This window comes from Cellulosimicrobium sp. AB352 (assembly GCF_049538415.1).
GTDB lineage: Bacteria > Actinomycetota > Actinomycetes > Actinomycetales > Cellulomonadaceae > Cellulosimicrobium > Cellulosimicrobium funkei.
This window is the reverse complement of sequence record NZ_JBMVFX010000001.1, coordinates 226,614-284,284: the sequence shown is the minus strand read 5'-3', so window position 1 is coordinate 284,284 and position 57,671 is coordinate 226,614. Positions and strand designations below refer to the sequence as shown.

Here is a 57,671-nt window from a genome sequence, read left to right as displayed (position 1 = left end):
CCGGATCGCCCGGACCGGCATGGATGGTGCTCCTTCGTGCGGGACGGCCCGCCTCGCGGCGGTCCGTCGGGGTGGTGGTGCGGGACGCGCGGGCCGGGCCTAGAGCCCGACGCCCGCCATGAGCGTGCCGAGCTCGGTGCGCCCGAGGACACGCGTCGTGCCGGGGCGCAGGTTGCCGAGCGCGATCGGCCCGATGCGCGTGCGCACGAGGCGCGTCACGGGGTAGCCGACCTCCTCGAACATGCGCCGCACGACCCGGTTGCGGCCCGAGTGGAGCACGACCTCGATCATCGTCTGGTCCGCGACCTGGTCGACGACGCGGTACGCGTCCGCCTGCACGACCCCGTCCTCGAGCTCGATCCCGTGCAGGAACTTGTTCGCGACGTTGCCCGCGACCTTGCCGCGCACCGTGACGAGGTAGGTCTTGGCGACCTCGTGCGAGGGGTGCGCGAGGTGGTTCGCGAGCTCGCCGTCGTTCGTGAGCAGCAGCAGGCCCTCGCTGTCCGCGTCGAGGCGGCCCACGTGGAACAGGCGCTCGGGCCGGTCGGCGACGAGCTCGGCGATGGACGGGCGACCGTCCGGGTCGTGCATGGTCGACACGACGCCGCGCGGCTTGTTGAGGGCGAGCGTCACGCGCGAGGAGTCGAGCTGCAGGCGCATCCCGTCCACGTGCACGACGGCGCGCGCCGGGTCGACCCGCACGCCCAGCTCGGTGACCCGCACGCCGTCCACCTCGACGCGGCCCTGCGCGATGAGGTCCTCGCACGCGCGGCGCGACCCGAGCCCGGCCGACGCGAGCACCTTCTGCAGGCGCACGCCGTCCTCGACGTGGACGTCGCGCTGGGGCTCGCTGGGCTTCCCGCGCACGGGACGGCGCGGCCGGGCCGCCGCCTGACCGGCGCGGGGTGCCGACGTGCCGCGACCCGCGGCAGAGCGACCCCGACCGGCGGCTGCGCCGCGGCCCGCGCCGGTCGCCCGACCGGTGCCCTGGCCACGACCGGCGCCCTGCTCCCGCCCGTCGCCCGCGCCGCGGCCCGCGGACGAGCCCTGCGCGGACGAGCCACCGCGCCGGGCCGCGCCGCCCGCGCGTGCGCCGTCGCCGCCCCGCGGGCCGCCACGACGCGCGTCGCCGTTCCCGCCGCGGCGTGCGTCGCCCGCCCCGTCGCGGGGCGTGCGCCCGCGCCCTCCGTCGCCGGAGCGGCGTCCGTCCTTCGAGCTCATGCGTGTCCTTCGTCCGTCGGTCCGTGCGTGACGTCGTGCGTCACGCCGGGTGTCGTGGCGGTCGGCGCCGGTGCGCCGTCCGCGTCGTCAGCCGCGACGTCGGGAGCGTCCGGCGGCGCCGCGACGCCCGTCGGCCGCGCGGGAGCGCGCAGGTCGGCGAGCCCGTCGAGGCCCTCGAGGTCGTCCATGTCCGGCAGGTGCGGCGCGAGCGGGGGGAGCTCGTCGAGCGACGTGAAACCCATGCGCTCGAGGAAGTACCCCGTGGTGCCGAAGAGGCCGGCGCCGGTGTGCGGGTCCTGGCCGACCTCGGCCACGAGCCCGCGCGCCACGAGCGTGCGCACCACGCCGTCCACGTTGACCCCTCGCACCGCCGACACCTGGCCGCGGCTGACCGGTTGACGGTACGCGATCACGGCCAGAGTCTCCAACGCCGCCTGCGTGAGCCGGGCCGTCTGGCCGCCCTGCACGAACCTCCCCACGACCTCGGCGTGCGCGGGCGCGGAGTACACGCGCCACCCGCCGCCCGCCGCGCGCAGCTCGAACCCGCGGGGCCGACCGCCGTCGTCGCCGCGGTACTCGGCCGCGAGCTCGTGCAGCGCGTCCAGCACCTCGTCGACCGGGACCGCGAGCGCCGCCGCGAGCTCGACCGGCGGGATCGGCTCGTCCGCGACCATGAGCACGGCCTCGAGCGCGGACGGCAGACCGCCCGGGAGGTCGTGCACGGCGGGCGGGCGGGCGTCGTCCGGGGCCGGGCCGTCGTGGGGCTGCGTCACGCGGGGACCTCCTGGTCGGTGTCGGCGAGGATGGCCGCCGGGTCGGGCTCGTCGCCCTCGTCGAACTCGCTGCCGACGTCGGCGAGCGGCGGCTCGGCCGCGTCGTCGTCGCCCGACCACCGCACGGTGAGCTCGCCGAGCGGCGTCACCTGGTCGAACGCGACGAGCGCCTGGCGGAACAGCTCGAGCAGCGCGAGGAACCGCGCGACGACCACGGCGGTCTCCCCCGCGTCCGCGACGAGGGCGCGGAACGTCGTCGTGCCGTGGCTGCGCACGCGGTCGACGACGATCCCCGCCTGCTCGCGCACGCTCACGGCGGGGGCGTGCAGGTGGTCGAGCGAGACGCCGGGCGGCGGCGCCTTGGGGGCGAGCGCGCGGGCCGCGAGCACGGCGAGCTGGTCCGGCCCCATGGTCCACACGAGCTCGGGCAGCAGCGCGGCGAGGTGCGGCTCGAGCTGCACGACGCGCGGGAACCGGCGCCCGGCGCTCTCGAACCGCTCGGCGAGCAGGCCCGACACGTCCTTGTACGCGCGGTACTGCAGCAGCCGCGCGAAGAGCAGGTCCCGGGCCTCCAGGAGCGCCAGGTCCTCGTCGTCCTCGACGCTGCCCGTCGGCAGCAGCCGGGCCGCCTTGAGGTCGAGCAGCGTCGCGGCGACGACGAGGAACTCGCTCGCGGTGCCGAGGTCCCAGCCGGGGTGGTCCTCCCCCCCGGCCCGCGCGACGGCGGCGGCGCGCTCGGCCGCGCGGATGTACGCGATGAAGTCGTCCGTCACGCGCGCGAGCGCGACCTCGGTGATGTCGAGCTTGTGCTTCGTGATGAGCGACAGCAGCAGGTCGAAGGGCCCGCTGAAGTTGTCGAGCCGGACCTCGAACCCGGCCCGCGCGGGCGGCTCCGTCGGTGGTGGCGGCTCAGGCGGCGTCGCCACGGGCGACCAGCTCCCGGGCGAGCTGCCGGTACGCGACGGCGCCCGGGTGGTTCGGCGCGTACACGGTGATGGGCTCGGCCGCGACGGACGCGTCCGGGAACTTCACCGTGCGCCCGATCACGGTGTGGAGCAGCTTGTCGCCGAACGCCTCGTGCACGCGCGCGACGACCTCGCGCGAGTGCAGCGTCCGCGAGTCGAACATCGTGGCGAGGATGCCGTCGACGTCGAGGCGCGGGTTGAGCCGGTCACGCACCTTCTCGATCGTCTCGACGAGCAGCGCGACGCCGCGCAGCGCGAAGAACTCGCACTCGAGCGGGATGAGCACGCCGTGCGCGGCGGTGAGCGCGTTCACGGTGAGCAGGCCGAGCGAGGGCTGGCAGTCGACGAGGATCACGTCGTAGTCGTCCACGACCGGGCGCAGGACGCGCGACAGGACGGACTCGCGCGCGACCTCGCCCACGAGCTGCACCTCGGCGGCCGAGAGGTCGATGTTCGCGGGCAGCAGGTCGAGGTTCTCGACGTCGGTGCTCACGAGCACGTCGTGGATGTCCGCGCCGCGCTCCATGAGCAGGTTGTAGACCGTGCGGTCGAGCTCGTGCGGGTTGACGCCGAGGCCGACGGACGCGGCGCCCTGCGGGTCGAAGTCGACGAGCAGGACCTTGCGCCCGTACTCGGCGAGCGCGGCGCCCAGGTTGATGGTCGTCGTCGTCTTGCCGACGCCGCCCTTCTGGTTGCACATGGCGATGATGCGGCCCGGGCCGTGCGCGGCGAGCGAGGCCGGGACGGGGAACTCCGGCAGGGTGCGGCCGACGACGTCGACGCGCGGCTCGGCGGCCGCGGCACGGTCCGCGGGCTGCTCGACGGGGAGGCCGGCGGGAGGCGCCGCGTCCCCCTCGGCGGACGTCTGCGGGACGACCGGACGGACGGCGTCGCCGTGCGAGCCGTGCGCGCCGCGCGTCTCGGGCTGGGTCTCGGCCTGGCTGCTCACGTCCGCCACGGTATCGCAGGACCTCGCCCGGGCCGGTGCGTACGCGCCCGCGCGCCGCGTTCCGGGACGACGTGGCGCGGCGGTACTGGCGGCGGTGCTGGGGGCGCTATGGCCCCGTCGCGGCGCGGGATCAGCCCAGCGCGCGGGGGTGCGCGGCCGCGTAGACCTCGCGCAGCGTGTCGGGCGTCACGAGCGTGTAGATCTGGGTCGTGGTGACCGACGCGTGGCCCAGCAGCTCCTGCACGACGCGCACGTCCGCGCCGCCGGCGAGCAGGTGGGTCGCGAACGAGTGCCGCAGCGTGTGCGGCGAGATGCGTTCGGGGTGCTCGATCCCGGCGCGCTCGGCCGCGGTGCGCAGCACGGCCCACGCGCTCTGCCGGGACAGGCGCGCGCCGCGCGTGTTGAGGAACACCGCGGGCGTCCCCCGCCCGTTCGCGGCGAGCGCGGCGCGCCCGCGCACGAGGTAGGCGTCGAGGGCGCGGCGCGCGAACGACCCGACGGGCACCACGCGTTCCTTGCCGCCCTTGCCCAGGAGGCGCACGGCGCCGCTGTCGAGGTCCAGGTCGTCGACGTCGAGGCTCACCGCCTCGGTGATGCGCGCACCGGTCGAGTACACGAGCTCCAGGAGCGCGCGGTCGCGCAGGGGGCCGGGCCCGTCCCCGGCGCCGGACGCCTCGAGGATGCGTGCGACCTCGTCGGTCGAGATGGCCTTCGGCAGCCGCCTGCCCTGGGCGGGCGGGCGGACGTCGGCCGACGCGTCGGCATCGGCCAGGCCCTCGGCCGCGCAGAAGCGGTGCCAGCCGCGCACGGCCGCCACCGACCGGGCGGTCGACGACGGCGACAGGGGCGCGCCGCCGTCGGCCCCGGTGCGCAGCGCGGTGACGTAGTCGGCGACGTCGTCCGCCTCGACGTCGCGCACGGCGTGGTTCCCGCGCGACGCGAGGAACGCGACGTAGCGCGCGAGGTCGCGGCGGTAGGCCGCGACCGTGTTGGCGGACAGCCCGCGCTCGACGGCGAGGTGCGCCAGGTACTCGCGCGCGGCGCGGTCCAGCGCCTCGGGCACGTGGGCCTCGCCGGGGCTCATGGCGTCACTGCCCTGCCGGGACGGCCGGGCTCACAGCGGGAGGAAGACGTCGACCGCCACCGCGACGAAGAGCAGGGTCAGGTACGTGATGGACGCGTGGAAGACCTTCATCTCCCCCACCTTGCCGCCCTTGCCGTCGGCCTTGTCGCGCGCCCGGCGCAGCATCGTCACGCACGACGTCAGGAACCAGGCGCCGAGGGCCGTGGCCACGACGCCGTAGACCCAGGTCATGCTGGCGAGCGGCCACAGCGCGAGGGACGAGGCGACCATCGCGACGCCGTAGAGGATCATCTCGCGCGCGACCCTGCTGTCGTCCGCGACGACGGGGAGCATCGGGACGCCCGCGTTCGCGTAGTCCCGCTTGAACTTCATCGACAGCGGCCAGTAGTGCGGCGGGGTCCAGAAGAAGATGACGAGGAACAGCGCGAGCGCCGCCCAGCTCAGCGAGCCCGTGACCGCCGACCAGCCGATGAGCACCGGCATGCAGCCCGCGATGCCGCCCCACACGATGTTCTGCGGAGTACGGCGCTTGAGGATCATCGTGTAGCCGACGACGTAGATCGCGATCGCCCCGAACGTCAGCCACGCGGACACGACGTTGACCAGCAGCGCGAACCAGACCAGCGACACCACGCCGAGGACGGTCGCGAACACGAGCGCCGCGCGCGGGGTGATCTCGCCCGTGACGAGCGGGCGCCGTTTGGTGCGGTTCATGACCTCGTCGATGTCGCGGTCGAGGTAGCAGTTGTAGACGTTCGCGGAGGCCGCGGCGAGCGTGCCGCCGACGAGCGTCGCCAGGATCAGCCCGATGCCCGGCAGCCCGCCCTGCGCCAGGATCATCGTCGGGACCGTCGTGACGAGGAGGAGCTCGATGATGCGCGGCTTGGTGAGGGCGACGTAGGCGCCGACCCGCTCGCGCAGCGCGCGGGTCGCGCCGGCGACCTCGGCCGTCGGGGCGACGGAGGTCGCGGGGGCCGTCGGAGAGGACGGCTGCTGGGTCGACGCGGCGCTCGACGGGCTTCCGGTCCCGTCGATCGGTGCCTGGCTCGTGGTGTGCACGCGCTTCGGTGTTCCGTTCTGAGGTGGGGGGCGAGCTGGGACGGACCGCCGGTCGTCCTCGCTCATCGTACGTCCCCGCCTGCGCGGGGGCCGACCGGACGGGCCGGGCGATTGTGTGACATCCGACCGAAATCCAGCACGTGGGCACCGCCCGGCCGGGAACGGCGCACGCGTATAGGCTGGTGCCCGCGACCGTCCCGCGTCGGACCGCCCGCCACGGACGTGGCCTCCGGGCCGCGCGACGGGCACCGGGCCGCCCCGCCCCCTGAGGCGCGAGGCCGGGAAATGTTCAACGGTTGCTTCGAGTTGTCGCGAGGATCCGGGGCGCGCGCTCCGGACGGGAATGAGGTTCGGTGAACGCGTTGTCCCCTGCTCACACGCCCCTGGACTGGACGGACCTGGACGACCGGGCCGTCAAGACGATCAAGGCGCTCGCCGCCGACGCCGTGGAGAAGGTGGGCAACGGCCACCCGGGCACCGCGATCTCGCTGGCCCCCGCCGCGTACCTGCTGTTCCAGAAGGTCATGCGCCACGACCCGTCCGACGACCACTGGGTGGGTCGTGACCGGTTCGTGCTCTCCGCGGGCCACTCGTCGCTGACGATCTACCTCCAGCTCTTCCTCGCCGGGTACGGCCTGGAGATGGAGGACATCGAGGCGCTGCGCACGTGGGGCTCCAAGACCCCCGGCCACCCCGAGTACAAGCACACCCGCGGCGTCGAGATCACGACCGGCCCGCTCGGCCAGGGCCTCGCGTCGTCGGTCGGCATGGCGTTCGCGGCGCGCCGCGAGCGCGGCCTGCTCGACCCGTCCACCACGCCGGGCGAGTCGCCGTTCGACCACCACGTCTACGTCATCGCCTCCGACGGCGACCTGCAGGAGGGCGTGACGAGCGAGGCCTCCTCGCTCGCGGGCCACCAGCAGCTCGGCAACCTCGTCGTGATCTGGGACGACAACAAGATCTCGATCGAGGACGACACGGACATCGCGTTCACCGAGGACGTCCTCGCGCGCTACGCCGCGTACGGCTGGCACACCCAGCGCGTCGACTGGACCAACGGCGGCACGGGCTACGCGGAGGACGTCGACGCGCTGCACGCCGCGATCGAGGCCGCCAAGGCCGAGACGGGCAAGCCGTCGATCATCGCGCTGCGCACGATCATCGGGTACCCGTCGCCCACGAAGCAGAACACCGGCGGCATCCACGGCTCCGCCATGGGCGCCGACGAGATCAAGGGCCTCAAGGTCGAGCTCGGCCTCGACCCCGAGGCGAGCTTCGCGATCGACGACGAGGTGCTCGCGTACACGCGCGCCGTCGGCGAGCGCCAGGCCGACGCCCGCGCCGCCTGGGACCGGGCGTTCGAGGCGTGGAAGACCGCCAACCCGTCCGGCGCCGAGCTGCTCGACCGCCTCTCGCGCCGCGAGCTCCCGGCCGGCTGGGAGGACGCGCTGCCCACGTTCGAGGCGGGCAAGGCCGTCGCGACGCGCTCCGCGTCCGGCAAGGTCCTCACCGCGCTCAAGGACGTGCTGCCCGAGCTCTGGGGCGGCTCCGCCGACCTCGCGGGCTCGAACAACACGACGATGGACGGCGAGCCGTCGTTCGTGCCGGCCGAGCACGCGACGAAGAAGTTCCCGGGCCACGAGTACGGCCGCACGCTGCACTTCGGCATCCGCGAGCACGCCATGGGCGCGATCCTCAACGGCATCGTCCTGCACGGCGGGACGCGCGCCTACGGCGGCACGTTCCTCCAGTTCAGCGACTACATGCGTCCCGCCGTCCGGCTGGCCGCCCTCATGGAGATCCCGACGACGTTCGTGTGGACGCACGACTCGATCGGCCTCGGCGAGGACGGCCCGACGCACCAGCCCGTCGAGCACCTCGCGGCGCTGCGCGCGATCCCGGGCCTCGACGTCGTGCGCCCGGCCGACGCGAACGAGACCGCGTGGGCCTGGCGCACCGTGCTCGAGAACACCGAGCGCCCGGCGGGCCTCATCCTCACGCGCCAGAACGTGCCGACGTTCCCGCGCGGGACCGACGGCTACGCCGACGCGTCCGGCACGGCGCGCGGCGGCTACGTGCTGCTCGACACCGAGGGCACGCCGGACGTCATCCTCATCGGCACCGGCTCCGAGGTGCAGCTCGCCGTCGAGGCGCGCGAGATCCTCGCGGCCGAGGGCGTGCAGGCGCGCGTCGTGTCGCTGCCGAGCCGCGAGTGGTTCGACGGCCAGGACGACGCCTACCGCGAGTCGGTCCTGCCGCCCGCCGTCCGCGCGCGCGTCTCGGTCGAGGCGGGCGTCGCGCAGGGCTGGCGCGAGCTCGTCGGCGACGCCGGCCGCTCCGTGAGCCTCGAGCACTACGGCGCGTCCGCGGACTACCAGGTGCTGTACCGCGAGTTCGGCATCACGTCCGAGGCCGTCGCGACGGCGGCGCGCGAGTCGATCGCCGCGGCGCGCGGCGGCGACGCCCCGGGCGCCGAGCCCACTCCCTCGGAGGGCGGCACTGGCGACCTGCGCTGACCCTTCGTAGATTCCGAGGTGGGGCCGTGCACGCGGCCCCACCTCGGGACACCCCGGACGACCGCCACGAGCGGCGACCCGGGCGCACGTCCGCAGCGAGAGCACCACGAGAGGAAGTCCGATGACGCAGCCCACCACCGTCCCCGGCCCCATCGAGCAGCTCACGGGAGCGGGCGTGTCGATCTGGCTCGACGACCTCTCCCGAGAACGGCTGCGCACCGGCAACCTCGCCGAGCTGGTGGCGACGCGCGGCGTCGTCGGCGTGACCACGAACCCCACGATCTTCGCGTCGGCGCTCGCGAAGGGCGACGCCTACGACGCCCAGCTCGCCGACCTCGCGGCCGCGGGCACCGACGACGCGGCCGTGGAGGCCGCCGTCGAGCGCATCACGACCGACGACGTGCGCGCCGCCGCCGACCTACTGCGCCCCGTCTACGACGCCACCGACGGCGTCGACGGGCGCGTCTCGATCGAGGTCGACCCGCGCCTCGCCCACGACGCCGACGCGACGGTCGTCACGGCGGAGCGCCTGTGGCGCACGATCGACCGCCCGAACGTCTACATCAAGATCCCGGCGACGGTCGCGGGCCTCGACGCGATCACGCGCACGCTCGCGCAGGGCATCAGCGTCAACGTGACCCTCATCTTCTCCCTCGCGCGCTACCGCGCGGTCATGGAGGCGTTCGCGATCGGGCTGGAGCAGGCGCGCGCCGACGGCGTCGACCTTGCGCCCGTGGGCTCCGTCGCCTCGTTCTTCGTCTCGCGCGTCGACACCGCGGTGGACGCCGCGCTCGAGAAGGTCGGGACGCCCGAGGCGCTCGACCTGCGCGGGCAGACCGCCGTCGCGAACGCGCGCCTCGCGTTCGAGGCCTACGAGGAGTTCCGCCAGACGGACCGCTGGCGCTCGCTCGTCGCGTCCGGCGCGCAGCCCCAGCGTCCCCTGTGGGCCTCGACGGGCGTGAAGAACCCCGAGTACCGCGACACGATGTACGTCGACGAGCTCGTCACGGACGGCGTCGTGAACACCATGCCCGAGGCGACGCTCCAGGCGTTCGCGGACCACGGCGTCGTGACGGGCGACACGGTCACCGGCACGGCGACCGCGTCGCGGCGCACGATCGAGACCGTCGAGTCGTTCGGCGTCTCCCTCGTCGAGGTCACCGACCAGCTCGAGGCCGAGGGCGTGCGCAAGTTCGAGGACAGCTGGACCGAGCTGCTCGCCACGACGCGCGACAACCTGCGCCGCCTCGCCTCCTCCTGACCCCGGCGCGCGGCCGGCGTCCCGGCCGCGCGTCCGACCTGCGGGAACGGCGGCGCACCCCGTCGCGACGCCCCTATGATCCGCAGACGCCCCAGTCCTTCTGCAGTCCTCCGACCCCTCCCCGAACGGAACGGTGCCACCAGGTGAGACCGGCCAAGATCACGCCAGAGCACAACCCTCTGCGCGACCCCCTCGACCTGCGCCTGCCCCGGATCGCGGGCCCGTGCGGGCTCGTCATCTTCGGCGTCACGGGCGACCTCGCCCGCAAGAAGCTCATGCCCGCGGTCTACGACCTCGCCAACCGCGGCCTGCTGCCGCCGGGCTTCGCGCTCACGGGCTTCGCGCGCCGCGACTGGGAGGACCAGGACTTCGCGCAGGTCGTGCACGACGCCGTCAAGGAGCACGCGCGCACGCCGTTCCGCGAGGCGACGTGGCGCCAGCTCTCCGAAGGCATCCGGTTCGTCCAGGGCTCGTTCGACGACGACGAGGCGTTCGAGCGCCTGCGCGAGACGGTCGAGACGCTCGACGCCGAGCGCGGCACGGGCGGCAACCACGCGTTCTACCTGTCGGTCCCGCCGAGCGCGTTCCCCGTCGTGTGCCGCCAGCTCGCCGAGTCGGGGCTGTCCCGCTCGGCGGAGGACGCGTGGCGGCGCGTGGTCATCGAGAAGCCGTTCGGCCACGACCTCGCGAGCGCGCGCGAGCTCGACGCCGTCGTGTCGGAGGTCTTCCCGCCCGACTCGGTCTTCCGCATCGACCACTATCTCGGCAAGGAGACGGTCCAGAACCTCCTGGCCCTGCGCTTCGCCAACCAGATGTTCGAGCCCATCTGGAACGCGAACTACGTCGACCACGTGCAGATCACGATGGCCGAGGACATCGGCATCGGCGGCCGTGCCGGTTACTACGACGGCATCGGCGCGGCGCGCGACGTCATCCAGAACCACCTGCTCCAGCTCCTCGCGCTCGTCGCGATGGAGGAGCCGGTGTCGTTCGACGCGCCCTCCCTGCGGGCCGAGAAGATCAAGGCGCTCTCCGCCGTGCGGCTGCCGCGCGAGCTGTCCCGGCACACGGCCCGCGGGCAGTACGCCGCCGGCTGGCAGGGCGGCGAGGAGGTCATCGGCTTCCTCGAGGAGGACGGCATCCCCGACACCTCCACGACCGAGACGTACGCGGCGGTCCGCGTCGACATCGACAACCGCCGCTGGGCGGGCGTCCCGTTCTACCTGCGCACGGGCAAGCGCCTGGGGCGTCGCGTGACCGAGGTCGCCGTCGTGTTCAAGAAGGCCCCGCACCTGCCGTTCGAGAGCTCGCAGGCGTCGGACCTCGGGAACAACGCGCTCGTGATCCGCGTCCAGCCGGACGAGGGCGTGACGATGCGCTTCGGCGCCAAGGTCCCGGGCACCGCGATGGAGGTCCGCGACGTGACGATGGACTTCGGCTACGGGCACGCGTTCACGGAGTCGTCGCCGGAGGCGTACGAGCGCCTCATCCTCGACGTCCTGCTCGGCGACCCGCCGCTGTTCCCCACGCGCGAGGAGGTCGAGCTCTCGTGGAAGATCCTCGACCCGATCACCGCGCACTGGGCCGCGAAGGGCAAGCCCGAGCCGTACCGGTCGGGCACGTGGGGGCCGGAGTCCGCCGACGCGATGCTCGCGCGCGACGGCCGCGCCTGGCGGCGCCCGTGACCGCGCCGGCGCCCGCCGAGCGGGCCGCGCGCACCCGAGAGACCCCCCGACCCCGTCGTGCGCCGGTACGCGGCACGACCCTCCGACCGGCGAGGACCCCGCGATGATCATCGACCTGCCCGACACGACGACGAACGCGGTGAACAAGCGCCTCGTGCGCCTGCGCGACGAGGGCGGCGCGATCGCGCTCGGCCGCGTCCTCACGCTCGTCGTCATCGCGCGCGAGTCCGACGTCGAGACGTCGATCGAGGCCGCGAACGACGCGAGCCGCGAGCACCCGTGCCGCGTCATCGTCGTCGCGCCGTCCGGGCGCAGCGCGACGCCGCACCTCGACGCGCAGATCCGCGTCGGCGGCGACGCCGGCGCGTCCGAGGTGGTCGTGCTCCGCACCGCCGGGCCGCTGCTCGAGCACGCGGACACGCTCGTCATGCCGCTCCTCCTGCCCGACGCGCCCATCGTCGTCTGGTGGCCGGGCCAGCCGCCCGCGTCCCCCGACGACGACCCGGTCGGCGCCATGGCCCAGCGGCGCATCACCGACTCGATCGCGGCGAAGGACCCCGAGGCGACGCTCGCGCAGCTCGCGCAGACGTACGGACCGGGCGACTCCGACCTCGCGTGGGCCCGCGTGACGCTGTGGCGCGGTCTCATCGCCGCGGCGCTCGACCAGCCGCCCTACGAGCCGGTGACGAGCGTCGTGGTCGAGGGCCAGGCGAAGCACACGTCTCTCGACCTGCTCGCCGCGTGGCTGGGCTCGCGGCTGCGCTGCCCGGCGCAGGTGGTGCGACGGCGCGGTGCCGAGGCGATCACGCGCGTGACCCTCGAGCGCAAGAGCGGGCCGATCGTCCTCGACCGCCCCGACGGCCGCACGGTGACGATCAGCCAGCCGGGCAAGCCCGACCGCCGCGTCGCGCTGCCCATCCGGACGCTCAGCGAGGCCCTCATCGAGGAGCTGCGCCGTCTGGACCCCGACGAGATCTACGGCGAGGTGCTCACCAAGGGCCTGCAGAAGGTGGGCGCGTGACCGCCGCGGGGCCGGGCACCCCGGCGCGCCTGGTCGTCGTGCACCCCGACGCCGGCGTGCTCGCCGAGGCGGTGGCGTCGCGGCTCGTGACCCGCCTGCTCGACGTGCAGTCGGTCCGCCGCCCCGTGCACGTCGTGCTGACGGGCGGGACCGTCGGGATCGCGAGCCTGGCCGCGCTCGCGCGCCACCCGGCGCGCGACGCCGTCGACTGGTCGGGTGTGCACGTGTGGTGGGGCGACGAGCGCTTCCTCGCGTCGGGCGACGGCGAGCGCAACGAGACGCAGGCGCGCGCGGCGCTGCTCGACCACCTGCCGCACCTCCCGCCCGAGAACGTGCACCCGATGCCGGCCGCGGACGCGGCCGCGACCCCCGAGGAGTCGGCGACCGCGTACGCGGCGACGCTCGCGGAGCACGCGCCGGACGGCGAGCGGGTCCCGGCCTTCGACGTCCTGCTGCTCGGCATGGGCCCTGACGGCCACGTCGCGTCGCTCTTCCCCGACCACCCCGGGCTCGACGTCACGGGCACCCCGACGGCGGGCGTCCACGGCTCCCCCAAGCCGCCGCCCGAGCGCGTCACGCTGACGTTCGAGGCGATCGCGCGGGCCCGTCAGGTGTGGGTCGTCGCGGCGGGCGCCGAGAAGGCACCCGCGGTCGCGTCGGCGCTCGCCGGCGCATCGCCGCGCGAGACCCCGGCCGGCGCGGTCGCGGGGACGGAGGCCACGCTGTGGCTCGTCGACGTCGCCGCGGCCGGCACCGGGACCCCGACCGAGACGGACGAGGGTCGGGCGTGACGACCGGCGGCGAGCACCCGGCGGACCCCGCGGCCACGTGGGACGCCGTCGACGCGTACTTCGCGCCCCTGGTGGCCGAGGACGACGTGCTCGCCGCCGCGTCGGCGCGCGCCCGGGACGCCGGTCTCCCCGAGATCCAGGTCTCCCCCGCCCAGGGCCGGCTGCTGCAGCTCCTCGCGCTCGCGTCGGGCGCGCGGCGCATCCTCGAGGTCGGCACCCTGGGCGGCTACTCGACGATCTGGCTCGCCCGGGCTCTTCCCGCCGACGGCACGCTCGTCACGTGCGAGATCGACCCGGCCCACGCCGCCGTCGCGCGCGAGTCCCTGGCCGCGGCCGGGCTCTCCGGAACGGTGGACGTCGTCGTCGGACCGGCCGCCGACACGCTGCGAGGGCTCGTCGCGGACGGCGCCGAGCCGTTCGACCTCGTGTTCGTCGACGCGGACAAGCCCTCGAACCCGGTCTACCTCGACCTCGCGCTGCGGCTCTCGCGCCCCGGGACGCTCCTCGTCGTGGACAACACCGTCCGCGGCGGGGCCGTCGCGGACGCGGCGAGCACCGACCCGAACGTGCTCGGCGTGCGGGAGATGGCGGATCGCGTCGTCGCGGACCCGCGCCTCGACGCCACGGCCGTGCAGACCGTCGGGTCCAAGGGCTACGACGGCTTCGTGCTCGCGCGCGTGCGCGGCTGAGCCGCTACCCGGACCGTCCCGGCCGGGTTCAGCGGCCGCGGCGGGCGCGCAGCGCGGCGAGCGCCTCGTCGAGGATCGCGACGCCGTCCTCGTCGCTGCGCCGCTCCTTCACGTACGCGAGGTGCGTCTTGTAGGGCTCGTTGCGCGACGGCGTCGGCGGGTGCTCCTGGTCCTGACCGGCCGGGAACCCGCACCGCGGGCAGTCCCAGGTCTCCGGCGCCTCGATGCCCGCCTCCGACGAGAAGCTGGGTCGCGTCTCGTGGCCGTTGGCGCACCAGTACGACACCCAGAAGCGCGGCGCGATCTCGCCGCGCTCGGACTCCCCGAGCGGTCCCGCCCCGACGCGCGACCCTCGGATCGCGTTACCACCTGCCACGTGCTCTCTCCCCCGTCCGTGCCGCCGTCGGCACTCGTTCCTGCCCGGACCGCGCGACCGTGCGCGGCTTGCCCCCTGCCGACTGCGGACTCTCCTGCCGTCCCGACGACGCCCCGGTGGGCGCGTGCGGTCAGACGACCTTCTGGAGGAGACCCAGGAGCACGATGACGACGGCCCAGACGAGGGCGAACGCCACGGTGATGCGGTTGAGGTTGCGCTCGGCGACGCCGGAGCTGCCCACGGAGCTCGAAATCCCGCCGCCGAACATGTCGGAGAGGCCGCCACCCTTCCCCTTGTGCATGAGCACGAGCAGGGTGAGGAAGGCGCTGGTCAGCACCAGCAGGATCTGGAGGATGATGCGCAGCACGTCCACGAGTACGTCCTTGAGGCTCAGGGCCGGCCCGACCGATGTCGGGACCGACCGCACGGTTGTCGTGCACGGGCGTGACCCGCGGCACAGGGGACAAGAGTAGGCGACGTGGGGCCGCCGCGGCCAACCCCGTCCGCCGCCGTCCCCGGACGGTGGCCGACGGCCCCGGGACGCGGTCCCGGGGCCGTCGGTGCGGGGTGCGAGGCGGAGGTCAGGCGCCGGTCGCGTGCGACTGGTATCGCGCGATCTTCGCGAACTCCTCGGGGTCGAGGCTCGCGCCGCCGACGAGCGCGCCGTCGACGTCCGGCTGGGCCATGATCGCGGCCACGTTCGACGACTTCACCGAGCCGCCGTACAGGACGCGCGTCGCGTTCGCGAGGTCCGCGTCGTACAGGTCGCCGAGGGCGCCGCGGATCGCACCGCAGACCTCCTGGGCGTCCTCGGGCGTCGCGACCTCGCCCGTGCCGATGGCCCACACGGGCTCGTACGCGATGACGAGCGTCGCGAGCTGGGGGGCGGGGATGCCCGCGAGGGCGCCCTCGACCTGGGCGAGCGTGTAGGGGATCTGCTCGCCGGCCTTGCGCACGTCCAGGCCCTCGCCCACGCACAGGATCGGGGCGATGCCCTGACCCACGGCGGCGACGATCTTCTCGTTCACCAGGGCGTCGGTCTCGCCGTGGTACTGGCGGCGCTCCGAGTGCCCGATGGCGACGTAGCTCACGCCGAGCTTGGCCAGCATCGACGCCGAGATCTCGCCCGTGTACGCGCCCTCGGCGTGCGCCGAGACGTCCTGCGCGCCGTACTTGAGCTCGAGCTTGTCCGCGTCCACGAGCGTCTGCACCGACCGGAGGTCGGTGAACGGCGGCAGCACGGCGACCTCGACGGCCGCGTAGTCGTGCTTCGCGTCCTTCAAGGTCCACGCGAGCTTCTGCACGGTGTGGGTCGCCTGGTGGTGGTCCAGGTTCATCTTCCAGTTGCCCGCCATGAGCGGGGTGCGGGTGTTCGCCACGGGTCCTTCTTCTCTCTGTGGGGCCCGCGCCGCCCGCGGGAGCGGGCGGCGCGGAGGGGTACGGGGGGCGGTCAGCCCTCGAGGACGGAGATCCCCGGCAGGTCCTTGCCCTCGAGGAACTCGAGGCTCGCGCCGCCACCGGTCGAGATGTGGCTGAAGCCCGCCTCGTCGAAGCCGAGGATGCGGACCGCGGCGGCCGAGTCGCCGCCGCCGACGATGGTGAACGCGCCGTTCGCCGTCGCGTCGACCAGGGCCTGGGCCACGGCGCGCGTCCCGCCCGAGAACGCCTCGAACTCGAACACGCCGGCGGGGCCGTTCCAGACGACGGTCTTCGCGTCGACGATCTTGCTCGCGAAGAGCTTGGCCGACTCGGGGCCGATGTCGAGGCCGATCTTGTCGGCCGGGATCGCGTCCGCGGCGACGACCTCCTGCGGCGAGTCCGCGGCGAACGCGTCGGCCACCACGATGTCCGTCGGCAGGACGATCTCGACGCCGTTCTTCTCCGCGTCCGCGAGGTAGCCCTTGACCGTGTCGATCTGGTCCTCCTCGAGGAGGGACTTCCCGACGCCGTAGCCCTTCGCCGCGAGGAACGTGAACACCATGCCGCCGCCGATGAGCAGGCGGTCCGCCTTGGTGAGCAGGTTCGCGATGACGCCCAGCTTGTCGGAGACCTTCGAGCCGCCGAGCACGACCGCGTAGGGGCGCTGCGGGTCCTCCGTCGCCTTGCGCAGCGAGTCGACCTCCTTGAGGACGAGCTCGCCCACCGCGGACGGGAGCACCTGCGCGACGTCGTAGACCGACGCCTGCTTGCGGTGCACGACGCCGAAGCCGTCGGAGACGAAGACGTCCGCGAGCTGCGCGAGGTCGCGGGCGAGCGCCTGGCGCTCCGCGTCGTCCTTCGACGTCTCGCGCGGGTCGAACCGGATGTTCTCCAGCAGCGCGACCTCGCCGTCGCCGAGCGCGGCGACCGTCTCGCGCGCCGAGTCGCCGACGACGTCCTGCGCCAGGTGCACCGGCACGCCGAGCAGCTCGCCCAGGCGGGCCGCGACGGGCGCGAGGGAGTACTTCGGGTCCGGCTCGCCCTTGGGGCGGCCGAGGTGCGCGGTGACGATCACCTTCGCGCCCGCGTCCGTCAGCTTCTTCAGCGTCGGGAGCGCGGCGCGGATGCGCCCGTCGTCCGTGATGGTCGTCCCGTCGAGCGGGACGTTGAAGTCGGAGCGGACGAGGACGCGCTTGCCGCGCAGGTCGCCCAGGGAGTCGATGGTCTTCATGCGGTCTCCTACGGTTCTGTCGCCGTCGTGCGGGACGCCGACCGGCAGCCGGCCCGGCCCGCACATGAGGACGTCCGCGTGCGCATCACCGGGCGGTGCCGGGACGCGCACGCGGACGCATGGTGCTACGCAGGGATGTGCTGCGTCAGCAGGTGGCTCAGAGCTTCTCGCCGACCAGGGCGGTCAGCGCGACGAGGCTGTTCGAGTAGCCCCACTCGTTGTCGTACCAGGAGACGACCTTGACCTGGTCGCCGATCACCTTCGTGAGCTTCGAGTCGAAGATGCTCTGGTGCGGGTTGGTGACGATGTCGCTCGACACGATCTCGTCGTCGACGTACTCGAGGATGCCCTTGAGCGGGCCCTCGGCCGCCGCCTTGAGCGCGGCGTTGACCTCGTCCACCGTGACCTCGCGCGAGGCGGTGAAGGTGAGGTCCGTCGCCGAGCCCGTGATGACCGGGACGCGCAGCGCGTAGCCGTCCAGCTTGCCCTTGAGCTCGGGCAGGACGAGCGACACGGCCTTGGCCGCACCGGTCGAGGTCGGGACGATGTTCTGCGCGGCGGCGCGGGCACGACGCAGGTCGCGGTGCGGGCCGTCCTGGAGGTTCTGGTCACCCGTGTAGGCGTGGATCGTGGTCATGAGACCACGCTCGATGCCGATCGAGTCGTTGAGCGCCTTGGCCAGCGGGGCGAGGCAGTTCGTGGTGCACGACGCGTTCGAGATGATGTGGTGCGCGGCCGGGTCGTACTGGTCCGAGTTCACGCCCATGACGAACGTGGCGTCCTCGTTCTTGGCCGGGGCCGAGATGATGACCTTCTTGGCGCCGGCGTCGATGTGCGCCTTCGCCTTGGTCGCGTCGGTGAAGAAGCCGGTCGACTCGATGACGATGTCGGCGCCGAGCTCGCCCCAGGGGAGGTTCGCCGGGTCGCGCTCCGCGAGCGCGCGGATCTTCTTGCCGTCGACGACGATGTTGTCGTCGTCGAAGTCCACGCTCAGCGGGAAACGGCCGAGGACCGTGTCGTACTTGAGCAGGTGCGCGAGCGTCTTGTTGTCCGTGAGGTCGTTCACGCCGACGATCTCGATGTCGGCGCCCGACTCGACGATGGCGCGGTAGAAGTTCCGTCCGATACGACCGAAGCCGTTGATACCGACGCGGATGGTCACAATGCCCTCCTCAGGGCGCGCCGGTTGTCCCGACGCACACGGTTGATGCCGAACGATCACGTACGCCGTCGTACGCAGGTGGTGATCGCGCCCGTGCCCCGCTGCCCGGATCCCGGCACAGCACCCTCCGTGCTCGTGGACCGTCACGGCGACAGCCGGGACCACCCACGCCCACGAGGGGTGTCAGCGAAGGAGCACGTCGTTGTCACCTGACACTGACGAGCCTATACCAACACCACTCCGTCATGTGACCTGAATCCCATGCTTCGGGACCATCGTCCCGCCGGTGCGTGACGTCCAGGGGACGGGCGCCGCGGCGTCGGGCGCGCGGCGCGACGGTCGCGGGCGGAGGGCCGCGCTCCTCAGAGGTCGAGCAGCTCCGGGCTCAGCCCCGCCTCGGTGTCCGGGATGCCGAGCTCGGCGGCGCGCTTGTCGGCCGTCGAGAGCAGGCGCCGGATGCGCCCCGCGACGGCGTCCTTGGTGAGCGGCGGGTCGGCGAGCTGACCGAGCTCCTCGAGCGACGCCTGCTTGTGCGCGAGGCGCAGCTCGCCGGCCTCGCGGAGGTGCTCCGGCAGGTCGGGCCCCAGGATCTCGAACGCCCGCTCGACCCGGGCGCCCGCCGCGACGGCGGCGCGCGCCGAGCGGCGCAGGTTGGCGTCGTCGAAGTTGGCGAGCCGGTTCGCCGTGCCGCGCACCTCACGACGCGCGCGCCGCTCCTCCCAGACGAGGACCGCCTCGTGCGCGCCGAGGCGCGTGAGGAGCGCGCTGATCGCGTCGCCGTCGCGGATCACCACGCGGTCGATCCCGCGGACCTCGCGCGACTTGGCGGACACCCCCAGGCGCCGGGCCGCGCCGACGAGCGCGAGGGCGGCCTCCGGGCCGGGGCACGTGATCTCGAGGGCCGACGAGCGCCCGGGCTCCGTGAGGGACCCGTGGGCGAGGAAGGCGCCGCGCCACGCGGCCTCGGCCTCCTCCACCCCGCCGGAGACGACCTGCGGGGGCAGCCCGCGCACGGGCCGGCCGCGCTGGTTGAGGAGGCCCGTCTGGCGGGCCAGGGACTCGCCGTCGCGCACGACCCGCACGACGTACCGGCTGCTCTTGCGCAGCCCTCCGGCGGACACCACGATCAGCTCGCTCGTGTGGCCGTAGACGTCGGCGATGGTCTCGCGCAGGCGCCGCGCGGCGATGGCCGTGTCGAGCTCGGCCTCGATGACCACACGACCGGAGATGAGGTGCAGGCCGCCCGAGAAGCGGAGCATCGCGGACACCTCCGCCTTGCGGCACGAGGTCTTGTCCACCCGCAGTCGTGCCAGCTCGTCCTTCACCTGTGCCGTGAGCGCCATGCGGGACATCCTGCCACCGATGGGAGCGTGTCGCGGCGGCGTCCCGGAGCGCGCGGGCGGCCGTCGCGGTGTCCGGCCGCGGGGGTTGGAGCAGGCGGCGAGGGCTCAGCGGGCGGGCGAGCCGACGTCCCCGAGGACGTCGTCGAACACGTCGCGGTAGGCGGCCGCGAGCCGCAGCGCGTCGTGCCGCGGCGTGCCGTCGCCCCGACGGACCTGGCGCAGCAGGAGCCGGGCGCCCATGCGCGCCGCGGCCTCCGCGAGCTGCTCGGTGTCCTCGACGGCGGACGGGTCGGCCACGACGGCGTCGATCCGCAGCTCCGGCGCGTGCTTGTGCAGCACCTCCAGGTGCTCCGTCGCCGTGAGCCCGAACGTCTCCCCCGTCTCGCTCGACAGGTTGAGCGTGACGCACCGGCGCGCCGAGGTCTCGTGCAGCGCGCGTGCGAGCTCGGGCACGAGCAGGTGCGGCATCACCGACGAGAACCACGACCCGGGACCGAGCACGACCCAGTCCGCCTCCTCCACGGCCCGCACCGCCTCCGGGCACGCGGGCGGGTCGGCGGGCACGAGCCGGAGCTGCTCGATGCGGTCGTGGGTCACCGCGACGCGGCTCTGCCCGACGACGGTCTCGAGCCGGCCCTCCGCCCAGACGTCCGCCTCGATCCGCAGCGGCACGGCCGCCATGGGGAGCACCCGGCCCCGCGCCCCGAGGAGCTTGCCCACCCAGTCGAGACCGGCCACCGGGTCGTCGAGCAGCTCCCACAGCGCGACGATGAGCAGGTTGCCCACCGCGTGGTTGTCGAGGTCGCCCTCCGACGTGAACCGGTGCTGCAGGAGCGCGCTCCACGTGCGGCCCCACTCGGAGTCGTCGCACAGGGCCGCGAGCGCCATGCGCAGGTCCCCCGGCGGCAGGACGCCGAGCTCCTCGCGCAGGCGCCCCGAGGAGCCTCCGTCGTCGGCGACGGTGACGACCGCCGTGAGGCGGTCGGACATGAGCCGGAGCGCCGACAGGCTCGCGGAGAGCCCGTGGCCGCCGCCCAGGGCGACGACGGCGGGGTTGCGCAGGCTGACCACGGCGCCGCTCACTCCTTGCCGAGGTCGCGGGCCGTGACGATGACGCGCTGCCCCTGGGCGCGCAGGCGTGCGGCGATCGCCTCGCTGATCGCGACGGACCGGTGCTTGCCGCCCGTGCAGCCGACGGCGATCGTCACGTACCGCTTCTCCTCCCCGAGGTACCCGGCCAGCACCGGCTCGAGCGCGTTCACGTACCGGTCGACGAACTCGAGCGCGCCGGGGCGCCCGAGCACGTAGTCGCGCACGGGCGCGTCCCGGCCGGTGAGGTGGCGCAGCTCGGTGATCCAGTAGGGGTTGGCGAGGAACCGGACGTCGACCACGTGGTCCGCGTCGAGCGGCAGCCCGTACTTGAACCCGAACGAGACGACGTTGATGCGCAGCGTCTCGGGGGTGCCGTCGGCGACGGCGGCGCGCACCTCGCGCGCGAGGTCGTGCACGGTGAGCTCGGACGTGTCGATGACGACGTCGGACCGCTCCTCCAGGCTCGCGAGCAGACGGCGCTCCTCGGCGAGACCGTCGAGGATGCGCCCCTCCCCCTGCAGCGGGTGCGGGCGCCGGACCTGCTCGTAGCGCCGCACGAGCACCTCGTCGGACGCGTCGAGGAACAGGATGCGGTAGAACACGCCGCTCTGGCGCAGGTGGTCGAGCACCTCGACGAGGTCGGTGAAGAACTCGCGCCCGCGCACGTCGACGACGGCCGCGATGCGCTCGAGCGTCGAGCCGGACCGAGTCATGAGGTCCACGAGCGGGACGATCATGCGCGGCGGCAGGTTGTCGACGACGTACCAGTCGAGGTCCTCCAGCACGGCGGCGGCCCGGGTGCGGCCGGCACCCGACATGCCCGTGATGATGAGCACCTCGGCCTCGCTCGGCTCGGGGGCGTGGGTCGCGGCCTCGATCGCGGGGATGCCGCTGGGGACGGTGGTCGGGGAGGGCTCCGGCACGCGGGCAGGCTGGCCCTGCGGGCTGAGGTCCGGGGTCGGCTCCGAGGTCATGCCCCCAGCATGCCAGCCGTCACGCGCGGGCCGCGGCCTCGTCCTGCGCCGGAGTGTCCTGGGAGGGCCGGTCGTCCGTGGTCCCGCCGCCGAGCGCCGCGACGACGGCCTGCGCCGTCCGCTCGCCCATGCCGCGGACGGACGCGATCTCCTCGACGCTCGCGGCGCGCAGCCGCTTGAGGGAGCCGAAGTGCTTGAGGAGCGCGGTGCGCCGCGCCGGGCCGAGGCCGGGGACGTCGTCGAGCGCCGAGGCCGTCATGCCCTTGCTGCGCTGCCTGCGGTGCTGGGCGATCGCGAAGCGGTGCGCCTCGTCGCGGACGCGCTGGAGCAGGTACAGGCCCTCGGAGGAACGCTGGAGGATGACGGGGTACTCCTCCCCCGGCAGCCAGACCTCCTCGAGCCGCTTGGCGAGGCCGCACAGCGCGACGTCGTCGATGCCGAGGTCGGCCAGGGCGCGCGCCGCGGCGGCGACCTGCGGCGGGCCGCCGTCGACGACGACGAGGTTCGGCGGGTACGCGAAGCGCGCGCGCCGGTCCACGGGCGCGTCGGGGTCGACCTCGCCGCTGCGCGGCACGTAGCCCGCCGCCTCCGCGGCACGCTCCGCCCGGCGCGCCGCGGCGTCGGACCCGTCGGCGACGTCGTCCGCCTCGAGGTCCAGCTCGACCTCGCCCGAGCGCGAGCGGTCGGACAGGTAGCGCTTGAAGCGGCGCGAGATCACCTCGTACATCGCCGCCGTGTCGTCGGCCGCGCCGTCGCCGTCCGGGCCGCGGACCGTGAAGTGCCGGTACTCGCTCTTGCGCGCGAGCCCGTCCTCGAAGACCACCATCGAGGCGACCTGGTACGTGCCCTGGTTGTGCGAGACGTCGTAGCACTCGATGCGCAGCGGCGCCGTCTCGAGCTCGAGCGCTTCCTGGATCTCGCGCAGCGCCTGGCTGCGGGTCGTGAGGTCGCCCGCGCGCCGCGTGCGGTGCAGCGCGAGCGCGTGCTCCGCGTTGGCCCGGACCGTCGCGGCGAGCTCCTTCTTGTCGCCACGCTGCGGCACCCGGACGTCGACCCGCGCGCCCCGCAGCCCGGAGAGCCACGTGGTGACCTGGTCGGTGTCCGGCGGCAGGACGGGCACGAGGACCTCGCGCGGCACGGCGTCGCGCGCGAGGTCGCGCCCGGCGCGCGTCCCGGCGTCCGCCGCCACGGCCTCCTCCGCCGCGCCGTACACCTGCTGGAGCAGGTGCTCGACGAGCTCGGCGTCCGTGACGTCCTCGACCTTCTCGACGATCCAGCCGCGCTGACCCCGGATGCGACCGCCGCGCACGTGGAACACCTGGACGGCCGCCTCGAGCTCGTCCCCCACGAGCGCGAACACGTCCGCGTCGGTGCCGTCGCCGAGCACGACCGCGTTCTTCTCCGTCGCGCGCTGGAGCGCGGCGATGTCGTCGCGCAGCCGTGCCGCGGCCTCGTACTCCATCGCGGCGGCGGCCTCGTTCATCTTGCGCTCGAGCCGGCGCACGAACCGCTGCGTGTCGCCCGCCATGAAGTCGCAGAAGTCCTCGGCGAGCGCCTTGTGGTCCTCGGGCGTGATGCGCCCGACGCACGGCGCCGAGCACTTGTCGATGTAGCCGAGCAGGCACGGCCGGCCCGTCTGGTGGGCGCGCTTGAAGACCCCCGCGGAGCACGTGCGCACGGGGAACACCCGCAGCAGGAGGTCGAGCGTCTCGCGGATCGCCCACGCGTGGCCGTAGGGCCCGAAGTACCGCGTGCCGGGCCGCTTCGCGCCGCGCATCACCTGGGCGCGCGGGAACTCCTCGCCCATCGTCACCGCGAGGTACGGGTACGACTTGTCGTCGCGGTACTTGACGTTGAACCGCGGGTCGAACTCCTTGATCCACGTGTACTCGAGCGCGAGCGCCTCGACCTCGGTGCCGACGACCGTCCACTCGACCGACGCGGCCGTCGTGACCATCGTCTGGGTGCGGTGGTGCAGGTTCGCGACGTCCTGGAAGTAGTTCGACAGGCGCGCGCGCAGGTTCTTGGCCTTGCCGACGTAGATCACACGGCCGTGCTCGTCGCGGAACCGGTAGACGCCCGGCGAGGTGGGGATCTCCCCCGGCGCAGGGCGGTACGTCGCGGGATCTGCCATGTTCTCCAGCCTAGGTCAGGCCACCGACGCCGGTGGCTCGGGTGTGGGGCGACGCGGGGACGCGGGACGACGGACGCGGTGGCGCGGGGACGGCGCCGTGTGACGCGCGTCACCGGCCGTTAGGGTGGCGGCCATGAGCGCACAGCACGGCTACGCCGCGACGACCCGCTGGACCGGCGCGGGCGACCGCGGCACCGCGTCCTACACCGCCTACAGCCGCGACCACGAGGTGCTCCTCGACGGGAGGCCGCCGCTGCCCGGCTCCGCGGACCCGGCGTTCCGCGGCGACCCGACCCGGTACAGCCCCGAGGAGCTGTTCCTCGCGAGCCTGTCGCAGTGCCACATGCTGTGGTTCCTCCACCTCGCGGCCGCGGCGGGCGTCGTCGTGCGCGAGTACGTCGACGACGCGACCGGCACCATGCGGGTCGAGTCCGGGGGCGAGGGCCAGTTCACGGACGTCACGCTGCACCCGCGCGTGGTGGTCGACGACGGACCCGGCACGGACGAGGCGGCGCTGGCGACCCTCCACCAGCGCGCGCACGACCACTGCTTCATCGCGCGCTCGGTGAACTTCCGCGTGCTCGTCGAGCCGGCGCCCGCCCGGCGCGCCGCCGCCTGACGCCGGGCACGGCGAGCGCGCGGCCCCGACGCGGCGAGCACCGAGCACGCCGCGCGGGTGCGGGCCCGCGCAGGTACGGGCCTGTTCGAGCCCGCACCCGCGCCGCACCGTCGTTACGCCGCGGACGCCTTGCGGCGCCCCGTCTTCGGCTTCTCGTCGGTCGCCCGACGCGCCGCCGCGGACCGGCCCTTCGTCGACTTGCCGGCCTTCGCCGCAGGCGCCGACGCCCCGGAGGACGCCGACGGCGCGGGCCCGACGGGCACGGGGTCGTGCCCCTCGAGGATCTCCGCGAGGAAGCGCCCGGTGTGGCTCGCCTCCACGCGCGCGACCTGCTCGGGCGTCCCCTGCGCGACGACCTTGCCGCCGCCGGAGCCGCCCTCGGGGCCCATGTCGACGACCCAGTCCGCGCTCTTGATGACGTCGAGGTTGTGCTCGATGACGAGGACGCTGTTGCCCTTGTCGACCAGCGACTGGAGCACGCCGAGCAGCTTGCGGATGTCCTCGAAGTGCAGGCCCGTCGTCGGCTCGTCGAGCACGTAGATCGTGCGGCCCGTCGAGCGCTTCTGCAGCTCGCTCGCGAGCTTGACGCGCTGCGCCTCGCCGCCCGAGAGCGTCGGGGCCGGCTGCCCGAGCCGGACGTAGCCCAGGCCGACCTCGACGAGCGTCTTGAGGTGCCGCGAGATCGCGGGCACGGCCGCGAAGAACTCGGACGCCTCCTCGATCGGCATGTCGAGCACGTCCGCGACGGTCTTGCCCTTGAAGTGCACCTCGAGCGTCTCGCGGTTGTAGCGCGCGCCGTGGCACACCTCGCACGGCACGTAGACGTCCGGGAGGAAGTTCATCTCGATCTTCAGCGTGCCGTCGCCAGAGCACGCCTCGCAGCGGCCGCCCTTGACGTTGAACGAGAACCGGCCCGGCGTGTACCCGCGCACCTTGGCCTCGGTCGTCTCCGCGAACAGCTTGCGCACGTGGTCCCACACGCCGGTGTACGTCGCGGGGTTCGATCGCGGCGTGCGCCCGATCGGGCCCTGGTCTACGTGCACGACCTTGTCGAGGTGCTCGAGGCCGGTGACGCGCGTGTGGCGGCCCGCGACCTGCCGGGCCCCGTTGAGCTCGTTGGCGAGGACGGTGTAGAGGATCGAGTTCACGAGCGTGGACTTGCCGGAGCCGGAGACGCCGGTGACCGCGGTGAACGTGCCGAGCGGGAAGCTCACGTCGATGCCCGTGAGGTTGTGCTCGCGCGCGCCGACCACCTTGATCTGACGGCCCGGGTCCGTCGGGCGCCGCTGCGCCGGCAGCGGGATGCTGCGACGCCCCGACAGGTACGCGCCCGTGACGGACTCCGGCGCCTCGAGCAGGCCCGCGTAGTCGCCCGAGTGCACGACGCGCCCCCCGTGCTCCCCCGCGCCCGGGCCGATGTCGACGACCCAGTCCGCGGTGCGGATGGTGTCCTCGTCGTGCTCGACGACGATGAGCGTGTTCCCGAGGTCGCGCAGGCGCGTGAGCGTCTCGATGAGCCGGCGGTTGTCGCGCTGGTGCAGGCCGATGCTCGGCTCGTCCAGCACGTAGAGCACGCCGACCAGGCCCGAGCCGATCTGCGTCGCGAGCCGGATGCGCTGCGCCTCGCCGCCGGAGAGCGTCGCGGCCGGTCGCTCGAGCGAGAGGTAGTCGAGGCCGACGTCGAGCAGGAACCCGAGGCGCGCGTCGATCTCCTTGAGGACCTCGGTCGCGATGGCGCGCTCGCGCGCGCCGAGCTCGAGCGAGCCGAGGAACGCCGCGGCCTCGCGCAGGGGCAGGCGGCACACGTCCCAGATGGACCTGCCGCCGACCTTGACCGCGAGCACCTCCGGCTTGAGGCGTGCCCCCTGGCACACGGGGCACGGGACCTCGCGCATGAAGGCCTCGTACTTCTCCTTCGACCAGTCCGACTCGGTCTCGGTGTGCCGGCGCTCGAGGAAGGTGATGACGCCCTCGAAGCCGGTCGAGTACTGCCGCTCACGGCCCCAGCGGTTCTTGTACCGCACGTGCACCTGGTGGTTCTGGCCGTGGAGCACGGCCTTCTTCGCGCGCTCGGGCAGCGCGCGCCACGGCGTGTCCATGGAGAAGCCCAGGTCGTCCGCGAGCGCCGTGAGGACGCGCTCGAAGTACTCCGACGAGATCTGCGCCCACGGCGCGACCGCGCCCTCGCGCAGCGACTTCTCGTCGTCCGGCACCACGAGGTCCGGGTCCACCTCGAGACGGAACCCGATGCCCGTGCACTCCGGGCACGCGCCGTACGGGGCGTTGAAGGAGAACGTGCGCGGCTCGATCTCGTCGAGCGCGAGCTCGTGGTCGTTCGGGCACGCGCGCTTCTCCGAGAAACGGCGCTCCCGGGCCGGGTCGTCCGCGTCCGCGTCGACGAGCTCGACGACGACGAGCCCGCCCGCGAGCCCGAGGGCCGTCTCGACCGAGTCGGTGAGCCGGCGCTGGACGCCCTCGCGCGCGACGAGGCGGTCGACGACCACCTCGATGTCGTGCTTGAGCTTCTTCTCGAGCGCCGGGACGTCCGTGAGGGTGCGCACCTCGCCGTCGACGCGGGCGCGGGCGAAACCCTTGGTCTGCAGCTCCTTGAAGAGCTCGGAGTACTCGCCCTTGCGGCCGCGCACGACCGGGGCGAGGACCTGGTAGCGCGTGCCCTCGGGCAGCTCGAGGAGGCGGTCGACGATCTGCTGCGGGGTCTGCGCGGTGACGCGCTCGCCGCACACCGGGCAGTGCTGCGTCCCGGCGCGCGAGAACAGCAGGCGCAGGTAGTCGTAGACCTCGGTGATGGTGCCGACGGTCGAGCGCGGGTTGCGGTTCGTGGACTTCTGGTCGATCGAGACCGCGGGAGACAGGCCCTCGATGAAGTCGACGTCCGGCTTGTCCATCTGGCCGAGGAACTGGCGCGCGTACGCGGACAGCGACTCGACGTACCGGCGCTGCCCCTCCGCGAAGATGGTGTCGAAGGCGAGCGACGACTTGCCCGAGCCGGAGAGCCCCGTGAAGACGATGAGCTTGTCGCGCGGGAGGTCGAGGTCGACGTTGCGCAGGTTGTGCTCGCGGGCACCGGAGATGACGAGGCGATTGCTCACCGCAGCATCGTACGGCGGACCACCCACACTCGCACAGGTGTTCGACGTCACCTCCGCACGGCACCCGGCGAACGCACACGAGCGCCCCACGTCCACGCGCTCCGCCGTGACCCGGGTCACCGCGGCCCGGGGTCGCGGCGCACCGCCCGCCGCGAGCGGACGGCACACTGGGCGCATGACGTACACCGGACAGGTCGCCGTGGGCGGCCCGCACGACCTGCGACGCCTCGACGAGGTCGAGATCCGCAAGCTCGCCGTCGGGCCGCTCGCGAACGACGTCTACCTCCTCACGTGCCGGCGCACCGGCGCCCAGCTCCTCGTCGACGCCGCCGACGCGCCCGACGACGTGCTCGGCCTCGTGCGGGCGGGCTCGCCGTCGGGACGGCTCGACGGCGTCGTCACGACGCACCGGCACGCCGACCATCTCCGGGCGCTCGCGCCGGTCGTCGGTGCGACGGGCGCGTGGTCGGCTGCCGGCGAGCCCGACGCGGACGCGGTCGCCGCGGCGTCCGGCGTACCCGTCGAGCGCCGCCTACGGCACGGGGACGTGCTGCGGGTGGGCGCGATCGACCTCGAGGTCGTGGCGCTGCGCGGGCACACGCCGGGCTCCGTCGCGCTCGCCTACCGCGAGCCGGACGACGTCGCCGAGGCCGACGCCGTGCCCGGCCGGGTGCACCTGTTCACCGGGGACTCGCTCTTCCCCGGCGGGGTCGGGAACACCGACCGCGACCCGGCGCGGTTCGCGAGCCTGCTGTCCGACGTCGTCGAGCGGGTCTTCGACCGGTTCGACGACGCCACGTGGGTCTATCCCGGTCACGGCGCCGACACGACGCTCGGTGCCGAGCGGCCGCACCTCGCCGAGTGGCGTGAGCGGGGCTGGTAGCGCGTGGCCGATGGCGCGGGACCGGTAGCGGGCGGCAGGCAGCACGGGGGCAGCCGAGGCGCGGACCGGGCCCCGCGCCGTCGGGCCGGCCTGGTTCACTGGCTCCATGCCGATCCACGCCGTCACCTACGTCTACGCCGACCGCAGCGCCGAGCTCGACGCCCTGCGACCCGAGCACCGCGCGTTCCTCGCCGACCTCCACACCCGGGGCACGCTGCTCGCCTCCGGTCCGCTTCCCGCCCACGAGGACGCGCCCGCCGGAGCGCTGCTCGTCCTCGACGGGGAGACGCCCGACGCCGTCGCCGCGGTCCTCGACGAGGACCCCTTCGCGCGCGCCGGGCTGGTCGCACAGCGCGCGGTCCGCCCGTGGTCGCCGGTGATCGGCGACTGGGCGGACCGCGTCTGAGCCGGGCCGCGCGCTCGCCGGCACCGCCGTCCCGGCCGGGCGCTAGCGCGCGGCGCCCCCACGAGGGACCCCGCCGCTCTGCGGCGGGGTCTCCCCCGCGGCGGGCGCCTCGTCGGTCACGGTCTCCGTGGCGTCCTCCGTGACGTCCTCCGTGGACGACGCCGCGGTCCCGGGCTCCTCGCCGTCCGCCGGCTCGCTCCGTGCGTGCAGCGCACGGGTGCGCAGCAGGCTCGCGACGGTCGTGACCGCGAGCGCCCCGACGATCACCACGAGCGAGAGCCAGATGGGGACCGTCGGCACCGCCTCGAGGTGCTCGCCGCCGTTGATGAACGGCAGCGTGTTCTCGTGCAGCGCCTCGAGGATGAGCTTGACGCCGATGAACCCGAGGATGACGGCCAGGCCGATCGGCAGGTAGACCAGCCGCTCGAGCAGACCGCCCAGCAGGAAGTAGAGCTGGCGCAGCCCCATGAGGGCGAAGACGTTCGTCGTGAAGACGATGAACGGGTCCTGCGTGAGCCCGAAGATGGCCGGGATGGAGTCGAACGCGAACAGCAGGTCGGTGCTGCCGATCGCGAGGAACACGACGACGAGCGGCGTGAACACCCGCTTGCCGTCCTCGACCGTGCGCAGCCGGCCGCCGTCGTACCGGGTGCCGAGCGGCAGGACCCGGCGCAGCGCCCGGACGGCGCGGTTCTCGTGGTACTCCTCGGGCTCGTCGCCGCCCGCCACGAGCTTGATCGCCGTGTACACGAGGAACGCGCCGAACAGGTAGAACACCCAGACGAACTGCGAGATGATCGCCGCGCCCGCCAGGATGAACCCTCCCCGCAGGACGAGCGCGACGATGATCCCGACCATGAGGACGCGCTGCTGCTGCTCCCGCGGGACCGCGAAGCGCGCCATGATGATGACGAACACGAACAGGTTGTCCACCGAGAGGCTGTACTCGGTGAGCCACCCGGCGTAGAACTCCCCGGCCGGTGCCGCGCCCCCCACCGCTCCGACGACCGCCCCGAAGACGAGCGCGAGCGCGACGTAGAACCCGACCCACAGCGCGCTCTCGCGCATGGACGGGACGTGCGGCCGGCGCCCGACGACGAACAGGTCGACGAGGAGCAGGACGGCGAGCGCCGACAGCGACGCCCACTCGAACCAGACGGGAAGTTCGTGAATCATCGGTGGCTAGCCCTCCGAGATCTCGGCCTCGCGTCGACGGTCGGCGCGGTCCTTGGCAAGGCTCGCGACCGTGGTGATCGTGAGCACGACGACGATGAACCCGAGGGACAGGGCGGTCGGGATCTCCGGGATGACGGTGATGTGCTCACCGCCGTTGATGAACGGCACCTCGTTCTTGTGCAGCGCGTGGATGAGCAGCTTCACGCCGATGAAGCCGAGGATCGCGGCGAGGCCGTAGGCGAGGTAGACGAGGCGGTCCAGCAGGCCGTCGATGAGGAAGTAGAGCTGGCGCAGGCCGAGCAGCGAGAACGCGTTGGCCGCGAACACGAGGTACGTCTCCTGCGTGAGGCCGAAGATCGCGGGGATCGAGTCGACGGCGAACAGCAGGTCGGCGCTGCCGATCGCGATCATGACGATGAGCATCGGGGTGATGAAGCGCTTCCCGTCGATCTTGGTCGTCATCTTGTCCTCGACGTACGTCTCCGTCGTCGGGAACAGGCGGCGGGTCAGCTTGAGCGCGCCGTTCTCGTGGAACTCCTCGTCGTGACCGGAGCCCGCCTTCACCTGCGTCCACGCGGTGTACAGCAGGAACGCGCCGAAGACGTAGAAAATCCAGCTGAAGTTCTCGATGAGCGCGGCGCCCAGGAGGATGAAGATCGTCCGCAGGATGAGCGCGATCGTGATGCCGATCAGCAGCACCTTCTGCTGGTACAGCCGCGGGACGCGGAAGCTCGTCATGATGAGCACGAAGACGAAGAGGTTGTCGACCGACAGGCTCTTCTCGGTGATGTAGCCGGCGAAGTACTCGCCGCCGTACGTCGAGCCCCAGACGGCCCAGACGATGCCGCCGAACAGCACCGCGACGGCGACGTAGCCCGCGGACCACCAGCTGGCCTCGCGCAGGCTCGGGGCGTGCGGCGTGCGCACGTGGCCGACGTAGTCGACGGCGAGCATCGCGAGGATCACGCCGATGGTGACGAGCCAGGCCCAGACGGGGACGTCCATGCAGAAACCTCCGGTACGTAGCACTGAGTACCGAAGGTCTCTTCCGCCACGCACCGCCATGCGCGCGCGTCCGAGACGCGGGCTGGTGGTTGCGGGACCGGTGACACCGGGCCGACGACTGCGCCGACCGTGATGACGACATCACCGCGGAGGAATACTCCCCTTCAACGAGGAGCCAGCATAGGCCATCGCTCCTGCTCGTGTGACAACACCACGCCACCGTGGACTGTTCCGCGGGCGCGCCCGCGGCGACCCCCGGCCGGTCCCCCCCAGGACCGGTCAGGCCGTCGCGGCGTGCATCTGGCGCAGCTCCTTCTTGAGCCCCGAGATCTCGTCGCGCAGCCGGGCTGCGAGCTCGAACTGGAGCTCGCCCGCGGCCGCGTGCATCTGGTCGCTCAGCTCCTGGATGAGCTCCGCGAGGTCGCTCGCCGCGGCGCCCGCGAGCCGGTTGCCCGACGATGCGCCCTCCTTCGGCCCGCCCGGCACCGGGGCCTTGCCCTTCGCGCCCTTGCCCGGCTGGCGGTAGCCACCGGCCAGGAGCTCGGCGGTGTCCACGTCCTCGCGCGCGAGCATGTCGGTCACGTCGGAGATGCGCTTGCGCAGCGGCGTCGGGTCGACGCCGTGCTCGGTGTTGTACGCGATCTGCTTCTCGCGGCGACGCTCGGTCTCCTCGATCGCCGCGGCCATCGCCGGCGTGATCCGGTCCGCGTACATGTGCACCTGGCCGGACACGTTGCGGGCCGCGCGGCCGATCGTCTGGATGAGCGACTTGGGCGAGCGCAGGAAGCCCTCCTTGTCGGCGTCGAGGATCGCGACGAGCGAGACCTCGGGCAGGTCGAGGCCCTCGCGCAGCAGGTTGATGCCGACGAGGACGTCGTACTCGCCGAGGCGCAGCTCGCGCAGCAGCTCGACGCGGCGCAGCGTGTCGACCTCGGAGTGGAGGTAGCGGACCCGCACGTCCTTCTCGAGCAGGTAGTCCGTGAGGTCCTCGGCCATCTTCTTGGTGAGCGTCGTGACCAGCACGCGCTCGTCGCGGTCGACCCGCTCGCGGATCTCGTGCAGGAGGTCGTCGATCTGGCCGGTGGTCGGCTTGACGATCACCTCGGGGTCCACGAGGCCCGTGGGGCGGATGATCTGCTCGACGACGCCGTCCGCCATCGAGAGCTCGTAGTCGCCCGGCGTGGCCGACAGGTACACGGTCTGGCCGATGCGCTCGACGAACTCCTCCCACCTCAGCGGGCGGTTGTCCATCGCGCTCGGCAGGCGGAACCCGTGGTCCACCAGGCTGCGCTTGCGCGACATGTCGCCCTCGAACATCGCGCCGATCTGCGGCACGGTCACGTGCGACTCGTCGATGACGAGGAGGAAGTCCTCCGGGAAGTAGTCGAGCAGGGTGTTCGGGGGCGACCCCGCCTCGCGGCCGTCGATGTGCCGGGAGTAGTTCTCGATCCCGGAGCAGGTGCCGATCTGGCGCATCATCTCGATGTCGTAGGTGGTGCGCATGCGCAGGCGCTGCGCCTCGAGCAGCTTGTTCTGCCGCTCGAGCTCGTCGAGCCGCTCCGTGAGCTCGGCCTCGATCGAGGAGATCGCGCGCTCCATGCGCTCCGGCCCGGCGACGTAGTGCGTCGCGGGGAACACGTGGATGCTCGGCTCGGAGCGGATGACCTCGCCCGTGAGGGGGTGCAGCGTCTGGATGCTCTCGATCTCGTCGCCGAAGAACTCGATGCGGACCGCGAGCTCCTCGTAGACCGGGATGATCTCGACCGTGTCGCCGCGCACGCGGAACGTGCCACGCGTGAACGCCATGTCGTTGCGCGTGTACTGCATCGTGACGAACTGCCGCAGCAGGTCGTCGCGCTCCACCTGCATCCCGACGTCGAGGCGCACCATCCGGTCGACGTACTCCTGCGGGGTGCCCAGGCCGTAGATGCACGACACGGACGCCACGACGACGACGTCCCGGCGCGTGAGCAGCGAGCTCGTCGCGGAGTGGCGCAGCCGCTCCACCTCGTCGTTGATGGACGAGTCCTTCTCGATGTAGGTGTCCGTCTGCGCGATGTACGCCTCGGGCTGGTAGTAGTCGTAGTACGAGACGAAGTACTCGACCGCGTTGTTCGGCAGCAGCTCGCGGAACTCCGTGGCGAGCTGCGCGGCGAGCGTCTTGTTGGGGGCCATGACGAGGGTCGGGCGCTGCAGCTCCTCGATCAGCCAGGCCGTCGTGGCGGACTTCCCCGTCCCGGTGGCACCGAGCAGCACGACGTCCTTCTCGCCCGCGCGGACGCGCTGCGAGAGGTCCGCGATGGCCGTGGGCTGGTCGCCCGACGGCTGGTACTCGGAGATGACCTCGAACGGAGCGGTGGCGCGCTGGAGATCGGTCACGGGACGCATGTGTCCACCGTACGTCCAGCCACCCACATCGTTCGCGGGAGCGCCTCGACGGCCGCGCACCCCATACACCCGACTTCACCCGCGCGCAATTTGGAAGGCGTGGTGCCGAACCCCTAGGGTTCCCTCGACCTGCCCGCTCCCCGACGCCCGTGGAGCTCCGGCGACCGGCCGGCCACGGGCGTGGAGGCCCGCGCGCAGCTCTCGTCAGCACGGCCAACGACCCCTCGACCTGGAGCCCTCATGCGCCTGCACCCCGCGCGCCCCCGCGGAATCCCCCTGATCGCCCTCACCACCCTGGCCCTGACGGCCGGCCTCGTCGCGCCCGCGAGCGCGACGCCCGCCGTCGGCGCCGACGACGTCTGCTCCGCGGACGCCACGACCCGCCCCGTCGGCGTCTACGAGCTCACCGCGGTGGAGGACGCGGGCGTCGGCATCTGGGCGGGCGGCGGGCTCACCGTCGCGACCGCGACGGAGCTCGAGGGCCGCGTCGTGGTCGGCGGGGACGCCGACCTCGCGGGGGCCGGCTCCCTCAACATCGGGACCGCGGGCGGCGGCGGGTCAGCGATCACCCCCGCGGGCGGGACGGACATGCTCGTCGTCGGCGGCGACCTCGCCACCGCGCGGAACACGCAGGTCGGGTTCCACGCGTCGCGCGGCGGCAACGTCGTCGTCGGGGGCACGATCACGGGTTCGGCGCCGAGCACCGAGAGCGCGAACGCGCTCGGCACGCACGGGTCCGTGCGCCAGGGCGTCGGCCGGGACGCGGCGCTCGCGCCCTACGACGAGCTCCCCGCGCTCGTCGCCGGCATCGCCGCCGACGCGACCGACGACGCCGAGCAGGTCGCCCCGGAGAACGGCGTCCTGACCGTCGAGGCGGGCGCGCGGTACGCGCTCACGGCGGAGGGAGCCGCGTCGCTCCGCGAGCTGCACGTCACGGGCACCGGCCCGGTGCTGCTCAGCGTCAGCGGGTCCACGGTGCGCATCCCGTCCCTTCAGTACGTCGCGTACGACGGAGTGCGCCTCTACCAGGCGACGCAGTACCTGTCGTCCCACTTCCTCTGGGCGTTCCCGGACGCGACGCAGGTCGCGATCGGCACGAACGACCAGTTCCCCGGCACGATCGTCGTCCCGCGCGCCGACGCGACGCTCACGGTGTCCACGTCGACGAACGGGCGCGTCCTCGCGAACGGCGCGGTCGCGTACACCGGCGGGGCCGGTATCGAGCACCACAACTACCCGTTCGCGGGCCCGTGCGAGCCGGTCCCGGTCGTCGCGGAGCCGGAGCCGGAGCCGACTCCCGAGAACCCGACCCCGGGCGGCACGGAGACGACGACGCCCCCGACGACCACCGAGACCCCCGACGCCGAGGTGCCGGGCGAGCCCGCCGCGGAGAGCACGCCAGCTCCGGAGGCGACGCCCGTGGCGAGCACGGACCCGACGCCGTCGGCGGCCCCCAGCAGCAAGTCCACGCCGGAGGGCGGGCTGGCCTCGACCGGTTCCTCGGTCGTCGTGCTCGCCGTGGTGGCGGCGCTCCTGCTCGCCGGGGGCGCGACGCTGCTCGTGGTCGTCGCCCGTCGCCGCGCGGCGAGCTGACGGTCTGCGGCGCCGGGGCCGGCGGGGCGACCTGCCGGCCCCCGGCGCCGCTCAGCTCTCGGTGCCCGCGGCGACCCGCGGCTCGGGGGCGCCGAGGAGCGCCTGCCGCACGACGGCCGCGACGGCGGTCACCTGGTCCTCGACGGGCACCGCGCCGGCGTCGGGCACGTGTACGAAGCCCGCGCGGCGGCCCGGCACGGAGCCCCAGTGGTGCATGAGGGCGTAGAACACGTCGTTGCACACGTACGTGCCGGCCGTCCCGGACACCTCTACGGGGACACCGGCCTCCCGGACGGCGACGAGCGACGCCTTGAGCGGGAGCGTGGACCAGTGGCCGACGGGCGCCCCCGGCACGACGGGCACGTCGACCGGCTGCGCCCCGGCGTTGTCGGGGATCCGGGCGTCGCGCACGTTGACGGCCACGCGCTCGAGGCGCACGCGCCCGGCGCCGCCCGCGAGCCCCAGCGCCACGACAACCGCCGGGTCGTGCTCCCGGACGACGGCGTCGAGCGCGGGCCACGCCCCGGCGAACGTCACGGGGAGCCGGACGGCGACCACGCGGTCCCCCACGAGCTCCTCGCCGCGCTCCGCGAGGAGCTGGGCGGTCTCCCACGAGGGGTTCGTCGCGTCGCCGCCGAAGGGCTCGAAGCCGCTCACCACGACCGTCACGCCTCGCGCTCCTCGAGCTCCGCGAGCGCCTCCGCGTCGACCTCCGCGCGCACGCGCGCCCAGAGCGCGTCGACCTGCGCGCGCAGCGCGTCGGGGTCGCCCGATCCGTCGAGGGTGACGTCCGCGGCCGCGAGGCGCGCCGCGTCGTCGGCCTGGGCGGCGAGCCGCGCGCGCGCCTCCTCCTCGCTCAGCCCCCGCGACGTCACGAGGCGGTCCACCCGGACGTCCTCGGGCGTGTGCACGACCACGACGCAGTGGAACCGCGCCGGGTCGCCCGTCTCGACGAGGAGCGGGATGTCGTGCACGACGACGGCTCGCGGGTCGGCCGCACCGGCCGCGGCCTCGCGCTCGGCGGCGAGCCGACGGACCTCGGGGTGGACGATCGCGTTGAGCCGCTCGCGCGCGGCGTCGTCCCCGAACACCACGCGCCCGAGCGCGGGCCGGTCGAGCGCGCCGTCCTCACCGAGGACCTCGGGCCCGAAGGCCTCGACGACCTCGTCGAGCCCGACGGTGCCGGGCGCGACGGCGTCGCGCGCGAGGGCGTCGTAGTCGACGACCACCGCGCCCAGCTCGGCGAAGCGGGCGAGCGCGACGGACTTCCCCGCCGCTATTCCTCCGGTCAGGCCGATGCGAAACATGCGTCCCATCCTGCCAGCCGGCGCACCGCCCCGCGTCGGGGCGCGGGGCGCCCCTCGACCAGCCGGCGCTCAGCGGGAGGAGATCGCCCCCGGGGAGCCCTCGGCCGCTTCGCCGTCGTCGGGCCGCTCGCCCGCGACCGCGCGCAGCAGCCGGAGCAGCTCGGCGCGCTCGTGCGCGTCCAGGCGGGCCAGCAGGGTGCCCGCGCTCGACGACCTCTCCGCCCCGACCTGCTCGACGACCTCGCGCCCGCGCGGCGTCAGCTCGACGAGCGTGGCGCGGCGGTCCTGCGGGTCGGGAGTGCGGCGCACGAGACCGGCGTGCTCGGCGTCGTCGACCTTCGAGGTGACCGAGCGCGGCGCGACGTCGAGCGCCGACGCCACCGCGCCGAGCCGGCACGGGCCGTCGCAGCGGGAGAGGAAGCGCAGCATCCGGAACTGGCCAGGCGTCGTGCCCGCGGGCTCGAGCCGCTCGCTCGCCTCGCGGCGCACGCTGCGCAACGCGGCGTGCAGGAGCGCGAGGAACTCCCCCGCCTCGTCGGTGGAGGTGGCTCGGCCGCCCGGGGGTGCGCCCGGCGTGGCAGGCTGGCTCGCGTCGGTCGTCACGAGGCCGAGCGTACCGGGCCCGGGCCCACTTGTGGTATCGGCTCATTGTGAGTTAGACTCACTATCGTTGTCGCGCGAGCGATCCTCGGACCGCGCCCGCCGGACGGCCACCGCCGCCGCGGACGACGCGCCCCTCCCCCACCCAGGAGGCCCCATGTCCTTCCCCTCATCCCTCCCCGGCGCCGGCGGCGGGCGCGGCATGCGCTCCTTCCGCCAGGACGCCTCCGTCACCTCCCGCCGGCTGCACCGCGGCACGATCCGCCGGGTCCTCACGTTCGCCCGGCCCTACCGGCGCCAGCTCGCCGCGTTCCTCGTGCTCATCTCCGTCGACGCCGCCGCCGGTGCCGTCACCCCGCTCCTCTTCCAGCGCATCATCGACGACGGCATCACCGCCGGCGACGTCGGCCTCGTCGTCGCGCTCTCGGCGGTCGCCGCCGGCCTCGCCGTGCTCTCCGGCGCGCTCGGCGTCGCGCAGCGCTGGTTCTCCTCCCGCATCGGCGAGGGGCTCATCGTCGACCTGCGCACCGCCGTCTTCGACCACGTCCAGCGCATGCCGCTCGCCTTCTTCAGCCGGACGCGCACCGGTGCGCTCGTCCAGCGCCTCAACGGCGACGTCCTCGGCGCCCAGCAGGCGTTCACGTCGACCCTGTCGAACGTGTTCTCCAACCTGCTCACCGTCGTGTTCGTGCTCGCCGCGATGCTCTCGATGTCGTGGCAGCTCACGCTCCTCGCGCTCACCCTCCTGCCCGCGTTCGTCCTGCCCGCCCGCTGGGTCGGCAAGCGCCTCGCCGCGATCACGCGGGAGAGCTACGAGCTCAACGCCGAGGCGGCGCAGACGATGAACGAGCGCTTCAACGTGGCGGGCGCCCACCTCGTCAAGGTGTTCGGCGACCCGGACCGCGAGTCGTCGCGGTTCGCCGCCCAGGCGCGCCGCGTCCGCGACATCGGGGTCCGCCAGGCCATGTACGGGACCGTGTTCCGCGTCGGGCTCACGGTCGTCGCGTCCGTCGCCGTCGCGATCGTCTACGGACTCGGTGGCGTCATGGCCATCTCGGGCTCGCTGACCGTCGGCACGGTCGTCGCGCTCACCGCCTACCTGGGCCGTCTCTACGGCCCGCTGACGGCGATGTCGAACGTCCAGGTCGACGTCATGACGGCCCTCGTCAGCTTCGAGCGCGTGCTCGAGGTGCTCGACCTCGAGCCCACCGTCACGGACGCCCCCGACGCCGACGACCTCGCCGCGGACGTCGCGCGCGAGGGCGCGAGCCTCGAGCTCGACGGCGTGACCTTCCGCTACCCGAGCGCGGCCGAGGTCTCCCTCGCCTCGCTCGAGTCCGTGGCGGTCGAGGGCACCGACCCGACCACCGACACGCTCCACGACGTCTCGTTCTCCGTGCCCGCGGGCGCGATGGTCGCGCTCGTCGGGTCGTCCGGCGCGGGCAAGACCACCGTGTCGCAGCTCGTGACGCGCATGTACGACCCGAGCGCCGGCCACGTCCGGATCGCCGGTCGCGACCTGCGCGACGTCACGCAGGAGAGCCTGCACGACGCCGTCGGCGTGGTCACGCAGGAGGCGCACCTGTTCCACGACTCGATCGCGGAGAACCTGCGGTACGCCAAGCCCGACGCGACCGACGCCGAGCTCGAGTCCGCGCTGCGGCGCGCGCACGTGTGGGACGTCGTCGCCGCCCTGCCGTCCGGCATGGACACCGTCGTGGGCGACCGCGGCTACCGGATGTCCGGCGGCGAGCGGCAGCGCCTCGCGATCGCCCGGGTGTTCCTCAAGGCCCCCCAGCTCGTCGTCCTCGACGAGGCGACGGCGCACCTCGACTCGGACTCCGAGGCGGCGGTCCAGGCCGCGCTCGCCGAGGCGCTGCGCGGGCGGACCTCGCTCGTCATCGCGCACCGCCTCTCCACCGTCCGCGAGGCCGACCTCATCGTCGTGCTCGACGCCGGCCGGGTCGTCGAGACGGGCACGCACACCGAGCTCCTGGCTCGTGGCGGGCGCTACGCCACGCTCTACCGGACGCAGTTCGCCGACTCGCCCGCGCCGTCGGGCACCGACCCGGCCACCGTCCCGGCCGCTGCCACGGCCCCCGAGCCCGCGCCCGCGACCGCCTGACGTCCGACCGCCGAGCAGGCGGTCCCGGGGCGTCGACCAGGTGGTCCTGGCTCGTCCGGGGCCGTTGACGGACCAGGACCACCTGGTCGGCGCCGTGAGTGCCCGGGCACGTGCCGGACATGGCGAAGGCCCGCCACCCCGAGGGGTGGCGGGCCTTCGTCTGCTCAGCGTGGCGTCCCGCGCGGGGCCGCCGGCCGGGTCAGTTGCCCGTGAGCTTCTCGCGGAGCGCGGCGAGCGCCTCGTCCGACGCGAGCGTGCCCGTCGCCTCGGCGGCCGGGGCCGACGAGTAGGACGTGCTGGAGGACGACGAGCTCGAGGAGCTCGTGGTCTCGCCCGACGCGGCGTCGTAGTCGGCCTTGACGGCCTCGGCGACCTGCTTGCGGTGCGCCTCCCAGCGCTCGTGCGCCTTGGCGTACTCCGCCTCCCACGCCTCGCGCTGCGCCTCGAAGCCCTCGAGCCACTCGTTGGTCTCCGGGTCGAAGCCCTCGGGGTACTTGTAGTTCCCCTGCTCGTCGTACTCGGCGGCCATGCCGTAGAGCGCGGGGTCGAAGTCGTCCGACTCCGGGTCCACGCCCTCGTTGGCCTGCTTGAGCGACAGCGAGATGCGGCGGCGCTCGAGGTCGATGTCGATGACCTTGACGAAGACCTCGTCACCGACGTTGACGACCTGCTCCGGCAGCTCGACGTGGCGCACGGCCAGCTCCGAGATGTGCACGAGGCCCTCGATGCCGTCCTCGACGCGCACGAACGCACCGAACGGGACGAGCTTGGTGACCTTGCCCGGGACGACCTGACCGATCGCGTGGGTCCGGGCGAACGTCTGCCACGGGTCCTCCTGCGTCGCCTTCAGCGACAGCGAGACGCGCTCGCGGTCGAAGTCGACGTCCAGGACCTCGACCGTGACCTCCTGGCCGACCTCGACGACCTCGGACGGGTGGTCGATGTGCTTCCAGGACAGCTCGGAGACGTGCACGAGGCCGTCGACGCCGCCGAGGTCCACGAACGCACCGAAGTTGACGATCGAGGAGACGACACCGGGGCGCACCTGGCCCTTCTGCAGGGTCTGCAGGAAGGTGGAGCGGACCTCGGACTGCGTCTGCTCGAGCCAGGCACGGCGCGAGAGGACGACGTTGTTGCGGTTCTTGTCGAGCTCGATGATCTTCGCCTCGATCTCCTTGCCGACGTACGGCTGGAGGTCGCGGACGCGACGCATCTCCACCAGGGAGGCCGGGAGGAAGCCACGGAGGCCGATGTCGAGGATGAGACCACCCTTGACGACCTCGATGACGGTGCCGGTGACGACGCCGTCCTCCTCCTTGATCTTCTCGATCGTGCCCCAGGCGCGCTCGTACTGGGCGCGCTTCTTGGACAGGATCAGACGGCCTTCCTTGTCCTCCTTCTGGAGGACGAGGGCCTCGACCGCGTCGCCGACGTTGACGACCTCACCGGGGTCCACGTCGTGCTTGATGGACAGCTCGCGGGAGGGGATGACGCCCTCGGTCTTGTAGCCGATGTCGAGGAGGACCTCGTCGCGGTCCACCTTGACGATCGTGCCTTCGACGATGTCGCCGTCGTTGAAGTACTTGATGGTCGCGTCAACGGCGGCGAGGAAGTCCTCCTCGGTGCCGATGTCGTTGACGGCAACCTGGGGTGCGGACTTCGCGGGGGTAGAGATGGTCATTGAGTTCGATGCTCCGATGCGGACAGGTGTAGTCGAGCGGGTAGGGTTTTCGGCGCGTCTCCCGCCGACGCCCCCGGGCGCTCCGGCGTCGTGGTCGACGTCGTGGCTCGGGATGAAGGCAGGCGCAGCGCACCGCCGTCCACCTTATCCGGGTGTCACCCCGGCGGTCAACGCGTCTCGCGCGCCCCGCCGGGGCGTCCCGACTACCGGATCCGCGTCACGCGAGCACGCGGGCGACCCGCAGCAGCTCCTCCGGGACCCGCTTCGGCCGGCCCGCGACCTCCGCGAGCGGCACGAGCTCGACCCGCTCGCCCCGCAGCGCCGTCATGACGCCCGACGTCCCCGCGCTCACGGCGTCCACGGCCGCGACCCCGAAGCGGCTGCCGAGGATCCGGTCGGTCGGCGTGGGCTCGCCCCCGCGCTGCACGTGCCCGAGCACCGTGAGCCGGGTGTCGAACCCGGTGCGCTCCGCGATCTCGGCGCTCACGCGCTCCCCGATCGAGCCGGCGACGATCTCGCCGAACCGACCGAGCTGCTGCGTGAACTCCATCGACGACCCCTCGCGCGGCACGGCGCCCTCGGCCACGACGACGATCGAGAAGTTCGCGTGCGCGCGGTGCCGGTGGCGGAGGAACTTCACGACCTGGTCGATGTCGAACGGCTGCTCCGGCGCGAGCACGACCTCGGCGCCACCGGCGATGCCCGCGTTGACCGCGATCCAGCCGGCGTGGCGGCCCATGACCTCGACCACCATGACGCGGTTGTGGCTCTCCGCCGTCGTGTGCACGCGGTCGAGCGCCTCCGTCGCGATGTTCACGGCGGTGTGGAACCCGATCGACAGGTCCGTCCCCTCGACGTCGTTGTCGATCGTCTTGGGGATGGCGACGATCTTCACGCCCGCCTCCGCGACACGGCTCGCCGCGTGCAGCGTGCCGTCGCCGCCGATGCAGATCAGCGCGTCGAGGTGCTCGGCCTCGACCGTCGCGAGCACGGCGTCCATGCTGCCGTCCTCCTCGCGCGGGTGGAACCGCGCCGTGCCGAGCAGCGTGCCGCCCACGGGCAGGACGTTCCGGATGTCCTGGCGGCCGAGCGGGTGGACGTCGCCGTCGACGACGCCGCGCCAGCCGTTGCGGAAGCCGATGATGGTGTGCCCGTACTCCCCCGTCCCCTGCTTGACCACGGCCCGGATCGCCGCGTTCAGCCCGGGGCAGTCGCCCCCGCCGGTGAGAAGTCCGATGCGCACCTGTTCCTCCGTCTCGTCGTCGCGTCGCGCGGCCTCGCGCGCATGCCGGGCGTCGACGGAGGTGCCGACCTCCGCGGCACCGCGTCGCCCTCAACCCTAGCCACCCCCGCGCGACGGGTCACCGCCCGTCCCGGTCCGCGGGCACGCCGACGACCAAGGTCCCGACCGGACGGGCCGTGCGGCGGGGACCGGGAGAATGGGAGGCATGAGTGCGCCCTCCTCGCCCGAGCCGCCCGTCGTCGCGCCCTCCGGCGCGGCCCCCGGTCCGACCGCCGACGCCGGCTACCGCGACGTGCCCGCGACCGAGGGCGGCCGCGCCGGCCGCGGGTGGTGGGACGTCAACGCGCAGGAGTACCTCCACGAGCACGGGACCTTCCTCGGCGCGGCGGACTTCTGCTGGTGCCCGGAGGGCCTGCGCGAGCGGGACGCGCGTCTGCTCGGCGACGTCGCGGGACGCCGGGTGCTCGAGGTCGGCGCGGGCGCGGCACAGTGCTCGCGCTGGCTCGTGACGCAGGGAGCGGAGGTCGTCGCGACGGACGTGTCCGGCGGCATGCTCGCCGCGGGGGCGGCGCTGGACCGGGCGACGGGCGTGCGCGTCCCGGCCGTCCAGGCCGACGCGCGCCGGCTCCCGTTCGCCGACGCCACGTTCGACGTCGCGTTCACCTCGTTCGGCGCGATCCCGTTCGTGCCCGACGCGGCGGCCGTCCACCGCGAGGTCGCACGCGTGCTGCGGCCCGGCGGCACGTGGACGTTCTCGGTGACGCACCCGACGCGGTGGGCGTTCCCCGACGACCCGAGCGAGCGCGGGCTGACCGCGAACCGGTCCTACTTCGACCGCCGGCCCTACGTCGAGACCGACGCCGCCGGCCGTGTCGTCTACGCCGAGTACCACCGCACCCTGGGCGACCACGTGCGCGAGGTGGTCGCCGCCGGGCTGGAGCTGCGCGACGTCGTCGAGCCCGAGTGGCCCGCCGACAACACCGAGGTGTGGGGCGGCTGGGGACCGGTGCGCGGCGCCTACCTGCCCGGGACGGCGATCTTCCGCACGCGCCTCCCGGGCTGACGCGCCCGGGTCAGTGACCCGCCTCGTGCCACGTGGCACCGACTCCGACCGAGACGTCGAGCGGCACGTCAAGGTCCGCCGCCGCGCCCATCTGCGTGCGCAGCACCTCCTCGACCGCGTCGCGCTCGCCGGGGGCGACCTCGACCACGAGCTCGTCGTGCACCTGGAGGAGCAGCCGTGAGCGCAGCCCGCGCTCGTCGAGCGCCCGCTGCACGTTGAGCATCGCGACCTTGATGATGTCGGCCGCGCTGCCCTGGATCGGCGCGTTGAGGGCCATGCGCTCCGCCATCTGGCGGCGCTGCCGGTTGTCGCTCGTGAGGTCGGGCAGGTACCGGCGGCGCCCGAGGATGGTGGCCGTGTAGCCCGTGGCCCGCGCCTCGTCGACGACGCCCGTGAGGTAGTCGCGCACGCCGCCGAAGCGCTCGAAGTAGTCGTCCATGAGCTTCTGGGCCTCGCCCACCTCGATGGTGAGCTGCTGCGAGAGCCCGAACGCCGACAGCCCGTACGCGAGGCCGTACGACATCGCCTTGATCTTCGAGCGCATCGCGGGCGTGACCTCGGCTGCCGGGACCTCGAACACGCGCGACCCGACGTAGGAGTGCAGGTCCTCCCCGGACCGGAACGCCTCGATGAGACCCTCGTCGCCCGAGAGGTGCGCCATGATGCGCATCTCGATCTGGCTGTAGTCGGCCGTCATGAGCGTCTCGTAGCCCTCGCCGACGACGAACGCGCGCCGGATGCGCCGGCCCGCCTCGGTGCGGATCGGGATGTTCTGGAGGTTCGGGTCGGTCGAGCTGAGCCGGCCCGTCGCCGCGATCGTCTGCTGGAACGTCGTGTGGATACGGCCGTCGTCGGCGACGGACTTCAGCAGCCCCTCGACCGTCTGGCGCAGCCGCGACGCGTCGCGGTGGGCGAGCAGGTGCTCGAGGAACGGGTGCTGCGTCTTGACGAAGAGGTCCGCGAGCGCCGACGCGTCGGTCGTGTAGCCCGTCTTGATCTTCTTCGTCTTGGGCATCCCGAGCTGGTCGAACAGCACCTCCTGGAGCTGCTTGGGGGAGCCCAGGTTCACCTCGCGCCCGATGACGGCGTACGCCTCCGACGCGGCGGTCGCGACGAGGTCGCCGAAGTGCTGCTCGAGCTCGCGCAGGTACGTGACGTCCGCCGCGATGCCGCGCTGCTCCATGCGCGCGAGCACCTGGGACAGCGGCAGCTCGAGGTCGGCGAGGAGCGTCGTGGCCCCCCGGTCCTCGAGCTCGCCCGCGAGGACCTCGCCGAGCTGGGCGACGGCGAGCGCACGGACCGCGTCGCGCTCCTGCTCGCCGCTGCCGTCGAACGAGAGGTCGAGCGCGCCCTGCGCGTCGTTGACCGCCTCCGTGTCCGCGCGGAGCTCGCGGTGCAGGTGCCGCACGACGAGGTCGCCCAGGTCGTAGCCCCGCTGGTCGGGGTGGCACAGGTACGCGGCGAGCTCGGTGTCGAACGTGACGCCCGCGAGGTCGTAGCCGCGCGCCGCGAGCTCGTGCCAGGCCGACTTCGCGCCGTGCACGACCTTGGGCCGCTCCGGGTCGGCGAGCCACGCGGCGAGCGCCTCGTCGTCGGCGCCCGCGACGTCGGCGAGCTCGAGCGCGACGGCCGCCCCGGCGTCGTCGGACACCGCGAGGCCCCACGCGTCCCCGCCGCCCGGCACGACCTTGCCGGCCACCTCGACGCCCAGCGGGCGCGTGCCGTGCTCGGCCAGCCAGGCGCCCAGGCCGCCCGGCAGGACGTCGGCGAGCGCGACGTCGAACCCCGCCTCGGCCTCGACCTCGCCCTCGGGGGCGATCGCGAAGAGCCGGTCGCGCAGGGCGCGGAACTCCAGGGCGTCGAGGACGCGGTGGGCGGCCTCGCGGTCCCAGGGACGGGTCGCGAGGTCGTCGGGGCCGACGGGCAGCTCGAGGTCGCGCAGGAGCGCGTTGAGCTGCCGGTTGAGGCGGACCTGGTCGAGGTGCGCCCGCAGGTTCTCCCCCGCCTTGCCCTTGATCTCGTCCGCGTGGTCCAGCAGGCCGTCGAGGTCGCCGTACGCCGTGATCCACTTGGCGGCCGTCTTGGGGCCGACGCCGGGGATGCCCGGCAGGTTGTCGGACGTCTCGCCGACGAGGGCGGCGAGGTCCGGGTAGCGCTCGGGCGGCACGCCGTACTTCTCGACGACGGCGGCGCTGTCCATGCGCGCGAGCTCCGAGACGCCCTTCTTCGGGTAGAGCACCGTGACGTCCGGGCCGACGAGCTGGAACGAGTCCCGGTCCCCCGAGCAGACGAGCACCTCCATCCCGGCGGCGGCGCCCTGCGTCGCGAGGGTCGCGAAGATGTCGTCGGCCTCGTAGCCCTCGCGCTCGAGCGTGGGGATGTGCAGCGTCTCCAGGATCTCCTTGATGAGCGGCACCTGGCCCCGGAAGGGCTCGGGCGTGGACTCCCGCGTGCCCTTGTAGCTGGGCAGGATCTCGGTGCGGAAGGACTGCCGCCCGGCGTCGAACGCGACGGCGACGTGCGTGGGCTCCTCGTCCCGCAGGAGGTTGATGAGCATCGAGGTGAACCCGTAGACCGCGTTCGTGTGCTGCCCCGTGGTCGTCGAGAAGTTCTCCGCCGGGAGCGCGAAGAACGCGCGGTAGGCCATGGAGTGTCCGTCGATGAGCAGGAGGCGAGGTCGCGCGGAGGTCGTCACGGGTGCCAACCTATCGCCCATGACCCACACGCACGGTTCCGACCAGAACGCCGCCCCGACCGGGACGCCGACCCACGCCACCCCGTCGACACCCGACGCCCCGCGTCACGCCTACGAGGCGATGGGCCTGCGCACCGAGGGGACGCTCATCGAGCGCATGGGCATCGAGCTGGGCGAGGTGGGGGCCGACCGCGTCACCGCACGCATGCCCGTGGCGGGCAACACGCAGCCCGCGGGGCTGCTGCACGGGGGCGCGTCCGTCGTCCTCGCCGAGACGCTGGGATCCATCGCCGCGCAGCTGCACGGCGGGCCCGGGCGCGCGGCCGTCGGCATCGAGGTGAACGCGACGCACCACCGGGGCGTGCGCGACGGCTGGGTGCACGGCGAGGCGGTCGCGGTGCACCGCGGGCGCACGACGGCGAGCTACGAGATCGTCGTGTCCGACGACGAGGGTCGCCGCGTGTGCACGGCGCGCCTCACGTGCATGATCCTCGCGCAGGGCTGACCGGGGCGACGCCGGTCGCGGGGCGCGGGAGCCCGGCTCAGCCGGGCAGGGTCTCGCGCGTGTCGGCCGGCGTCACCACGCCCGCACGGCGGTTGTACTCGGCCTGGAACTCGCGCAGGTCGACCGGCCCCGACATCGTCTCGGTGCGGGCGCGCCGACGGCGCGCGATGAGGTCCTCGAGAGAGCGGGTGCCCCGGCGGGCCGGGGTGAGGTCGGCCGCGAGCCGTCGCTGCAGGACCGCCGTCGAGACGACGCGGTGCCCGGCCACCGGGCCGAAGCCCAGTCGCGCGAGGAAGCGCTGCACGCCGCGGGAACCGGGGATGGGCACGGAGTAGACGTGCGTCGCGCCGGACGACGCGGCGAGCTCGGCCGTCGCGCTGAGGAGCGCGTGGCCCACGCCGCGGCGCCGGGCGTCCTCCCCCACGTACACCGCCTCGACGTACAGGCTCGGCTCGTCCGCGAACAGGTGCGGGTCGAGCACGCGAGCCAGGACGAACCCGACGGGGCGGCCGTCGTGCAGGGCGACGAGCACGTTGCCGCCGGGCAGGGTGAGCAGCACCGACAGGTGCCGGACCAGGCGGTCCTCGTCGGGCGCGCAGATCTGCGCCCCGGACGCCGACTCGCGGCGTGCCTCCGAGCACAGCACAGCGATCCCCGGCAGGTCGTCACCGACCGCGGGCCTGACCTCCACTGCTGGGCGCACTGCGCTCCTCCTCGTTCGCACCGTGGGACCGGCGGCGGCACCGAGGGACGTGGGGCGTGAGAAGGTCCACGTCGCTCGGACAGCACCGTCGGCCGTCGACATGAGCACTACGTGGCGACCGTGTTCACCGCCCCGGAACTGCTGGACGCCAGTCCAAGACGATAGCCCGCCCGGAGCCCCGTGACAAAGGTCCTGATCAGGACCCCCGCGCGGCGCACCGGGCGCGGCGGGCGGCTCAGGCGCCGCCGACCTGCTCGATGACGGCGTCCGCGACCTCGCGCATCGTGAGACGGCGGTCCATCGACGTCTTCTGGATCCAGCGGAACGACTCCGGCTCCGACAGGCCCATCTTCGTCATGAGCAGGCCCTTCGCGCGGTCGACGCGCTTGCGCGTCTCGAAGCGCTCCGCGAGGTCGGCCACCTCGGACTCGAGGGCCGAGATCTGCGAGTAGCGCGAGATCGCGATCTCGACCGCAGGCAGCAGGTCCGCCGGGGTGAACGGCTTGACGACGTACGCCATGGCGCCGGCGTCGCGCGCCCGCTCGACGAGCTCCGCCTGCGAGAACGCCGTCAGCAGGACGACCGGGGCGGCGTGCGCCTTGCCGATCTGCTCCGCCGCGGAGATGCCGTCGAGCTCGGGCATCTTCACGTCCATGACCACGACGTCGGGCTTGAGCTCGAGCGCCAGCTTCACCGCCGTCGCACCGTCGCCGGCCTCGCCGACGACGTCGAACCCGGCGTCCCGCAGCGTCTCGACGACGTCGAGACGGATCAGGGCCTCGTCCTCCGCGACGACGGCGCGGCGCGCGGCGCGACCCGACGGAGCGGGGGTGGCGGCGGGCTCGGGCTCGATCATCGGGGGCAGGTCGAGCGGCTGCTTGTCCTCGGGCTGCGCTGTCTGGTCACTCACGGGACTCATCGTAGTGCGCCGCACCGGGTGCCGCCCCCGCGTTTCACCCTCCGAGGAGTGTGATTCTCGTGAAGGCGCGCGCGTGTGGTTCGATGGTGCCCGCGCGGCGGAGCCCGGCTGGGCCCTTCCGCGCGCGGCCCCGGTAGCCCAACCGGCAGAGGCGTTCGGCTCAAACCCGATCCAGTGTGGGTTCGAATCCCACCCGGGGCACCCCTCATCTCGGCAGGCGTACGGTGCTCGACGTCACGGCTCCTCGCGGTCGAGGAACTCCCGCGTCGTCGTGACGAAGGACTCCACGCTGGAGTACGGCAGCCCGTGCGGAGCCCCCGGGACCGTGACGAGCCGCCCGTCGGGCAGCGCGTCGACGAGTCGGCGGGCCCACGTCCCCGAGACGAGCGGGTCGCGGTCCCCGACGACCACGAGGACGGGCTGCGTGATGCTCTGCACCAGGTGGCTGACCTCGGCGCGGCGCGCCTGCTTCAGGGCCCGCACCGCCGCGACCGGACCGGCACGCAGGTAGTCCACGACGGCGATCGGCAGCAGCGACCACCTCTCGCGCGGGCCGTCGAGGAGCAGGCGCCACGCGCTCTGCCACCACCGGGGGTGCTCCGGGTCCCGGGAAGGGCCGACGAGGACGACCCGCCGGACCAGGTCGGGCCGCTCCGCGGCGAGATGACTGACGATCTGGCAGCCCAACGAGTGCCCGACGACGTCCGCGCCCGTCATGCCGAGCCCGTCCATCCAGCGGGCCACGACGTCCGCCATCTCGGCCATCGACGGCAGGTGCGGCGGACGACCGCTGCGCCCGACGCCCGGCAGGTCCAGTGCGGCGGTGCGGCGGTCCGTCCCGAGCCGGCGGACGCCCGGCTCCAGGTACCGGGTCGACAGCGCGAGCCCGTGCACGAGGACCACGTCCGCGGGTACGGTGCGACCCTCCGGGCGCTCTGCCCGGTCCGGCTCCGCGACGACGGAGTAGACCCGCACCCCGTCGATCAGGTCGTACCGCTCCTGGAGGGCCGGAAGGACCGTGCTCCCCGAGGAGCGCCCGCGCCGGTGCGCTCGGGCCACGACGGACCTCGCTCTCCCACCGTCCACCGGTGGCTGGATGGTCAGCACCGAGCGGACGCCGAGCGCTGGGCCCAGGGTAGAGGGCGAGGACGAGCGGTGCCGCGGGACTCGGGACGGCACGGACGGACCGCGGGGCCCCGCGCACGGACCGACGCCGTCTAGAGCTCGGGCCGCGCCGTGTCCAACACGACCGCCTCGCGCGCGGCCTCCCGGGCGGCGGCGCTCGCGTCGCGCGCCGCCTGCCGGGCGATCGCCTCGTCGCCGAGGAGAGCGGCGGAGTGCGCGACGGTCGCGGACGTCAGCGCGTCCTGCGCGCTGCGTGCGGCGGCCTCCGCCACCTGCTGGACCTGCTCGCACACGGTGGCGGCCGCCTCCGCGGTCTCGCGCGCGTCGCGGCGCGCGACGAGCGCACGGAAGGTCGCCTCGCGCGCGGCGGCCGCCGCGCCGTCGGCGTCGGGGTCGCTCGCCGCCGCGTACAGGTCCTGGTCGACGTCCTCGATCTGGTCGCTGGTCACCCACGTGAGGGTAGGGCCGACCCGCCGCGCTCGCTCGAGCGAGGCGCGCGCCCGTCGGTCACCGCCACTCCCCCGACGCGGCGCCCGGCGCGCCCGCAGCCGTCGTCGACCGCGACCCCGCCGGGCCGTACCGCGCGACCGCCGACCGGAAGAACTCCCCCGCCACCGAGCGAGCGGTCAGGGCCCCGGCCCCCGCCACCGTCACGGCCGCCGTGGCGGCGGCGAGCTCGTCGTCGACGAACCGGCGGAGCACGGCCGGGACGGGGCCCGCGCCCATCTCGCGCGAGACCGCCTTGAGCGCGACGAGCCCGGACGCCTCCTGCACCACCGCGCTCGGTGCCTCGCCCTCGTCGAGCAGCGTCGCGAGGCGCATGGGCGGGACGGCGTCCGGCCGCACGCGCAGCCAGCGCAGCGTCGCGGCCGGGCGCAGGACGTAGAAGAGCTTCTTGAGCGGCACGTCGTCCGCCGTCCACCAGCGCTCCCGCTGGCCGAGCGCGACGTGCAGGTAGTGGCGCCGCACGGTGTCGCGGTCGACGACCCGCTCGGCGAGCGCGAGCAGGTCCGCGCGGAACGCGGGGTCGCCGCGGTAGACGATCGGCGAGCGCAGCCACTCCAGCAGCGTCGCGTTCCCGCGCACGAGCAGCCGCACGGCCTTGACGAGGTCCCACCCGTTGACGTCCAGCACCGCGTCGAGCGGCGTCTCGACGACGTCGCGCCGCGGCCAGGGGTCGAGGTAGTCGGCCCCCGGGCGCACGTACACGAAGCGGCAGTCGTAGTCCGAGTCCGGCGACGGGAACCCCCACGCGCGGCTGCCGCTCTCCACCGCGAGCGGGACCGCGACGCCCTCGTCGCGCACGACGGCGTCCAGCCGCGCGTCGACCCGACGCACGACCGCGGGGTCCAGGGACGCAGGCACGGCTCGCATCCCGCGAGGGTAGGGGCGCGCCGGGGGCCGTGTCGCGGGCTTTCCCGGGCGCGCAGGACGACCGACGGCGGCGCCCCCGCGCAGGGGGCGCCGCCGTCGGGCAGCACGAGCGCCCGTGGCGGGCGCGCGGCGTCAGCTCCGGTGAGAGCTCCGGACGTCAGTTCCGGGTGTCGGAGTGGTCGCCGATCTTGTGCACGAGGATCGAGTTCGTCGTGCCCGGCTGGCCCACGGGGGCGCCGGAGACGACGACCACGAGGTCGCCGACCTCGGCGAGGCCGTTGGCCTGCAGGGTCGTGTCGACCTGGCCGACCATCGCGTCGGTGTTCTCCACCTCGGGCACCTGGTACGTCTGGGTGCCCCACGTGAGCGACAGGACGTTGCGCACGTGCTCGCGCGGCGTGAACGCGAGCAGCGGGATGGACGAGCGCAGGCGCGACATGCGGCGCGCCGAGTCGCCCGACTGCGTGAACGTCGCGAGGTACTTCGCACCGAGGATCTCGCCGATCTCGGCCGCCGCGCGCGTGATGGCGCCACCGCGGGTGTGCGGCGTCGAGCCGAGCGGCGCGATGCGCTCGCGGCCCGCCTCCTCCGTCGCCTCGATGATCCGGGCCATCGTCTGGACCGTGAGGATCGGGTACTCGCCCACGCTCGTCTCGCCCGAGAGCATGACCGCGTCGGCGCCGTCGAGGACGGCGTTGGCGCAGTCGGACGCCTCGGCGCGCGTCGGGCGCGGCGAGTTCGTCATGGACTCGAGCACCTGCGTGGCGACGATGACGGGCTTCGCGTTGCGACGCGCGAGCTCGACGATGCGCTTCTGGACGAGCGGCACCTGCTCCAGCGGGAGCTCGACCGCGAGGTCGCCGCGGGCGACCATGACGCCGTCGAACGCGTCGACGATCTCCGCGAGGTTCTCGACGGCCTGCGGCTTCTCGATCTTCGCGACGACGGGGACCGTGCGGCCCTCCTCGTCCATGATCCGCTTGACGTCCTCGAAGTCCTTCGCGGACCGCACGAACGACAGCGCGATGATGTCCGCGCCGAGCGCGAGGGCCCAGCGCAGGTCGTCCTGGTCCTTCTCGGAGAGCGCCGGCACGGAGACCGCGACACCCGGGAGGTTCAGGCCCTTGTTGTTCGACACCGGGCCGGCGACCTCGACGCGCGTGACGACGCGCGGGCCCTCGACGGCGGTGACGCGGACGAGCACCTTGCCGTCGTCGATGAGGATCGGGTCGCCGACGCGGGCGTCGCCCGGCAGGCCCTTGTGCGTCGTGGAGACGAGCTCCTTGGTCCCGACGACGTCCTCGGTCGTGATCGTGAAGGTGTCACCCTCCTCGAGCCAGTGCTTCTCGTCGCCCGCGAAGCGGCCCAGACGGATCTTCGGCCCCTGGAGGTCGACGAGGACGGCCACGGAGCGGCCCGACTCGGCGGCGGCCTCGCGCACGCCGTGGTAGACGGCCGCGTGCTCCTCGGCGCTGCCGTGGCTGCGGTTGATCCGCGCCACGTCCATGCCCGCGTCGACGAGCGCGCGGAGCTGCTCCTTCGACTCGGTCGCGGGTCCGATGGTGCAGACGATCTTTGCTCTGCGCATATCTCCAGCCTCTAGTCTTCCGACCGGCCAGGAGCCGGTCGTCGCGGGGTGCCCCTCCCTAGGATGCCCCGCTCATCGTCCCGGCGCCGGACATCCGACGTCGGGGTGCACGTCAAGCGCGCAAGGACACGGTGTTCGCGCGCACGGGCGCGGGCAGCTCGGTCCCTCCCTGAAGGTAGGCGTCGACGGATGCCGCCGCCGCCCGCCCCTCGGCGATCGCCCACACGATCAACGACTGCCCACGACCGGCGTCGCCGGCCACGAAGACCCCGGGCAGCGAAGACGCGAAGTCGTCGCCGCGCGCCACGAGGCCGCGCCCCGTGAGGTCCGCGCCGGTCTGGGTCGTGAGGGCAGCCGTCTCCGGTCCGGTGAAGCCCATCGCGACGAGCACGAGGTCCGCGGGGATCTCGCGCTCGGTGCCCTCCTTGGGCACGCGACGGCCGTCGGGCAGGTACTCGGTCTCCGCGACGCGCAGCGCGCGCACGGCTCCGTTCTCGTCGCCGAGGAACGCGACGGTCGACGCGAGGAACTCGCGCTCGCCGCCCTCCTCGTGGGACGAGGACACCTCGAACACGATCGGGTCGGTCGGCCACGGCTGGGTCGCGGACCGCTCGAGCGGCGGCTGCTTGCCGATCGCGAGCGTCGTGACGCTCGCCGCGCCCTGGCGCAGCGAGGTGCCGAGGCAGTCCGAGCCCGTGTCGCCGCCACCGATGACGATGACGTGCTTGCCCGTGGCCGTGATCTGGTCGGGCACCTCGTGCCCCGCCACGACCGCGTTCGCCTGGTGCAGGAAGTCCATCGCGAAGTGGATGCCGCCGAGCTCGCGCCCGGGCACCGACAGGTCGCGCGGCACCGTCGCGCCGGTCGCGACCACGACCGCGTCGTAGCGCGCCCGCAGGTCGTCCCACGTGATGTCGACGCCGATCTCGACGCCGGGGCGGAACCGCGTGCCCTCGGCCTCCATCTGCGCGACGCGGCGGTCGATGTGGTGCTTCTCGAGCTTGAAGTCGGGGATGCCGTAGCGCAGCAGGCCCCCGACGGCGTCGTCGCGCTCGTACACCGCGACGGTGTGCCCGGCGCGCGTGAGCTGCTGCGCGGCGGCGAGCCCGGCAGGACCGGACCCGACGACCGCGACCGTGAAGCCCGTGAGCCGCTGCGGCACCTGGGGCGTGACGTACCCGCGCTCGAACGCCTCGTCGATGATCGAGACCTCGACGTTCTTGATCGTCACGGGCGGCTGGTTGATGCCGAGCACGCAGCTCGACTCGCACGGCGCCGGGCACACGCGACCGGTGAACTCCGGGAAGTTGTTCGTCTCGTGGAGGCGGTCGATCGCGTCGGCCCACTGCTCGCGGTAGACGAGGTCGTTCCACTCGGGGATGAGGTTCCCGAGCGGGCAGCCCTGGTGGCAGAACGGGATGCCGCAGTCCATGCAGCGGCCCGCCTGCTCCTTGAGGAACGGCTGACCCTCCTCGAGGTGCGCGTGCACGTCCTTCCAGTCCCGCAGGCGCACGGCCACCGGGCGGTTCGGCGGGAGCTCGCGCTCCCGCACCTTCAGGAATCCGCGGGGGTCAGCCACGGGCCACCTCCAAGATCTGGTCCCACACGCCGGGCGCGGCCGGGTCGAGACCGGCCGACTCGGCCTTCTCGAGCGCCGAGCGCATGCGGGCGAAGTCGGTCGGCAGGACGCGCGTGAAGCGCTGCACCGCCGTGGCGAAGTCCTCGAGCAGCTCGGCCGCGAGCGGCGATCCGGTCTCCTCGTGGTGACGGCGGACGAGCCGCTCGACGAGCGCGACCTCGGCGTCCTCGAGCGGGCTCAGCCCGAGCTCGCCGGTCGCGAGCGCGCTCGTGTTCACGGCGCTCTCGCGCAGGTCGAGCACGTACGCGGTGCCGCCGGACATGCCGGCGCCGAAGTTGCGCCCGGTCGGGCCCAGCACGACGACCGTGCCGCCCGTCATGTACTCGCACCCGTGGTCGCCCACACCCTCGACGACGAGCGTCGCGCCCGAGTTGCGGACGCCGAAGCGCTCCCCGACGCGGCCGCGCAGGAAGATCTCGCCCGACGTCGCGCCGTAGCCGATGACGTTCCCGGCGACGACGTTGCTCGACCCGGTGAGGACCGCGTTGCGGTCCGGCCGCACGACGATCCGCCCGCCCGACAGGCCCTTGCCGACGTAGTCGTTCGCGTCCCCGAACAGGCGCAGCGTGACGCCGCGCGGGAGGAAGGCCCCGAGCGACTGGCCGGCGGACCCCGTGAGGGTCACGTCGATCGTGTCGTCCGGCAGGCCCTCGCCGCGGAAGCGCTTGGTCACCTCGTGGCCGAGCATCGTGCCGACCGTGCGGTTGACGTTGCGGACCGGCAGCGAGATCCGCACCGGCTCACGCCGCTCCAGCGCGTCCTCGGCCAGCGCGACGAGCTGGTTGTCGAGCGCCTTCTCGAGGCCGTGGTCCTGCGTCGTCGTGTTCCGCAGCGACGCGCCCTCGACGGGGACGGGCTTCTCGAGGATGGGCGCGAGGTCGAGACCCTGCGCCTTCCAGTGGTCGATCGCCTGGCGCGTGTCGAGGTACTCGACGTGGCCGATCGCCTCCTCGATGCTCCGGAACCCGAGGCGCGCCAGGTACTCGCGCACCTCCTCCGCGATGAACTCGAAGAAGTTCACGACGAACTCCGGCTTGCCCGTGAAGCGGGCCCGCAGCTCCGGGTTCTGCGTCGCGACGCCCACCGGGCACGTGTCCAGGTGGCACACGCGCATCATGACGCAGCCCGAGACGACCATCGGCGCGGTCGCGAAGCCGAACTCCTCGGCCCCGAGCAGCGCGGCCACGACGACGTCGCGCCCGGTCTTCATCTGCCCGTCGACCTGCACGACGATGCGGTCGCGCAGGTTGTTCAGCACGAGGGTCTGCTGCGTCTCGGCGAGGCCGATCTCCCACGGCGTGCCCGCGTGCTTGAGCGACGTCAGCGGGCTCGCGCCCGTGCCGCCGTCGTGGCCCGAGATGAGGACGACGTCCGCGTGCGCCTTGGACACGCCCGTCGCGACCGTGCCGACGCCGAACTCGGAGACGAGCTTGACGTGGACGCGCGCCGCCGGGTTCGCGTTCTTCGCGTCGTGGATGAGCTGCGCGAGGTCCTCGATCGAGTAGATGTCGTGGTGCGGCGGCGGCGAGATGAGGCCGACGCCCGGCGTGGAGTGCCGGGTCTTCGCGACCCACGGGTACACCTTGTGGCCCGGCAGCTGACCGCCCTCGCCGGGCTTGGCGCCCTGGGCGAGCTTGATCTGGATGTCGTCGGCGTTCGTCAGGTACTCGCTCGTGACGCCGAAGCGGCCCGACGCGATCTGCTTGACCTTCGAGCGACGCTCCGGGTCGTACAGGCGCTCGGGGTCCTCGCCGCCCTCGCCCGTGTTCGACCGACCACCGAGGCGGTTCATCGCGATCGCGAGGGTCTCGTGGGCCTCGGCCGAGATGGAGCCGTACGACATCGCGCCGGTGTTGAAGCGCTTGACGATCTCGCTCACGGGCTCGACCTCGTCGAGCGGCACCGCGGGGCGCTCGCCCTCGCGCAGCTCGAGGAGGCCACGCAGGGTCATGAGCCGCGAGGACTGCTCGTCCACGCGGTGCGTGTACTCGCGGAAGATGTCGAACCGACGCTCGCGCGTCGAGTGCTGGAGGCGGAACACCGTCTCCGGGTCGAACAGGTGCTCCTCGCTGTCGCGGCGCCACTGGTACTCGCCGCCCGTGGTCAGGCGGACGTGCGGGCGGTGGTTGCCGGAGCGCGGGTACGCGTCCACGTGGCGCGCCGCGACCTCGGCCGCGACGACGTCGAGCCCGATGCCGCTGAGGCGCGACGTCGTGCCCGTGAAGAACGCCTGCACGAGGTCGTGCGAGAGACCCACGGCCTCGAAGACCTGGGCGCCGCGGTAGGAGGAGATGGTCGAGATGCCCATCTTGCTCATGACCTTGAGGACACCCTTGCCGAGGCCCTTGATGAGGTTCGCGACGGCCTTGGCCGGGTCGACCGCGAGGTAGCCGCGGCGCGCGAGGTCCTCGACGGTCTCCATCGCGAGGTAGGGGTTCACCGCGGCGGCGCCGTAGCCGATGAGGAGCGCGACGTGGTGCACCTCGCGCACGTCCCCCGCCTCGACGACGAGCGACACCTGCGTGCGCGTGTGGCGCCGCAGGAGGTGGTGGTGCACCGCGCTCGACAGCAGCAGCGACGGGATCGGCGCGTGCTCGGCGTCCGAGTCGCGGTCCGACAGCACGATGAAGCTCGCGCCGGCCGCGACGTGCGCGTCGACCTCGGCGAAGATCTCCTCGAGCCGCGCGAGCAACGACTCGCCGCCGCCCGCGACGCGGTACAGGCCCTTGATCGTCACGGCGCGGAAGACGCCCGCGAGGTTCGGGTCCTTGTCGACGCGGATGATCTTCGCGAGCTGGTCGTTGTCGAGCACCGGGAACGGCAGCATGAGCTTGCGCGCGTGCTCCGGGGTGTCGACGAGCAGGTTCGGCTCGGGGCCGATCGCCCCGCCGATCGACGTGACGAGCTCCTCGCGGATCGCGTCCAGCGGCGGGTTCGTGACCTGCGCGAACATCTGCGTGAAGTAGTCGAAGAGCAGGCGCGGGCGCTTCGCGAGGACGGCGATGGGCGTGTCCGTGCCCATGGCGCCGAGGGGCTCGGCGCCCGTGTTGGCCATCGGGGTGAGGATGACCTTGAGCTCCTCCTGCGTGTACCCGAAGGCACGCTGGCGGCGCTCGACCGACGCGGGGCTGTGCGCGACGTGCTCGCGCTCGGGGAGCTGGTCGAGGTAGACCGCGTTCTCCGCGACCCACCGCGCGTACGGGCGCTGCGCCGCGAGCTGGGACTTGATCTCCTCGTCCTCGATGATCCGGCCCTGGCCGGTGTCGACGAGGAACATGCGGCCCGGCTCGAGACGGCCCTTGCGGACGATCGTCGCGGGGTCGAGGTCGAGCACGCCCGCCTCGCTCGCGAGCACGACGAGGCCGTCCTCGGTGACCCAGTAGCGCCCGGGGCGCAGACCGTTGCGGTCGAGGACCGCGCCGATGAGGGTGCCGTCGGTGAAGTTGAGGCACGCGGGGCCGTCCCACGGCTCCATGAGCGTCGAGTGGTACTCGTAGAACGCGCGCAGGTCCGGGTCCATCTCGGCGTGGTTCTCCCACGCCTCCGGGACCATCATGAGCACGGCGTGCGGCAGCGAGCGGCCCGACAGGTGCAGCAGCTCCAACACCTCGTCGAAGCTCGCCGAGTCGCTCGAGCCGTCGGAGCACACCGGGAGCAGCGGCGCGAGGTCGCCGAGGGCGTCGCTCGCGAGCGTGCCCTCGCGCGCGGCCATCCAGTTCCGGTTGCCGCGCACCGTGTTGATCTCGCCGTTGTGCGCGATCATCCGGAACGGCTGCGCGAGCGGCCAGGACGGGAACGTGTTCGTCGAGAACCGCGAGTGCACGAGCGCGATCTCGCTCGCGTACCGCGGGTCGGACAGGTCCGGGAAGAACGGCTCGAGCTGCGCCGTCGTGAGCATGCCCTTGTAGGTGAGCGTGCGCGCCGACAGCGACGCGAAGAAGAGTCCGAGCTCGTTCTCCGCGCGCTTGCGCAGACGGTACGTCCGGCGGTCGAGGTCGACGCCGGCCAGCTCGCGCGACGGGTCGGCCACGACGACCTGACGGAACAGCGGCATCGACGCGCGCGCGCTCGGGCCCACGAGGTCGGCCGTCACGGGGACGTCGCGCCAGGCGAGGACCTCGAGCTTCTCCTCGGCGGCGATCGCCTCGACCGCGCGGGCCGTGGTCGCGGCCGCCTCGG

General features: G+C 73.5%; 47 protein-coding genes and 1 tRNA gene (2 of these 48 cut by a window edge). 14 read left to right on the top strand and 34 right to left on the bottom strand.

What is annotated here, in order from left to right; translation table 11 throughout:
• From aroH to ACPCUX_RS01250, 7 genes are all read right to left on the bottom strand, one after another.
• Positions 1-21, bottom strand: the 5' portion of a protein-coding gene (gene aroH / locus ACPCUX_RS01280; protein WP_043660429.1) for a chorismate mutase. Its footprint begins 342 nt before the window's first position; 21 of the gene's 363 nt are visible here — the first part of the coding sequence; its start codon is at positions 19-21; the stop codon falls past the left edge of the window.
• A gap of 78 nt (positions 22-99) precedes the next feature.
• Positions 100-1,221 carry a pseudouridine synthase gene (locus ACPCUX_RS01275; RefSeq protein ID WP_423388004.1) on the bottom strand — a complete coding sequence of 374 codons (1,122 nt, stop codon included), beginning with the start codon at positions 1,219-1,221 and terminating at the stop codon, positions 100-102.
• A complete protein-coding gene (gene scpB / locus ACPCUX_RS01270) occupies positions 1,218-1,994 on the bottom strand; it encodes an SMC-Scp complex subunit ScpB (RefSeq protein WP_415296027.1) in 777 nt (258 codons plus the stop codon). Before scpB ends, ACPCUX_RS01275 begins: the two co-directional genes overlap by 4 nt.
• Entirely contained in the window at positions 1,991-2,920 is a 930-nt protein-coding gene (locus ACPCUX_RS01265) for a segregation and condensation protein A (protein ID WP_423388003.1), read from the bottom strand. Before ACPCUX_RS01265 ends, scpB begins: the two co-directional genes overlap by 4 nt.
• On the bottom strand, positions 2,904-3,719 hold the full coding sequence (locus ACPCUX_RS01260) for a ParA family protein (RefSeq protein ID WP_051028084.1): 816 nt from the start codon (positions 3,717-3,719) through the stop codon (positions 2,904-2,906). The genes ACPCUX_RS01265 and ACPCUX_RS01260 overlap by 17 nt, the downstream gene beginning before the upstream one ends.
• A 319-nt stretch (positions 3,720-4,038) precedes the next feature.
• Entirely contained in the window at positions 4,039-4,992 is a 954-nt protein-coding gene (gene xerD, locus ACPCUX_RS01255; RefSeq protein ID WP_074806651.1) for a site-specific tyrosine recombinase XerD, read from the bottom strand.
• A 30-nt stretch (positions 4,993-5,022) separates the two neighbouring features.
• Positions 5,023-6,051: a heme o synthase gene (locus tag ACPCUX_RS01250; RefSeq protein WP_415296031.1), complete on the bottom strand. Its 1,029-nt coding sequence runs from the start codon at positions 6,049-6,051 to the stop codon at positions 5,023-5,025.
• A 353-nt stretch (positions 6,052-6,404) separates the two neighbouring features.
• Here ACPCUX_RS01250 and tkt point away from each other — a divergent pair, with 353 nt between their 5' ends.
• The 6 genes from tkt (at position 6,405) to ACPCUX_RS01220 (ending at position 14,014) form a co-directional block, all read left to right on the top strand.
• On the top strand, positions 6,405-8,567 hold the full coding sequence (gene tkt / locus ACPCUX_RS01245) for a transketolase (protein WP_415296033.1): 2,163 nt from the start codon (positions 6,405-6,407) through the stop codon (positions 8,565-8,567).
• A gap of 121 nt (positions 8,568-8,688) precedes the next feature.
• Positions 8,689-9,828, top strand: coding sequence for a transaldolase (gene tal, locus ACPCUX_RS01240; protein WP_423388002.1), 1,140 nt, complete (start codon positions 8,689-8,691; stop codon positions 9,826-9,828).
• A 143-nt stretch (positions 9,829-9,971) separates the two neighbouring features.
• Positions 9,972-11,513, top strand: a complete 1,542-nt coding sequence (zwf, locus tag ACPCUX_RS01235; protein WP_085387885.1) for a glucose-6-phosphate dehydrogenase — start codon at positions 9,972-9,974, stop codon at positions 11,511-11,513.
• A 103-nt stretch (positions 11,514-11,616) separates the two neighbouring features.
• Complete coding sequence (gene opcA, locus ACPCUX_RS01230) at positions 11,617-12,534, top strand: glucose-6-phosphate dehydrogenase assembly protein OpcA (protein ID WP_423388001.1); 918 nt, start codon at positions 11,617-11,619, stop codon at positions 12,532-12,534.
• Positions 12,531-13,325 (top strand): 6-phosphogluconolactonase, encoded by a 795-nt coding sequence (pgl, locus tag ACPCUX_RS01225; RefSeq protein ID WP_423388000.1) that lies wholly within the window; start codon positions 12,531-12,533, stop codon positions 13,323-13,325. The genes opcA and pgl overlap by 4 nt, the downstream gene beginning before the upstream one ends.
• Positions 13,322-14,014, top strand: coding sequence for an O-methyltransferase (locus tag ACPCUX_RS01220; RefSeq protein WP_137280554.1), 693 nt, complete (start codon positions 13,322-13,324; stop codon positions 14,012-14,014). Before pgl ends, ACPCUX_RS01220 begins: the two co-directional genes overlap by 4 nt.
• 28 nt (positions 14,015-14,042) lie before the next feature.
• Here the strand turns inward: ACPCUX_RS01220 and ACPCUX_RS01215 are convergent, their stop codons facing one another.
• From ACPCUX_RS01215 to uvrC, 9 genes are all read right to left on the bottom strand, one after another.
• The gene (locus ACPCUX_RS01215; protein ID WP_021481809.1) at positions 14,043-14,390 is read right to left on the bottom strand and encodes an RNA polymerase-binding protein RbpA; all 348 of its coding nucleotides are present in this window, start codon (positions 14,388-14,390) and stop codon (positions 14,043-14,045) included.
• Positions 14,391-14,520: 130 nt separating this feature from the next.
• Positions 14,521-14,763, bottom strand: a complete 243-nt coding sequence (secG, locus tag ACPCUX_RS01210; RefSeq protein WP_021481808.1) for a preprotein translocase subunit SecG — start codon at positions 14,761-14,763, stop codon at positions 14,521-14,523.
• A gap of 208 nt (positions 14,764-14,971) precedes the next feature.
• Positions 14,972-15,769 (bottom strand): triose-phosphate isomerase, encoded by a 798-nt coding sequence (gene tpiA, locus ACPCUX_RS01205; protein ID WP_085387882.1) that lies wholly within the window; start codon positions 15,767-15,769, stop codon positions 14,972-14,974.
• Between the two features lie 71 nt (positions 15,770-15,840).
• Positions 15,841-17,040: a phosphoglycerate kinase gene (locus ACPCUX_RS01200; RefSeq protein ID WP_423387999.1), complete on the bottom strand. Its 1,200-nt coding sequence runs from the start codon at positions 17,038-17,040 to the stop codon at positions 15,841-15,843.
• Between the two features lie 157 nt (positions 17,041-17,197).
• On the bottom strand, positions 17,198-18,202 hold the full coding sequence (gene gap, locus ACPCUX_RS01195; RefSeq protein WP_043654032.1) for a type I glyceraldehyde-3-phosphate dehydrogenase: 1,005 nt from the start codon (positions 18,200-18,202) through the stop codon (positions 17,198-17,200).
• 362 nt (positions 18,203-18,564) lie between these two features.
• Positions 18,565-19,545 carry a DNA-binding protein WhiA gene (whiA, locus tag ACPCUX_RS01190; protein WP_423387998.1) on the bottom strand — a complete coding sequence of 327 codons (981 nt, stop codon included), beginning with the start codon at positions 19,543-19,545 and terminating at the stop codon, positions 18,565-18,567.
• Positions 19,546-19,650: 105 nt separating this feature from the next.
• The gene (locus tag ACPCUX_RS01185) at positions 19,651-20,616 is read right to left on the bottom strand and encodes a gluconeogenesis factor YvcK family protein (protein WP_198947282.1); all 966 of its coding nucleotides are present in this window, start codon (positions 20,614-20,616) and stop codon (positions 19,651-19,653) included.
• An 8-nt stretch (positions 20,617-20,624) separates the two neighbouring features.
• Complete coding sequence (gene rapZ / locus ACPCUX_RS01180; protein WP_051028082.1) at positions 20,625-21,611, bottom strand: RNase adapter RapZ; 987 nt, start codon at positions 21,609-21,611, stop codon at positions 20,625-20,627.
• Positions 21,612-21,630: 19 nt separating this feature from the next.
• On the bottom strand, positions 21,631-23,745 hold the full coding sequence (uvrC, locus tag ACPCUX_RS01175) for an excinuclease ABC subunit UvrC (protein ID WP_061267762.1): 2,115 nt from the start codon (positions 23,743-23,745) through the stop codon (positions 21,631-21,633).
• A gap of 133 nt (positions 23,746-23,878) precedes the next feature.
• On the opposite strand from uvrC, the gene ACPCUX_RS01170 reads away from it, so the two are divergent.
• Positions 23,879-24,364, top strand: coding sequence for an OsmC family protein (locus ACPCUX_RS01170; protein ID WP_085388754.1), 486 nt, complete (start codon positions 23,879-23,881; stop codon positions 24,362-24,364).
• A gap of 113 nt (positions 24,365-24,477) precedes the next feature.
• Here the strand turns inward: ACPCUX_RS01170 and uvrA are convergent, their stop codons facing one another.
• The gene (gene uvrA, locus ACPCUX_RS01165) at positions 24,478-27,474 is read right to left on the bottom strand and encodes an excinuclease ABC subunit UvrA (RefSeq protein ID WP_051027439.1); all 2,997 of its coding nucleotides are present in this window, start codon (positions 27,472-27,474) and stop codon (positions 24,478-24,480) included.
• A gap of 175 nt (positions 27,475-27,649) precedes the next feature.
• Here uvrA and ACPCUX_RS01160 point away from each other — a divergent pair, with 175 nt between their 5' ends.
• Both ACPCUX_RS01160 and ACPCUX_RS01155 read left to right on the top strand, forming a co-directional pair.
• Positions 27,650-28,357, top strand: a complete 708-nt coding sequence (locus ACPCUX_RS01160; protein ID WP_076405018.1) for an MBL fold metallo-hydrolase — start codon at positions 27,650-27,652, stop codon at positions 28,355-28,357.
• A gap of 106 nt (positions 28,358-28,463) precedes the next feature.
• A complete protein-coding gene (locus ACPCUX_RS01155) occupies positions 28,464-28,763 on the top strand; it encodes a YciI family protein (protein WP_061267760.1) in 300 nt (99 codons plus the stop codon).
• A gap of 42 nt (positions 28,764-28,805) precedes the next feature.
• Here ACPCUX_RS01155 and ACPCUX_RS01150 read toward each other — a convergent pair whose 3' ends face one another.
• From ACPCUX_RS01150 to uvrB, 3 genes are all read right to left on the bottom strand, one after another.
• Positions 28,806-29,939, bottom strand: a complete 1,134-nt coding sequence (locus ACPCUX_RS01150; protein ID WP_423387997.1) for a TerC family protein — start codon at positions 29,937-29,939, stop codon at positions 28,806-28,808.
• 6 nt (positions 29,940-29,945) lie between these two features.
• Positions 29,946-30,944, bottom strand: coding sequence for a TerC family protein (locus tag ACPCUX_RS01145; protein WP_211933466.1), 999 nt, complete (start codon positions 30,942-30,944; stop codon positions 29,946-29,948).
• Between the two features lie 279 nt (positions 30,945-31,223).
• Positions 31,224-33,332, bottom strand: a complete 2,109-nt coding sequence (gene uvrB / locus ACPCUX_RS01140; protein ID WP_031315536.1) for an excinuclease ABC subunit UvrB — start codon at positions 33,330-33,332, stop codon at positions 31,224-31,226.
• A 240-nt stretch (positions 33,333-33,572) separates the two neighbouring features.
• Here uvrB and ACPCUX_RS01135 point away from each other — a divergent pair, with 240 nt between their 5' ends.
• The gene (locus ACPCUX_RS01135) at positions 33,573-34,925 is read left to right on the top strand and encodes a choice-of-anchor A family protein (protein WP_423387996.1); all 1,353 of its coding nucleotides are present in this window, start codon (positions 33,573-33,575) and stop codon (positions 34,923-34,925) included.
• A gap of 51 nt (positions 34,926-34,976) precedes the next feature.
• Here the strand turns inward: ACPCUX_RS01135 and ACPCUX_RS01130 are convergent, their stop codons facing one another.
• The 3 genes from ACPCUX_RS01130 to ACPCUX_RS01120 form a co-directional block, all read right to left on the bottom strand.
• A complete protein-coding gene (locus ACPCUX_RS01130) occupies positions 34,977-35,594 on the bottom strand; it encodes a pyroglutamyl-peptidase I (RefSeq protein WP_415296051.1) in 618 nt (205 codons plus the stop codon).
• Positions 35,591-36,232, bottom strand: coding sequence for a dephospho-CoA kinase (gene coaE, locus ACPCUX_RS01125; RefSeq protein ID WP_415296053.1), 642 nt, complete (start codon positions 36,230-36,232; stop codon positions 35,591-35,593). The genes ACPCUX_RS01130 and coaE overlap by 4 nt, the downstream gene beginning before the upstream one ends.
• A 69-nt stretch (positions 36,233-36,301) precedes the next feature.
• The gene (locus tag ACPCUX_RS01120) at positions 36,302-36,835 is read right to left on the bottom strand and encodes a MarR family winged helix-turn-helix transcriptional regulator (protein WP_415296054.1); all 534 of its coding nucleotides are present in this window, start codon (positions 36,833-36,835) and stop codon (positions 36,302-36,304) included.
• 154 nt (positions 36,836-36,989) lie between these two features.
• On the opposite strand from ACPCUX_RS01120, the gene ACPCUX_RS01115 reads away from it, so the two are divergent.
• Positions 36,990-38,957 (top strand): ABC transporter ATP-binding protein, encoded by a 1,968-nt coding sequence (locus ACPCUX_RS01115; RefSeq protein WP_423387995.1) that lies wholly within the window; start codon positions 36,990-36,992, stop codon positions 38,955-38,957.
• Positions 38,958-39,156: 199 nt separating this feature from the next.
• Here ACPCUX_RS01115 and rpsA read toward each other — a convergent pair whose 3' ends face one another.
• Together rpsA and ACPCUX_RS01105 are read right to left on the bottom strand one after the other, a co-directional pair.
• Positions 39,157-40,638 carry a 30S ribosomal protein S1 gene (gene rpsA / locus ACPCUX_RS01110; protein WP_021483115.1) on the bottom strand — a complete coding sequence of 494 codons (1,482 nt, stop codon included), beginning with the start codon at positions 40,636-40,638 and terminating at the stop codon, positions 39,157-39,159.
• A gap of 217 nt (positions 40,639-40,855) precedes the next feature.
• On the bottom strand, positions 40,856-41,881 hold the full coding sequence (locus ACPCUX_RS01105) for a 6-phosphofructokinase (protein ID WP_034651013.1): 1,026 nt from the start codon (positions 41,879-41,881) through the stop codon (positions 40,856-40,858).
• A gap of 205 nt (positions 41,882-42,086) precedes the next feature.
• On the opposite strand from ACPCUX_RS01105, the gene ACPCUX_RS01100 reads away from it, so the two are divergent.
• Positions 42,087-42,944 carry a class I SAM-dependent methyltransferase gene (locus ACPCUX_RS01100; RefSeq protein WP_206154095.1) on the top strand — a complete coding sequence of 286 codons (858 nt, stop codon included), beginning with the start codon at positions 42,087-42,089 and terminating at the stop codon, positions 42,942-42,944.
• A 10-nt stretch (positions 42,945-42,954) separates the two neighbouring features.
• Here the strand turns inward: ACPCUX_RS01100 and polA are convergent, their stop codons facing one another.
• Complete coding sequence (polA, locus tag ACPCUX_RS01095; RefSeq protein ID WP_423387994.1) at positions 42,955-45,660, bottom strand: DNA polymerase I; 2,706 nt, start codon at positions 45,658-45,660, stop codon at positions 42,955-42,957.
• Between the two features lie 100 nt (positions 45,661-45,760).
• On the opposite strand from polA, the gene ACPCUX_RS01090 reads away from it, so the two are divergent.
• Positions 45,761-46,144, top strand: coding sequence for a hotdog fold thioesterase (locus tag ACPCUX_RS01090; RefSeq protein ID WP_043651213.1), 384 nt, complete (start codon positions 45,761-45,763; stop codon positions 46,142-46,144).
• A gap of 37 nt (positions 46,145-46,181) precedes the next feature.
• Here the strand turns inward: ACPCUX_RS01090 and ACPCUX_RS01085 are convergent, their stop codons facing one another.
• A complete protein-coding gene (locus ACPCUX_RS01085) occupies positions 46,182-46,847 on the bottom strand; it encodes a GNAT family N-acetyltransferase (RefSeq protein ID WP_157837895.1) in 666 nt (221 codons plus the stop codon).
• Between the two features lie 235 nt (positions 46,848-47,082).
• Positions 47,083-47,703 (bottom strand): ANTAR domain-containing response regulator, encoded by a 621-nt coding sequence (locus tag ACPCUX_RS01080; RefSeq protein ID WP_044144409.1) that lies wholly within the window; start codon positions 47,701-47,703, stop codon positions 47,083-47,085.
• A gap of 190 nt (positions 47,704-47,893) precedes the next feature.
• On the opposite strand from ACPCUX_RS01080, the gene ACPCUX_RS01075 reads away from it, so the two are divergent.
• Positions 47,894-47,967 (top strand) — tRNA-Leu (locus tag ACPCUX_RS01075).
• A 33-nt stretch (positions 47,968-48,000) separates the two neighbouring features.
• On the opposite strand, the gene ACPCUX_RS01070 is transcribed toward ACPCUX_RS01075, so the two are convergent.
• From ACPCUX_RS01070 to gltB, 6 genes are all read right to left on the bottom strand, one after another.
• Entirely contained in the window at positions 48,001-48,825 is an 825-nt protein-coding gene (locus tag ACPCUX_RS01070) for an alpha/beta fold hydrolase (RefSeq protein ID WP_423387993.1), read from the bottom strand.
• A gap of 158 nt (positions 48,826-48,983) precedes the next feature.
• Positions 48,984-49,340 carry a hypothetical protein gene (locus ACPCUX_RS01065; protein WP_170982112.1) on the bottom strand — a complete coding sequence of 119 codons (357 nt, stop codon included), beginning with the start codon at positions 49,338-49,340 and terminating at the stop codon, positions 48,984-48,986.
• A gap of 58 nt (positions 49,341-49,398) precedes the next feature.
• Complete coding sequence (locus ACPCUX_RS01060) at positions 49,399-50,265, bottom strand: nucleotidyltransferase domain-containing protein (RefSeq protein WP_415296060.1); 867 nt, start codon at positions 50,263-50,265, stop codon at positions 49,399-49,401.
• A gap of 157 nt (positions 50,266-50,422) precedes the next feature.
• Entirely contained in the window at positions 50,423-51,853 is a 1,431-nt protein-coding gene (gene pyk / locus ACPCUX_RS01055; protein WP_021480418.1) for a pyruvate kinase, read from the bottom strand.
• Between the two features lie 112 nt (positions 51,854-51,965).
• The gene (locus ACPCUX_RS01050) at positions 51,966-53,432 is read right to left on the bottom strand and encodes a glutamate synthase subunit beta (protein ID WP_034651002.1); all 1,467 of its coding nucleotides are present in this window, start codon (positions 53,430-53,432) and stop codon (positions 51,966-51,968) included.
• Positions 53,425-57,671, bottom strand: partial view of a glutamate synthase large subunit gene (gene gltB / locus ACPCUX_RS01045; RefSeq protein ID WP_061267745.1) — the 3' portion only. Its footprint extends 337 nt past the window's final position; 4,247 of the gene's 4,584 nt are visible here — the last part of the coding sequence; its start codon lies off the right edge, out of view; the stop codon is at positions 53,425-53,427. The genes ACPCUX_RS01050 and gltB overlap by 8 nt, the downstream gene beginning before the upstream one ends.

Bases quoted from the DNA above. Each gene is read 5' to 3' on its own strand.
- xerD (WP_074806651.1), bottom strand. From the start codon at position 4,992: ATGAGCCCCGGCGAGGCCCACGTGCCCGAGGCGCTGGACCGCGCCGCG.
- uvrC (WP_061267762.1), bottom strand. From the start codon at position 23,745: ATGGCAGATCCCGCGACGTACCGCCCTGCGCCGGGGGAGATCCCCACC.
- whiA (WP_423387998.1), bottom strand. From the start codon at position 19,545: ATGGCGCTCACGGCACAGGTGAAGGACGAGCTGGCACGACTGCGGGTG.
- polA (WP_423387994.1), bottom strand. From the start codon at position 45,660: ATGGGCGATAGGTTGGCACCCGTGACGACCTCCGCGCGACCTCGCCTC.
- ACPCUX_RS01145 (WP_211933466.1), bottom strand. From the start codon at position 30,944: ATGGACGTCCCCGTCTGGGCCTGGCTCGTCACCATCGGCGTGATCCTC.
- ACPCUX_RS01090 (WP_043651213.1), top strand. From the start codon at position 45,761: ATGGGCCTGCGCACCGAGGGGACGCTCATCGAGCGCATGGGCATCGAG.
- rapZ (WP_051028082.1), bottom strand. From the start codon at position 21,611: ATGACCTCGGAGCCGACCCCGGACCTCAGCCCGCAGGGCCAGCCTGCC.
- coaE (WP_415296053.1), bottom strand. From the start codon at position 36,232: ATGTTTCGCATCGGCCTGACCGGAGGAATAGCGGCGGGGAAGTCCGTC.
- ACPCUX_RS01100 (WP_206154095.1), top strand. From the start codon at position 42,087: ATGAGTGCGCCCTCCTCGCCCGAGCCGCCCGTCGTCGCGCCCTCCGGC.
- ACPCUX_RS01200 (WP_423387999.1), bottom strand. From the start codon at position 17,040: ATGAAGACCATCGACTCCCTGGGCGACCTGCGCGGCAAGCGCGTCCTC.
- tal (WP_423388002.1), top strand. From the start codon at position 8,689: ATGACGCAGCCCACCACCGTCCCCGGCCCCATCGAGCAGCTCACGGGA.
- ACPCUX_RS01170 (WP_085388754.1), top strand. From the start codon at position 23,879: ATGAGCGCACAGCACGGCTACGCCGCGACGACCCGCTGGACCGGCGCG.
- opcA (WP_423388001.1), top strand. From the start codon at position 11,617: ATGATCATCGACCTGCCCGACACGACGACGAACGCGGTGAACAAGCGC.
- ACPCUX_RS01150 (WP_423387997.1), bottom strand. From the start codon at position 29,939: ATGATTCACGAACTTCCCGTCTGGTTCGAGTGGGCGTCGCTGTCGGCG.
- uvrB (WP_031315536.1), bottom strand. From the start codon at position 33,332: ATGCGTCCCGTGACCGATCTCCAGCGCGCCACCGCTCCGTTCGAGGTC.
- pyk (WP_021480418.1), bottom strand. From the start codon at position 51,853: ATGCGCAGAGCAAAGATCGTCTGCACCATCGGACCCGCGACCGAGTCG.
- ACPCUX_RS01080 (WP_044144409.1), bottom strand. From the start codon at position 47,703: ATGATCGAGCCCGAGCCCGCCGCCACCCCCGCTCCGTCGGGTCGCGCC.
- ACPCUX_RS01135 (WP_423387996.1), top strand. From the start codon at position 33,573: ATGCGCCTGCACCCCGCGCGCCCCCGCGGAATCCCCCTGATCGCCCTC.
- ACPCUX_RS01060 (WP_415296060.1), bottom strand. From the start codon at position 50,265: ATGCGAGCCGTGCCTGCGTCCCTGGACCCCGCGGTCGTGCGTCGGGTC.
- ACPCUX_RS01115 (WP_423387995.1), top strand. From the start codon at position 36,990: ATGTCCTTCCCCTCATCCCTCCCCGGCGCCGGCGGCGGGCGCGGCATG.
- ACPCUX_RS01155 (WP_061267760.1), top strand. From the start codon at position 28,464: ATGCCGATCCACGCCGTCACCTACGTCTACGCCGACCGCAGCGCCGAG.
- rpsA (WP_021483115.1), bottom strand. From the start codon at position 40,638: ATGACCATCTCTACCCCCGCGAAGTCCGCACCCCAGGTTGCCGTCAAC.
- ACPCUX_RS01275 (WP_423388004.1), bottom strand. From the start codon at position 1,221: ATGAGCTCGAAGGACGGACGCCGCTCCGGCGACGGAGGGCGCGGGCGC.
- ACPCUX_RS01160 (WP_076405018.1), top strand. From the start codon at position 27,650: ATGACGTACACCGGACAGGTCGCCGTGGGCGGCCCGCACGACCTGCGA.